Source organism: Leuconostoc palmae (assembly GCF_019656075.1).
In the GTDB taxonomy this organism is placed as follows: Bacteria; Bacillota; Bacilli; order Lactobacillales; family Lactobacillaceae; genus Leuconostoc; species Leuconostoc palmae.
The window spans coordinates 1-57,671 of sequence record NZ_BPKZ01000006.1; the positions used below are offsets into that span (position 1 = coordinate 1).

At 35.5% G+C, this 57,671-nt stretch carries 54 protein-coding genes, 1 tRNA gene, 1 other RNA gene, 1 pseudogene, 1 riboswitch and 2 other annotated features (1 of these 60 running past the window's edge); of the genes and pseudogenes, 45 read left to right on the forward strand and 12 right to left on the reverse strand.

Annotated elements, in window-relative coordinates; all coding sequences use genetic code 11:
* Positions 1 to 373 precede the first annotated feature (373 nt).
* Positions 374 to 457 (reverse strand) — tRNA-Leu (locus K5Q12_RS04175).
* Positions 458 to 707: 250 nt separating this feature from the next.
* Here K5Q12_RS04175 and serC point away from each other — a divergent pair.
* The 4 genes from serC (at position 708) to K5Q12_RS04195 (ending at position 4,299) form a co-directional block, all read left to right on the forward strand.
* Positions 708 to 1,796, forward strand: coding sequence for a 3-phosphoserine/phosphohydroxythreonine transaminase (gene serC / locus K5Q12_RS04180; protein WP_373306133.1), 1,089 nt, complete (start codon positions 708 to 710; stop codon positions 1,794 to 1,796).
* Positions 1,793 to 2,971 (forward strand): 3-phosphoglycerate dehydrogenase family protein, encoded by a 1,179-nt coding sequence (locus K5Q12_RS04185; RefSeq protein WP_220742466.1) that lies wholly within the window; start codon positions 1,793 to 1,795, stop codon positions 2,969 to 2,971. The genes serC and K5Q12_RS04185 overlap by 4 nt, the downstream gene beginning before the upstream one ends.
* 16 nt (positions 2,972 to 2,987) lie before the next feature.
* Complete coding sequence (locus K5Q12_RS04190; RefSeq protein ID WP_220742467.1) at positions 2,988 to 3,473, forward strand: phosphatidylglycerophosphatase A family protein; 486 nt, start codon at positions 2,988 to 2,990, stop codon at positions 3,471 to 3,473.
* Between the two features lie 103 nt (positions 3,474 to 3,576).
* The gene (locus K5Q12_RS04195; protein WP_220742468.1) at positions 3,577 to 4,299 is read left to right on the forward strand and encodes a YebC/PmpR family DNA-binding transcriptional regulator; all 723 of its coding nucleotides are present in this window, start codon (positions 3,577 to 3,579) and stop codon (positions 4,297 to 4,299) included.
* 36 nt (positions 4,300 to 4,335) lie between these two features.
* Here the strand turns inward: K5Q12_RS04195 and K5Q12_RS04200 are convergent, their stop codons facing one another.
* A complete protein-coding gene (locus tag K5Q12_RS04200) occupies positions 4,336 to 4,785 on the reverse strand; it encodes a flavodoxin (protein ID WP_220742469.1) in 450 nt (149 codons plus the stop codon).
* A gap of 278 nt (positions 4,786 to 5,063) precedes the next feature.
* On the opposite strand from K5Q12_RS04200, the gene larD reads away from it, so the two are divergent.
* The 7 genes from larD (at position 5,064) to rplT (ending at position 11,947) form a co-directional block, all read left to right on the forward strand.
* Positions 5,064 to 5,783, forward strand: a complete 720-nt coding sequence (gene larD / locus K5Q12_RS04205; protein WP_220742470.1) for a D/L-lactic acid transporter LarD — start codon at positions 5,064 to 5,066, stop codon at positions 5,781 to 5,783.
* Positions 5,784 to 6,028: 245 nt separating this feature from the next.
* Positions 6,029 to 6,241 (forward strand) — a binding site (T-box leader).
* Positions 6,242 to 6,333: 92 nt separating this feature from the next.
* Positions 6,334 to 8,292, forward strand: coding sequence for a threonine--tRNA ligase (gene thrS / locus K5Q12_RS04210; RefSeq protein WP_220742471.1), 1,959 nt, complete (start codon positions 6,334 to 6,336; stop codon positions 8,290 to 8,292).
* An 86-nt stretch (positions 8,293 to 8,378) separates the two neighbouring features.
* On the forward strand, positions 8,379 to 9,752 hold the full coding sequence (locus tag K5Q12_RS04215) for an amino acid permease (RefSeq protein WP_220742472.1): 1,374 nt from the start codon (positions 8,379 to 8,381) through the stop codon (positions 9,750 to 9,752).
* A gap of 84 nt (positions 9,753 to 9,836) precedes the next feature.
* Positions 9,837 to 10,463, forward strand: coding sequence for a DUF1361 domain-containing protein (locus K5Q12_RS04220; RefSeq protein WP_220742473.1), 627 nt, complete (start codon positions 9,837 to 9,839; stop codon positions 10,461 to 10,463).
* 42 nt (positions 10,464 to 10,505) lie between these two features.
* Positions 10,506 to 10,633, forward strand: a sequence feature (ribosomal protein L20 leader region).
* Between the two features lie 10 nt (positions 10,634 to 10,643).
* A complete protein-coding gene (gene infC / locus K5Q12_RS04225) occupies positions 10,644 to 11,183 on the forward strand; it encodes a translation initiation factor IF-3 (protein ID WP_373306134.1) in 540 nt (179 codons plus the stop codon).
* Between the two features lie 64 nt (positions 11,184 to 11,247).
* Positions 11,248 to 11,445 carry a 50S ribosomal protein L35 gene (rpmI, locus tag K5Q12_RS04230; protein WP_004900365.1) on the forward strand — a complete coding sequence of 66 codons (198 nt, stop codon included), beginning with the start codon at positions 11,248 to 11,250 and terminating at the stop codon, positions 11,443 to 11,445.
* Between the two features lie 82 nt (positions 11,446 to 11,527).
* The gene (rplT, locus tag K5Q12_RS04235) at positions 11,528 to 11,947 is read left to right on the forward strand and encodes a 50S ribosomal protein L20 (RefSeq protein ID WP_220742474.1); all 420 of its coding nucleotides are present in this window, start codon (positions 11,528 to 11,530) and stop codon (positions 11,945 to 11,947) included.
* Positions 11,948 to 11,993: 46 nt separating this feature from the next.
* Here rplT and K5Q12_RS04240 read toward each other — a convergent pair whose 3' ends face one another.
* Complete coding sequence (locus tag K5Q12_RS04240) at positions 11,994 to 12,644, reverse strand: hypothetical protein (protein ID WP_220742475.1); 651 nt, start codon at positions 12,642 to 12,644, stop codon at positions 11,994 to 11,996.
* Between the two features lie 205 nt (positions 12,645 to 12,849).
* Between K5Q12_RS04240 and K5Q12_RS04245 the strand changes: the two genes are divergently transcribed.
* The 3 genes from K5Q12_RS04245 to tuf all read left to right on the forward strand — a co-directional run bounded on the left by K5Q12_RS04245 (position 12,850) and on the right by tuf (position 17,005).
* Positions 12,850 to 14,664: a ribonuclease J gene (locus tag K5Q12_RS04245; RefSeq protein WP_220742476.1), complete on the forward strand. Its 1,815-nt coding sequence runs from the start codon at positions 12,850 to 12,852 to the stop codon at positions 14,662 to 14,664.
* 52 nt (positions 14,665 to 14,716) lie between these two features.
* Complete coding sequence (locus tag K5Q12_RS04250; RefSeq protein ID WP_220742477.1) at positions 14,717 to 15,640, forward strand: type I restriction endonuclease subunit R; 924 nt, start codon at positions 14,717 to 14,719, stop codon at positions 15,638 to 15,640.
* Positions 15,641 to 15,817: 177 nt separating this feature from the next.
* On the forward strand, positions 15,818 to 17,005 hold the full coding sequence (gene tuf, locus K5Q12_RS04255; protein ID WP_220742478.1) for an elongation factor Tu: 1,188 nt from the start codon (positions 15,818 to 15,820) through the stop codon (positions 17,003 to 17,005).
* A 37-nt stretch (positions 17,006 to 17,042) separates the two neighbouring features.
* Here tuf and K5Q12_RS07195 read toward each other — a convergent pair whose 3' ends face one another.
* Positions 17,043 to 17,174, reverse strand: a complete 132-nt coding sequence (locus K5Q12_RS07195; RefSeq protein WP_281418944.1) for a hypothetical protein — start codon at positions 17,172 to 17,174, stop codon at positions 17,043 to 17,045.
* A gap of 134 nt (positions 17,175 to 17,308) precedes the next feature.
* Between K5Q12_RS07195 and K5Q12_RS04260 the strand changes: the two genes are divergently transcribed.
* The 3 genes and pseudogenes from K5Q12_RS04260 (at position 17,309) to K5Q12_RS04270 (ending at position 19,352) form a co-directional block, all read left to right on the forward strand.
* Complete coding sequence (locus K5Q12_RS04260; RefSeq protein ID WP_220742479.1) at positions 17,309 to 18,043, forward strand: amino acid ABC transporter ATP-binding protein; 735 nt, start codon at positions 17,309 to 17,311, stop codon at positions 18,041 to 18,043.
* Positions 18,044 to 18,165: 122 nt separating this feature from the next.
* Positions 18,166 to 18,797 (forward strand): annotated as a pseudogene (rpiA, locus tag K5Q12_RS04265) (ribose 5-phosphate isomerase A).
* Between the two features lie 117 nt (positions 18,798 to 18,914).
* Positions 18,915 to 19,352 (forward strand): universal stress protein, encoded by a 438-nt coding sequence (locus K5Q12_RS04270; protein WP_220742480.1) that lies wholly within the window; start codon positions 18,915 to 18,917, stop codon positions 19,350 to 19,352.
* 27 nt (positions 19,353 to 19,379) lie between these two features.
* Here K5Q12_RS04270 and K5Q12_RS04275 read toward each other — a convergent pair whose 3' ends face one another.
* From K5Q12_RS04275 to K5Q12_RS04285, 3 genes are read right to left on the reverse strand one after another with little or no spacing between them, the layout of a single operon-like run.
* Complete coding sequence (locus tag K5Q12_RS04275) at positions 19,380 to 20,141, reverse strand: peptidylprolyl isomerase (protein ID WP_220742481.1); 762 nt, start codon at positions 20,139 to 20,141, stop codon at positions 19,380 to 19,382.
* Positions 20,142 to 20,156: 15 nt separating this feature from the next.
* Entirely contained in the window at positions 20,157 to 20,678 is a 522-nt protein-coding gene (locus K5Q12_RS04280; RefSeq protein WP_220742482.1) for an SAM-dependent methyltransferase, read from the reverse strand.
* A complete protein-coding gene (locus K5Q12_RS04285) occupies positions 20,675 to 21,301 on the reverse strand; it encodes a phosphatase PAP2 family protein (RefSeq protein WP_220742483.1) in 627 nt (208 codons plus the stop codon). The genes K5Q12_RS04280 and K5Q12_RS04285 overlap by 4 nt, the downstream gene beginning before the upstream one ends.
* Before the next feature lie 340 nt (positions 21,302 to 21,641).
* Between K5Q12_RS04285 and leuS the strand changes: the two genes are divergently transcribed.
* The 10 genes from leuS to K5Q12_RS04335 all read left to right on the forward strand — a co-directional run bounded on the left by leuS (position 21,642) and on the right by K5Q12_RS04335 (position 34,687).
* Entirely contained in the window at positions 21,642 to 24,059 is a 2,418-nt protein-coding gene (leuS, locus tag K5Q12_RS04290) for a leucine--tRNA ligase (RefSeq protein ID WP_220742484.1), read from the forward strand.
* 55 nt (positions 24,060 to 24,114) lie between these two features.
* Positions 24,115 to 26,088: a putative polysaccharide biosynthesis protein gene (locus K5Q12_RS04295; protein ID WP_220742485.1), complete on the forward strand. Its 1,974-nt coding sequence runs from the start codon at positions 24,115 to 24,117 to the stop codon at positions 26,086 to 26,088.
* A gap of 111 nt (positions 26,089 to 26,199) precedes the next feature.
* Entirely contained in the window at positions 26,200 to 27,021 is an 822-nt protein-coding gene (locus tag K5Q12_RS04300; RefSeq protein WP_246570494.1) for a hydrolase, read from the forward strand.
* Between the two features lie 10 nt (positions 27,022 to 27,031).
* Entirely contained in the window at positions 27,032 to 27,949 is a 918-nt protein-coding gene (locus tag K5Q12_RS04305) for a hypothetical protein (RefSeq protein WP_220742486.1), read from the forward strand.
* Positions 27,950 to 28,036: 87 nt separating this feature from the next.
* A complete protein-coding gene (locus tag K5Q12_RS04310) occupies positions 28,037 to 28,585 on the forward strand; it encodes a LemA family protein (RefSeq protein WP_220742487.1) in 549 nt (182 codons plus the stop codon).
* The gene (gene htpX, locus K5Q12_RS04315; RefSeq protein ID WP_220742488.1) at positions 28,585 to 29,475 is read left to right on the forward strand and encodes a zinc metalloprotease HtpX; all 891 of its coding nucleotides are present in this window, start codon (positions 28,585 to 28,587) and stop codon (positions 29,473 to 29,475) included. Before K5Q12_RS04310 ends, htpX begins: the two co-directional genes overlap by 1 nt.
* Before the next feature lie 99 nt (positions 29,476 to 29,574).
* Positions 29,575 to 29,671: riboswitch (purine riboswitch) on the forward strand.
* A 194-nt stretch (positions 29,672 to 29,865) separates the two neighbouring features.
* Complete coding sequence (guaB, locus tag K5Q12_RS04320) at positions 29,866 to 31,038, forward strand: IMP dehydrogenase (RefSeq protein WP_220742489.1); 1,173 nt, start codon at positions 29,866 to 29,868, stop codon at positions 31,036 to 31,038.
* A gap of 23 nt (positions 31,039 to 31,061) precedes the next feature.
* The gene (locus K5Q12_RS04325) at positions 31,062 to 32,042 is read left to right on the forward strand and encodes an IMP dehydrogenase (protein WP_220742490.1); all 981 of its coding nucleotides are present in this window, start codon (positions 31,062 to 31,064) and stop codon (positions 32,040 to 32,042) included.
* 34 nt (positions 32,043 to 32,076) lie between these two features.
* On the forward strand, positions 32,077 to 33,624 hold the full coding sequence (gene guaA, locus K5Q12_RS04330; RefSeq protein ID WP_220742491.1) for a glutamine-hydrolyzing GMP synthase: 1,548 nt from the start codon (positions 32,077 to 32,079) through the stop codon (positions 33,622 to 33,624).
* 244 nt (positions 33,625 to 33,868) lie between these two features.
* Complete coding sequence (locus K5Q12_RS04335; protein ID WP_220742492.1) at positions 33,869 to 34,687, forward strand: VanW family protein; 819 nt, start codon at positions 33,869 to 33,871, stop codon at positions 34,685 to 34,687.
* A gap of 65 nt (positions 34,688 to 34,752) precedes the next feature.
* Here the strand turns inward: K5Q12_RS04335 and K5Q12_RS04340 are convergent, their stop codons facing one another.
* From K5Q12_RS04340 to K5Q12_RS04360, 5 genes are all read right to left on the reverse strand, one after another.
* Positions 34,753 to 35,196 (reverse strand): hypothetical protein, encoded by a 444-nt coding sequence (locus tag K5Q12_RS04340; protein ID WP_220742493.1) that lies wholly within the window; start codon positions 35,194 to 35,196, stop codon positions 34,753 to 34,755.
* Between the two features lie 363 nt (positions 35,197 to 35,559).
* Positions 35,560 to 37,473 (reverse strand): FtsX-like permease family protein, encoded by a 1,914-nt coding sequence (locus K5Q12_RS04345; protein ID WP_220742494.1) that lies wholly within the window; start codon positions 37,471 to 37,473, stop codon positions 35,560 to 35,562.
* Positions 37,470 to 38,234: an ABC transporter ATP-binding protein gene (locus K5Q12_RS04350; protein WP_220742495.1), complete on the reverse strand. Its 765-nt coding sequence runs from the start codon at positions 38,232 to 38,234 to the stop codon at positions 37,470 to 37,472. The genes K5Q12_RS04345 and K5Q12_RS04350 overlap by 4 nt, the downstream gene beginning before the upstream one ends.
* A 78-nt stretch (positions 38,235 to 38,312) precedes the next feature.
* Positions 38,313 to 39,308, reverse strand: coding sequence for a sensor histidine kinase (locus K5Q12_RS04355; RefSeq protein WP_220742496.1), 996 nt, complete (start codon positions 39,306 to 39,308; stop codon positions 38,313 to 38,315).
* Positions 39,305 to 39,979 carry a response regulator transcription factor gene (locus K5Q12_RS04360; RefSeq protein WP_220742497.1) on the reverse strand — a complete coding sequence of 225 codons (675 nt, stop codon included), beginning with the start codon at positions 39,977 to 39,979 and terminating at the stop codon, positions 39,305 to 39,307. The genes K5Q12_RS04355 and K5Q12_RS04360 overlap by 4 nt, the downstream gene beginning before the upstream one ends.
* Positions 39,980 to 40,195: 216 nt before the next feature.
* Here K5Q12_RS04360 and recU point away from each other — a divergent pair, with 216 nt between their 5' ends.
* The 18 genes from recU to purD form a co-directional block, all read left to right on the forward strand.
* Positions 40,196 to 40,813 (forward strand): Holliday junction resolvase RecU, encoded by a 618-nt coding sequence (gene recU, locus K5Q12_RS04365; protein ID WP_220742498.1) that lies wholly within the window; start codon positions 40,196 to 40,198, stop codon positions 40,811 to 40,813.
* A 26-nt stretch (positions 40,814 to 40,839) separates the two neighbouring features.
* On the forward strand, positions 40,840 to 43,008 hold the full coding sequence (locus tag K5Q12_RS04370) for a transglycosylase domain-containing protein (RefSeq protein WP_220742499.1): 2,169 nt from the start codon (positions 40,840 to 40,842) through the stop codon (positions 43,006 to 43,008).
* Positions 43,009 to 43,062: 54 nt separating this feature from the next.
* Positions 43,063 to 43,635: an SLOG family protein gene (locus tag K5Q12_RS04375; RefSeq protein ID WP_220742500.1), complete on the forward strand. Its 573-nt coding sequence runs from the start codon at positions 43,063 to 43,065 to the stop codon at positions 43,633 to 43,635.
* Between the two features lie 76 nt (positions 43,636 to 43,711).
* On the forward strand, positions 43,712 to 44,086 hold the full coding sequence (gene gpsB / locus K5Q12_RS04380) for a cell division regulator GpsB (protein ID WP_220742501.1): 375 nt from the start codon (positions 43,712 to 43,714) through the stop codon (positions 44,084 to 44,086).
* A 25-nt stretch (positions 44,087 to 44,111) separates the two neighbouring features.
* An RNA gene (gene rnpB, locus K5Q12_RS04385) (RNase P RNA component class B) lies at positions 44,112 to 44,490 on the forward strand.
* Between the two features lie 160 nt (positions 44,491 to 44,650).
* Entirely contained in the window at positions 44,651 to 46,126 is a 1,476-nt protein-coding gene (locus K5Q12_RS04390; protein ID WP_220742502.1) for an ABC transporter substrate-binding protein/permease, read from the forward strand.
* A 247-nt stretch (positions 46,127 to 46,373) separates the two neighbouring features.
* Positions 46,374 to 46,859 carry a 5-(carboxyamino)imidazole ribonucleotide mutase gene (gene purE / locus K5Q12_RS04395; RefSeq protein ID WP_220742503.1) on the forward strand — a complete coding sequence of 162 codons (486 nt, stop codon included), beginning with the start codon at positions 46,374 to 46,376 and terminating at the stop codon, positions 46,857 to 46,859.
* Complete coding sequence (gene purK / locus K5Q12_RS04400; protein ID WP_220742504.1) at positions 46,856 to 47,977, forward strand: 5-(carboxyamino)imidazole ribonucleotide synthase; 1,122 nt, start codon at positions 46,856 to 46,858, stop codon at positions 47,975 to 47,977. Before purE ends, purK begins: the two co-directional genes overlap by 4 nt.
* Positions 47,958 to 48,698 carry a phosphoribosylaminoimidazolesuccinocarboxamide synthase gene (locus K5Q12_RS04405; protein WP_220742557.1) on the forward strand — a complete coding sequence of 247 codons (741 nt, stop codon included), beginning with the start codon at positions 47,958 to 47,960 and terminating at the stop codon, positions 48,696 to 48,698. Before purK ends, K5Q12_RS04405 begins: the two co-directional genes overlap by 20 nt.
* A 13-nt stretch (positions 48,699 to 48,711) precedes the next feature.
* Positions 48,712 to 48,978 carry a phosphoribosylformylglycinamidine synthase subunit PurS gene (purS, locus tag K5Q12_RS04410; RefSeq protein ID WP_220742505.1) on the forward strand — a complete coding sequence of 89 codons (267 nt, stop codon included), beginning with the start codon at positions 48,712 to 48,714 and terminating at the stop codon, positions 48,976 to 48,978.
* Positions 48,975 to 49,643, forward strand: coding sequence for a phosphoribosylformylglycinamidine synthase subunit PurQ (purQ, locus tag K5Q12_RS04415; protein WP_220742506.1), 669 nt, complete (start codon positions 48,975 to 48,977; stop codon positions 49,641 to 49,643). Before purS ends, purQ begins: the two co-directional genes overlap by 4 nt.
* 47 nt (positions 49,644 to 49,690) lie before the next feature.
* The gene (gene purL / locus K5Q12_RS04420) at positions 49,691 to 51,913 is read left to right on the forward strand and encodes a phosphoribosylformylglycinamidine synthase subunit PurL (protein ID WP_220742507.1); all 2,223 of its coding nucleotides are present in this window, start codon (positions 49,691 to 49,693) and stop codon (positions 51,911 to 51,913) included.
* A gap of 29 nt (positions 51,914 to 51,942) precedes the next feature.
* Positions 51,943 to 53,514 (forward strand): amidophosphoribosyltransferase, encoded by a 1,572-nt coding sequence (purF, locus tag K5Q12_RS04425; RefSeq protein ID WP_281418945.1) that lies wholly within the window; start codon positions 51,943 to 51,945, stop codon positions 53,512 to 53,514.
* Positions 53,511 to 54,548 carry a phosphoribosylformylglycinamidine cyclo-ligase gene (gene purM / locus K5Q12_RS04430; protein ID WP_220742509.1) on the forward strand — a complete coding sequence of 346 codons (1,038 nt, stop codon included), beginning with the start codon at positions 53,511 to 53,513 and terminating at the stop codon, positions 54,546 to 54,548. Before purF ends, purM begins: the two co-directional genes overlap by 4 nt.
* Positions 54,542 to 55,132, forward strand: a complete 591-nt coding sequence (gene purN / locus K5Q12_RS04435; RefSeq protein ID WP_220742510.1) for a phosphoribosylglycinamide formyltransferase — start codon at positions 54,542 to 54,544, stop codon at positions 55,130 to 55,132. The genes purM and purN overlap by 7 nt, the downstream gene beginning before the upstream one ends.
* Positions 55,129 to 56,655 (forward strand): bifunctional phosphoribosylaminoimidazolecarboxamide formyltransferase/IMP cyclohydrolase, encoded by a 1,527-nt coding sequence (purH, locus tag K5Q12_RS04440; protein ID WP_220742511.1) that lies wholly within the window; start codon positions 55,129 to 55,131, stop codon positions 56,653 to 56,655. The genes purN and purH overlap by 4 nt, the downstream gene beginning before the upstream one ends.
* 70 nt (positions 56,656 to 56,725) lie before the next feature.
* A complete protein-coding gene (locus K5Q12_RS04445; protein WP_220742512.1) occupies positions 56,726 to 57,187 on the forward strand; it encodes an 8-oxo-dGTP diphosphatase in 462 nt (153 codons plus the stop codon).
* A 164-nt stretch (positions 57,188 to 57,351) separates the two neighbouring features.
* Positions 57,352 to 57,671, forward strand: the 5' end (the start) of a protein-coding gene (purD, locus tag K5Q12_RS04450) for a phosphoribosylamine--glycine ligase (RefSeq protein ID WP_220742513.1). Its footprint extends 931 nt past the window's final position; 320 of the gene's 1,251 nt are visible here — the first part of the coding sequence; it begins with the start codon at positions 57,352 to 57,354; the stop codon falls past the right edge of the window.

Genomic DNA, 57,671 nt, shown 5'->3' on the forward strand with positions numbered 1-57,671 from the left:
TTTTATAATCGCAATCGTATCTCAAATGTCGCCTAATTAACTGAATAAAAATAGTCCAATTTATTGACTTCTGAGCAGCTCAAGGTGTTCTTGGAAAAGTAAAGGAAACATTCTCTGATGTAAAGGAAGAAGTTAAAGAAAAGTTTGAAGATTTCAAAAAGTAAATAATGCTAATTAAAAACCCCCGACTGGATAATCTGGTCGGGTGTTTTTTTTGTTGTCTAAATTTGTAGCACTAATGTAGCACTCTGACGATAAAACAGTGAAAACTGATGAAAACTATCAATAACTTTAAATAGCTCAAAAACCTTACACACCAACGTTTAAACAACAAAAAACCGCTCTACCAACAATTTAGGTAAAACGGTTAATATGCCGCTAACAGGAATCGAACCTGCACGAGATTGCTCTCATACCGACCTGAACGGTACGCGTCTGCCAGTTCCGCCACAGCGGCTTTACTTCATCTATTATACTTGAATTTGTCATGAAATAAAATATTGACTTTAAACATTGATATAGTAACATATAATCATTGGTAATTAAGTCAAAAATGTTTGTTTTTTTATTGATTTTTTATGATTATAAATAACAAAAACATATTATTACTGATGTTTTAATTTTTTTATGTGCTTAATGTTCGTGAATTTTATTATAGCGAATATTTTTAGAATTTACTAAAGGAGGGTGTGCAGTAGCACAACATTATGTCGATGACTTACAATTTTTCTGCTGGTCCGGGTGTATTACCAAGTGAGGTCATTACTCAGATTAAGCAAGAATTTGAACATAACGAACACACACATATGAGTATCATAGAGATATCTCATCGCTCCAAAAAATTTCAAAAAATAGTTTCGGATGCTGAACAAAAGTTACGACAACTAATGTCAATCCCAGAAGACTATGCTGTTATTTTTCTGCAAGGTGGTGGATCGACACAATTTGAGATGTTGCCGTTAAATTTAGCAACTCATAAGCAACATGTTGCTATATTGGATTCTGGAAATTTCGCTGCTAAAGCTGCTGAAGCAGTTCTTGAATTAGGTAAAAACGTGACAGTATTAAATAGCACAAAATCAATTAAATACCAAACGTTACCTGAGTTACCTAGCAACTTTAATAGTGAAAAGTATGATTATCTACACATTGTTACCAATAATACCATAGAAGGTGCAACTTATCATCAAAACAATTTACCGGAAACAGACGGTAGATTAGTGGCTGATATGAGTTCTAATATTTTAGCAGAACCATATGATATTTCAAGATTTGATGCTATTTTTGCAGGTGGACAAAAAAATCTTGGTCCAGCTGGTGTCACGGTTGCAATCATAAAAAAAGATTGGCTTTCTGAACAAGATATTACTGGTGTTGGACCTATGATGCGTTATAAGAATCATATTGATAAACAATCAATGTATAACACAGCTCCTGTATTTTCGATTTATGCTTTGAATCTCGTATTAGATTGGGTTTTGCAACAAGGCGGTGTGGATGAGATGTATCAACGTAATTTGGCTAAGTCTAAAAAGCTATATGACTATTTAGACCAATCTACTTTCTATTCAGCACCTGTCAAATCAGCAGATCGTTCGCTTACAAATGTTGTTTTTACTACTGGGAATCTAGAGCAGGATAAAAAAATTGCTAAGGCTGCTGAAGAAGAAGGGTTGTTTAATCTTTCTGGTCACCGATCGGTAGGTGGATTCAGAGCATCTCTATATAATGCACAACCAATGGCTGCTGTGGATGCACTAATCTCGTATTTAAAGAAGGTAGAAAAACAAGCATGACAAATATTAAAACTTATAATGCAATTAGCGAAAAAGGCATAAATTATCTCACTAATCATGGGTATACAATTGATAAGCAAGAAGAGGCGAAAGCTATTATTTTGCGTTCTCAAAATTTACATAGTGAGTTAATAGATGATAGTGTTCGTGCTGTTGTTCGTGCTGGTGCTGGATTTAATAATATTCCGGTCGATGAATTATCAAAACGTGGTATAGTTGTTTTTAATACACCTGGTGGGAATGCAAATGCTGTTAAAGAATTAACTATTGCCTCATTGATTTTAGCTGCGAGACCAGTTATTGGGGCAATTGATTTTGCCAATGAAACTCGTGGTGGCGATGTCTCATTGAGAACTGAAGTTAATAAAGGTGGATATAGAGGAACTGAATTAGCGGGCAAAAAACTGGGTGTTATTGGACTTGGAAATGTTGGGTCTAAAGTGGCTAATACGGCACTTGCACTGGACATGGATGTTATAGGTTATGATCCAGGATTAAATGCCAATACAGCTTGGAGGATCGATCGGCACATTGTCAGAGCCAAAAACGTGGAAGAAGTGCTGCGTGAAGCTGATTATGTAACTGTACATATTCCATTGACAGATAAAAATAAAGGTTTTATTGATGCTAAAAGCATTTCAATTATGAAGCCCAATGCAGCTCTGTTAAATCTCTCAAGAGGTGGCATTGTAGATGATCTAGCAGCTAAAGAGGCTTTAGATCAAAACAAAATTCGTGTTTATATTACTGATTTTGCAGATGAATCTTTGTTTGATCATCCAAAAGTCATTATTACTCCACATATTGGTGGATCAACTGTCGAAGCAGAAGATACAAGTGCTTTGATGGCAGCACGTCAATTAGATGAATATCTGACTACAGGAAATATTATCAATTCTGTTAACTATCCAGATATTGATGAACCATTTACGACTAAGTATCGCGTAGGTATTATCCATGAAAATGTTCCCAATATGATTAGTCAAATATCAAAGTTTTTTGGTGATAATGGCATTAACATTGAGCAATTGAGTAATCGCGCTGTCGGATCATACGCTTATACATTAGTAGCTATTGATGATTTTACAGAAGAACAACAAGAATACGTAAAAACAGCCCTAGATGAAATTCCACATGTTATTTTGACACGACGTTACGTTAATGAAATGATCTAAGGAGTAAAGCATAACCATGAAACAATTACAAGAAGCATCAATTAATAAATTAGCTGAACGTGGTGTTACGTTATCAGATATTGCTGATGGTACACGTACATTTTTAACTGAAAAGTATAAAGACAAAGTACAAGAGAATGTTTTAGATGCGGCGATTTCTAAAGTTTTACATAAAGATGAAGTTGCTGATATTATTTTAACTGCTATTTATTTAGATGAACAAGCTGAGCTCATGCCTGAAAGTCAGCCATTGAAAGCAAGATTACAGCGTGATGCTAACGGTCATAATGTGGATGAAATACTGGCCATAGCAATAACACAACAATTTTCTGCTGCTGCAACTGTTCATTATGGTTTACTAGACGACCTAAAACCAGGGTTAATCGGTGAAATTAATGATAAGACAGATTCCATCAATGTTTATCTTGATGACATTCTAGCTGCGCTTATTGCTAGTTCTGCAATGACTTATTTAGAGTTATTGGGTGGCAATTCTTATTAGTACAAGCATATATTAGGCTTTATGATGGTTACCATAAAACTAGTCATAAAGCTTTTTTTTTGTTACAATGTAAAAATATGGATAAAGTTGAGGAGATGTTAACATGTCAGGACATAGCAAGTGGCATAACATCCAGGGTCGAAAAAACGCCCAAGATGCTAAGCGTGGTAAAATTTTTCAAAAAATAGCGCATGATTTATACGTTGCTGCCAAAGCAGGCGGTGTAGATCCCGAGATGAATGCTTCATTGAGATTAGTTGTAGAAAAAGCTAAAGCTGCTAATATGCCAAAAGAAAATATTCAACGTGCATTGGACAAAGCATCAGGTGCTGGTGGTCAAAAGTTTGAAGAAGTAACTTATGAAGGTTATGGCACGGCAGGTGTTGCTATTTTAGTTGAGACTTCAACTGACAATATTAATCGTACTGTTTCAAGTATTAGAAATTCTTTCAAGCATTTCGGTGGGGCATTGGGAACAACTGGTTCAGTCGCTTTTCAGTTTGATCGAAAGGGCTATTTGGTAATCAATAGATTGGATTTTCCAAACCTAGATGAAGATACTGTTTTAGAGGCTGCTCTTGAAGCTGGAGCAGAAGATGTTCAGACTCAAGCGGATGTTTTTGAAATTTATACTTTACCAGCTGATTTTCAAACTGTTGAAGCATCATTAACAGATGCCGGATATCAGTTTGAAGAGTCGGAAGTCACAATGATTGCACAAAATCCGATGAGTATTTCAGAAGATGATCGTGAGAAATTAGATAAATTAGTAGATGAGCTAGAAGAAAATGAAGATGTTTTAGCTGTTTACACCACTGCTAATTAAAATAAAAACCGTTAGTCTATTAACGACTAACGGTTTTTATTTCGTTTGAGCGGTTTTGATTAATTGCTGAACAAAATTTTTTAACATCACTACGTCCTGTTCATCAGGACGTAGATTGATTTTAACACTGTCAGCGCCTTTTATGGCATTTGTTTTGGCAAGTTGTGATTCGAATTTAGGAACAGCTAGACAAAAATCATCAACATAATAGGTATCACCTGATCCGGATACACCATAAACAACACCACTTAAATCAGTATTTTCTAGATCTTCAAAGAAGTCTAAACCTTCGTCTGGAAGAGACCCATTATCGTAGGTGTATGGAACTATAACTGCGATATCTACCTCATTTAGTTCTTCTACTTCAGTCTGAGAAATTTCAGTTTTCTTGGTATTGACATTTGCCTCTTGTAAGGCGGTGATGATTACATCTGCAACTTCTTCATTATTTCCAGTTATTGTTGCGTAAACGACATGTGCATTCATAAGTTATTAATTAGCAATTATAACGTACATATAAATCAAAATAAGGCTGGTTATAATTTGCGAGATTCCTCCACAATTTAATATCCTCTATTATAGAACATAAATAAATAATATAATATCTGATTTTTTTCGTGAATAGGTACACGAATATGACGATTTGTTGACAAAACATAAAAATAGCTTTACAGCGTTGTGTGTTGGCCTTAATATAAGGAATGGAAAAATAACATAAAAACCGCGACTTCTTTATAGATTTGCGACCGCTTAGGAGATTACAAATGATACACCAGTTGTTGGCTGAATTCATGGGCACTGCCCTAATGATTATATTTGGTGTCGGTGTCCATGCCGATGAAGTGCTCAATCGGACTAAATACCATGGTTCAGGACATATTTTTGCAATTACAACTTGGGGATTTGGCATCACAATGGTGCTTTTTATATTTGGGGAAGTATTTATTAATCCAGCAATGGCAATGATGCAATTAGTTCTAGGTAAAATTGATTTTACGTACTTTTTAATTGTCAGCATTGTTGAAGTATTAGGGGGAATAGCTGGTTCGTTGATTGTTTATTTTATGTATGCAGATCAATTTAGATTATCAGAAAAAGATATCGATCCTGTCATCGTGAGGAATATTTTTTCAACAGCGCCTGCAATTAGAAATTTACCACGTAATTTCTTTGTCGAAGCATTTGCTACATTTGTTTTTTTGACTAGTGTGATGGCAATATCTGTACGTTCTGGACATGTTCCGGGGATGGCACCACTAGCGATTGGATTTTTAGTTTGGGCTGTTGGTATGGGAATGGGTGGTACTACAGGTTTTGCTATGAATTTAGCGCGTGACATGGGACCAAGATTAGCATATGCCATTCTACCTTGGAAAAATCGTGCTCATCTAGACTTTCAGTATGGTCTGTTAGTTCCAGGTACAGCGCCATTTGTTGGAGCAATAGCTGCTGCTTTGTTTACAAAGTATTTTTTAGAACTCTAAGAGGTCTTTTTTAATATAATCATCTTGTAATTTGAATAGGTTTGTTTATAATAAACTAGTAAATAGACTTTAAGGGGTAAAACAATGCTTACAGAACAACAATACAGTGCGTTAAAAATAGCATTTGAAAATGGTATTCTTGATCACGATGAATTGGCAAAAGAAGCTTTATCAATTGTGTTAACAGAAACAAAACCTGTGTGAAATGATTATTGCTTAATTTAATTAATAATGTTAAAATTAGTTTAATAGCATTGATGAGGACAACTTGACTGTTTACCATATTTTAGAGATCTCATGTTTGGTGAAAATGGGAATATTAAACAGAAAAGACTACCTTTGAGTGATAATTAGTAGACGACAACGTGTTAAAAATTATCCGGGTGACACCGTTAAAAGTCATTTGAGTTGCATTGTTATGCAAAACTTGGGTGGTACCGCGGTGAAACGTCCCTTTGAGTCATTATGATTCAAAGGGACGTTTTTGTTTTTATTGTATGTGATACATGTTTAGCATAAACTCTAAACGTAAATGAAAGGAATATTTATAATGTCAGAAATTAATCTTACTTTTCCGGATGGTGCAGTTAAAAATTTTACTGAAAACATCAGACCTATGGATGTTGCTGAAGGCATTTCTAAGTCGTTAGCTAAAAAGTCAGTTTCAGCAAAGCTGAACGGTGAATATATTGGTATGTATGATATAATCCCTAATTCGGGAGAGTTTCAGTTGATTACAACTAGTGATGCTGAGGCACTATCTTTGTTACGCCACTCTGCTTCTCATTTGTTGGCTCAGGCTCTAAAACGTATCCCTAAATTTGCTGGTATGCATTTTGGCGTTGGACCATACATTGATAATGGTTTTTATTATGACACTGATAATGGTTCTGGAAATCAAGTATCAGTAGATGATTTCTCGGAAATCGAAGCAATGATGCATAAAATTGTTAAAGAAGATTTACCCATTTTATCACATCAGATCTCTCGAGAAGAAGCATTGGAACAGTTTGCTGATGATCCATACAAAATAGAACTTATCTCTGATTTACCTGAAAATGAGAAGATAACAGTTGCCGTACAAGGTGATCATATTGAACTAGACAAAGGTGGTCTTGTGCCTTCAACAGGATGGATTAAGCACTTTAAGCTCACTTCAGTTGCTGGTGCTTATTGGCGTGGTAAATCTTCAAATCCAATGATGCAACGTATATATGGTATTGCAGAATGGAAACAAGCAGATGTTGATGCTGAAATTCAACGACGTGAGGAGGCAAAAGAACGCGATCATCGTACGATTGGGCGTGACATGGATTTGTTCTTTACTAGTCAAGAAGTCGGATCTGGTTTGCCAGTATGGTTACCAAATGGTGCAACTATTCGTCGCCAAGTTGAGCGTTATATTATTGATAAAGAACTTGCTAATAATTATCAACATGTTTACACACCAGTTCTTTCAAATCTTAATTTATACAAGACCTCAGGGCATTGGGATCATTATCGTGAAGATATGTTTCCACCAATGGACATGGGAGATGGTGAGTTTTTAGAATTACGTCCTATGAATTGTCCTTCGCATATCATGGTCTTTAAACATAAGCCAAGATCATACCGTGAATTACCAATTCGCATAGCAGAATTAGGTATGATGCATCGTTATGAAAAGTCTGGCGCATTAACAGGATTATCACGTGTTCGTGAAATGACACTCAACGATGGACATACTTTTGTCGAACCTGAAAAACTTGAAGAAGAATTTAAGTCAATTTTAACAATGATGATGGAAGTTTATCGTGACTTTAACATCACAGATTATCGTTTCCGCTTATCTTATCGTGACCCTAAAAATACAGAAAAGTACTTTGACGATGATGAAATGTGGGAAAAGTCTCAAGCACAGTTGAAGCGTGCTATGGATGATCTTGAATTGGATTACTATGAAGCAGAAGGTGAAGCAGCATTTTACGGTCCAAAATTAGATGTTCAGACAAAAACTGCATTAGGTAGTGAAGAAACAATGTCAACTATTCAATTGGATTTCTTATTGCCTGAACGTTTTGATTTGACATATATTGGAGCAGATGGTCAAGATAACCACCGTCCAGTCATGTTACATCGTGGTATTGTCGGGACGATGGAACGATTTACAGCTTACTTAATCGAAATGTACAAAGGTGCCTTTCCAACTTGGTTAGCACCATTACAAGTTCAAATTATTCCCGTTAATCTTGGTGCGCACGGAGAATATTCAAAAGAAGTTCAAAGTAAATTACAATTAGCTGGATTACGCGTTAATGTTGAAACAAAAGATGCAAAAATGGGTTATCTAATTCGTGAAGCACAGACAAGTAAGGTACCATACACGTTAGTTTTGGGAGACTCTGAGGTTTCTGAAAATACAGTGACTGTACGTAAGTATGGAGAAGAGAAAACAAAGACAATGAGTTTTGATGAATTCCAATCAGAAATACTTTCTGATGTATCTCACTACTCACGTTTGACTAAATAATCAGTTATAAAGCACCTGATAAATTTTGTCAGTTACTTTCTCATGTAGCGCACATGAGAAATAGTGTTATATAGGAGAAATTTTAAATGTCAGAAACACAGGACGGAAATAAACCGATCAAGCGTGGTTTACAAAATAGACATGTTCAGCTTATTGCTATAGGCGGAACGATAGGTACTGGTCTATTTATGGGAGCGGGTAATTCAATTCATTATGCTGGTCCAGCAATACTATTAGTTTATCTTATTATCGGACTATTTATGTTTGTGATGATGAGAGCGATAGGTGAATTACTATACGCTGATCCCAATCAACATACATTTATTACATTTATTACTAAGTATATCGGGAATCGAACCGGATTTTTTGCTAGATGGTCATATTGGTTAACTGTTGTATTTATGGGTATGGCAGAATTAACGGCAGTTGCAAAATATATCCAATATTGGTTACCGGACATTCCTGGATGGCTTATACAAATTGTTATGCTCGTCATTCTAACTTGTGTTAACTTGATTGCTGTGGCATTATATGGTGAAACTGAATTTTGGTTTGCCATGATTAAAATTGTGGCCATATTAGCATTAATTACTACTGGAATTATTATGGCTTTAACTGGATTTAAAACACCAGTTGGGGATGTTGCTTTTAGTAATGTATGGCATAATTTATCGCTGTTTCCCAATGGTGTTGGTAATTTTATCAATGCATTTCAAATGGTGATGTTTGCCTTTGTTGGTATGGAATTTATTGGTATGACCACAGCAGAAACAGATAAGCCCAGAGCGGTATTACCAAAAGCGATTAATCAAATTCCTTTTCGGATTCTATTCTTTTACTTAGGGGCTTTGTTTATTATTATGACAATTTATCCTTGGCAAAAAATACCGGCTGATCAAAGTCCGTTTGTTATGGTATTTCAATTAGCTGGTATTAAATGGGCAGCGGCGTTAATAAACTTTGTCGTGTTGACTAGTGCAGCCTCTGCATTAAATTCGGTCTTATTCAGTGCTAGTCGTAACTTTTATGCATTGTCTTTCCAGTCTAAAGCTAAGTTTCTACAACCCTTTCGAAAAATGTCAAAAACGCAGTTACCGTTTAATGCTATTTTGTTTACAGCATTAATGGTTGGTTGTTCATCAGTAATTTCTGTTATACCAGCAATTACTGATGCTTTCAGTTTTGTCACGAGTGCATCAACCGATTTATTTTTGATGATTTATGTTTTGATTTTAATCGCTTATATGAAATATAGAAAATCAAATAATTATATGTCAGACGGATTTTTGGTTATTGCCCCTAAAATATTAGTTCCAATGGCAATTGTTTTCTTTATTTTTGTTTTTGTGACATTATTTTTCAATCCGGAATCACGTGTACCGGCAATAGGATCAACTCTATGGTTAATTGTATTCGGATTAATTTCTGCAAGACAATCTAAAAGCGTAGTAGGAGATTAACTCAAAAAACTGTTCAACGATTGATTGAACAGTTTTTGTTTATTATGATACACTAGAATCATTGTGGAAAAGGAGGTACATGCAATGAAAGAAAAATGGTTAGATGTCGGTATTGTTCATTTGATTGTGATCTTATTTTTTTTGTTTGTATATATCGTACCGACTAGTTTTACCTTTTTGAATTGGAATGTTTTCTTGGCATTATTGCCTTTTGATTTTGCAATAATATTAAGTCGTGTCAAGAATCAGTTAATTAAATATATCTTTGGTTTTTTTTGGCTGTTATTTTTTCCAAATACAATGTACATGATGACTGATTTTATTCATTTATATGCTATTGGGACTGAACTAGACCAAGCGAGTCAATTTTTTAATTATTCAATTTTAGCAACCGGTATTTTTATCGGTGTTGGTTTAGGCATTTTGAGTTTAGAGATTATAGCTAATGCCATTTTTAAAAAGCATCGCCACTTAAACTATTTAATGTTAACTGGACTAGTATCAATATTATCAGCACTTGGTATCTATCTTGGTCGTTATTTAAGATTAAATTCGTGGGATGTTTTCATTCATTTTAGTGACGTAATGAAAAATATTATATTATCCACAAGTTATCATATGTTAGCATTTATTATTTTATTTTCAGGTGCACAATTTGCATTGCTCGTTGTTTTTCATTACGGTATTCGATATATCAAATACAATGAGTAAATTACTTGACAAATAAAATGAGAACGGTTATGATATTAGATGTTGAACAAGTAGAAGCACCCGCTTCTCGCCAAGTGATTACATTGCTTGGCAGATACAGTTATCCAAAAAGGATTGCAAGTGTTAAAGTGGGTGGAGATTAAGTTCTTTATCCACTTTTCTTCTTGATTCACAAAATAAATTTGGAGGTGCCTGACAATAGCACGTCAACCACGACAAGTTGATTTAATCAACGATAATATTCGCGCACCTCGCGTACTACTTATCCATGAAGGTAAGCAGACTGAAATGTCTACGCGAGATGCACAACAAATTGCTAATGATTTAGACCAAGATTTAGTATTGGTACAAGCAAATGCCGAACCACCAGTTGCTAAAATAATGGATTGGGGAAAAGCGAAGTTCGAAGCACAAAAAAAGCAAAAAGAACAACGTAAAAACCAAAAAATCGTGCAAGTTAAAGAAGTTCGTATGTCACCAGTTATTGATTCAGGCGATTTCGAAACTCGAAAGAAAGCTGCTATCAAGTTTCTTGGACAAGGAAACAAAGTTAAACTCAACTTGCGTTTCCGTGGTCGTATGATTACACACCAAGAAATTGGACGTCAAGTGTTAGACCGTATGGCCGTTGAACTCGATGATATTGCTAAGGTTGAGCAACGTGCCAAAATGGACGGCCGCCAAATGTTTTTGGTCTTGGCACCAAAAGATGTCAAGTAACTAAAAGTTTAATCACTTGTTTATGCAAGTTTAAACAAAATTACAAAGTAGGAGAATTAGTCACATGCCAAAGATGAAGACACACCGCGCATCAGCAAAGCGCTTTAAAAAGACAGCCAATGGTGGCTTGAAGTCAGCTTCAGCTTACACTTCACACCGTTTCCATGGTAAGACAAAGAAACAACGTCGTCAATTGCGTGGCACACGCATGATGGATTCAACGACTGTTAAGACATACGCTAAGATGTTGTCAAACATCTAATTCGCGTTGCGATAGTTCATCTATCTACATTTTTGGATTTTAATCCAACAAGTTATTTTTTAAATTTTAGGAGGAATTACCCATGCGAGTTAAGGGTGGTACAGTTTCACGCGCACGTCGTAAAAAGATGGTTAAGTTGGCCAAGGGTTACCGTGGACAACGTCGTATTAATTTTAAGGTTGCTAAGCAACAAGTATGGAAGTCATATTTATATGCTTACCGTGATCGTAAGAACACAAAGCGTAACTTCCGTAAGTTGTGGATTGCACGTATTAATGCTGCAGCGCGTATGAATGGTTTGTCATACTCAAAGTTGATGCACGGATTAACACTTGCTGGTGTTGAGCTAAACCGTAAGATGTTAGCTGAAATTGCTGTGACTGATTTTGATACATTTTCAAAGTTGGCTGATCAAGCTAAAGCTGCTTTAGCTTCAGATAATGTTTTGGTGCAAGAACGTGTTGCCGCAACATTAGAAACAACTGTTACGGTTGATCGTTAATTTAAAATAAAAAGGATCGTTTAATATTAAACGATCCTTTTTTATTTTACTGTAAACCTGATTGTGTTTTGTAACTTGCGATTAATTTGATATTGTTATCAGTTCCTGTCGGTGTAAATGTAATGGCAACTTTTGCGCCACTTGTACTAATCCAATTCGCAATGACAGTGTCACCTGCAATTAAATTGGTTGGATTACCATAGACTGCTTTAACTTGATCGTATGTACTGTGTCCAAGACTAACTGTATTGAAATTAGCTAATGACCAGTTACCAAAATTATTTGATACCGGTTGAGAAGAAGATTGAGAAGAAATTGATGAACTGGAAAAACTCACAGAAGAACTATTAGTAGATTGATTATCAGAAATAGGTTTTTCGGTAGCATCATTTTTAACTGAGCTAATAGCTGAAGCAGCTGCTGAACTTGCTGTTGTGGGTAATACATCAGTAGAACCAGTTTCTGCCTTTACTGAAATTGATTCTGATGTCTTGTCTACGCTTGAACTTGAACTTGAACTGGTAGAGTGCTTTTTTACATCATATGTTTTACTAGTTTCACTTGAGGAAGAACTAGTGATCGATTTCTCTTTAGGGTGACCTAATAAAATGGTTGCAGTGATAAAAACTATTATTAAGATGATAATTATCACTGCAGTAAGAAATAGATGTTTCTGTTTAAATGGTTTACGTTGCATAAATAAAATACGGACAGTATATCCGTTTCCTTTCCTTAGCATAATGATAACAGAAAACGTTAAAAGTATGTTAAAATAAATATAATTACGTATCGAGACAAAAAATAGGATAAATCTGCGCTTTAGAGGCCAGCAACATCCACTTTTTTATATTTACGAAGAAATATTAGCTTAGTATATAAGCTTATTTGATAGAGGACAAAACATGACAGATTTAAGTATTATTCCATTCGGTGGCGTGCGTGAAAACGGCAAAAATATGTACGCTGTGACCGTAAACGATGAAATTTTTATTTTAGATGCTGGATTAAAATATCCAGAAACTGATCAATTAGGTGTTGATGTGGTGGTGCCTGATTTTGAGTATCTGATTAAGAATTCTGATAAAATAGCAGGTATTTTTTTAACGCACGGCCACGCTGACGCCATAGGAGCACTGCCATACTTTTTACAACAAGTGCAGGCACCTATTTTTGGATCTGAGCTAACTATTGAATTAGCTAAGTTAGCTATTAGCGATCAAGATGCTTTGAAAAGTTATGATGATTATCACATTATAAATGAAAAAACAGAAATTGATTTCGGCGATGTGACTGTATCCTTCTTTAATACAACCCATTCCATTCCTGATTCAATGGGTATTGTTTTAGGGACGCTTTATGGACAAATCGTTTACACAGGGGACTTTAAGTTTGATCAAACTGCTGCTGTCAACTATCGTACTGACATTAAAAGATTGGTTGAAATTGGTAAAGGAAAAGTACTGGCTTTATTAGGAGATTCAGCGGGTACAGAGGGTGATTCAAATTCTGTTAATGAGTCTAAAATTAGTGACTATATTTTAGAAACTTTTAGAGACAATAAAGACAAGAGAATTATAGTGGCCTCAGTTGCTTCAAATATACAGCGTATCCAACAAGTAATTGATGCTACAGTAGCAACAAAAAGACAACTTGTGCTATCAGGGAATGATATTGAAAATGTTGTAAGAACAGCAATAAAACTACGCAAGCTCTTTTTACCTATTCCTGAGAATAAGTTGTTTGTTAATTTAAAAAATGCTAAAAACTTGGATCCAACTAAAACAGTTATTTTGGAAACTGGTAGAATGGGGGAACCTATTAAGCATTTGAATCGTATGGCAAATGGAGAAGATCCCTATATTCGTATAGGTAGTAAAGATCTTGTTTTCATTACAACAACGCCGTCGACAGCTATGGAAAGCATTGTTGCTAAAACGCGTGATATGCTGTTTAAACAAGGTGCTAATGTCAAACAAATTAGTACAGATCTTCGTTCAAGTGGTCATGCATCACGTAATGATTTACAAATGATGATTAATATCTTAACACCTGACTACTTTATGCCAATACAAGGTGAGTATCGTGTCATGTCTGCAGCAAAGAAAGCAGCCGAAGAAGTAGGAATTACAGAAGAACATATTTTAATGCCCATGAAAGGAGATCAATTTAAGTGGTTGGGAGATCACTTCGAATTACAAGACTCTTTCACAATAGGAGAAACATTGATTGATGGTTCAGGCATAGGAGATATTGGGAATGTTGTTTTAAGAGACAGGCGTATATTGTCTGAAGACGGAATTTTTGTTTCAGTTGTCACAATTGATCGCAAAAAAAGGCAGGTTGTTTCAAAACCTAAACTAACCTCAAGAGGTTTTGTTTACGTCAAAGCTAATCGTGACTTAATGAAAGAAGCATCAGAGATTACTGTTAAACAAATCGAAGATTACCTTAACACTACCAAAAGTTTTGATTGGAACGAATTAAAAAATGGTGTTAGAGAAGTTCTATCAAAATTTTTATTTGAGCAAACTAGACGTCGTCCAATGGTTATGCCAGTTGTTATGGAAGTTAATCAGAATCGTAGACCAACTGCGCATAAAACTAATAATAAATCACGTACTCGCCCACAACCAACAAGTGGCGCTCAATTACGAAAAAATAAAAAGCAACCAAAAAAACAAGTGAAAGTTGCAGTAAAAACTGATGTATCTAACTAATTAAATACGGAAGGAAATAGATCAATTACTGTAAAATTGATCATGGTGTTTTATGGCATTTGAAGACCACTTATCCGAAGAAGTTAAAAAATTAATTGATCGTGCTGAAGAAGAGATAACACAAAAAAATTGGCATGACGCTTCAGAAACCTTAATGACTATTTATGAAAGTGTTGGAAATTTTGATGTTAACTATCGCTTGGTAAACGCGTTAGCAATGGATGAGCAATATCAACTTGCTGCCTCCTATGCGGATGATTTTCTAACGGATTATCTAGAAAAAGAATCAGATTTTCGTTTGATTGTAACATTAGCTATAAAAAATCAAAATTTTGTATATGCCCAGCAATTAGTGAGTTTGTGTAATAATGCTGCTATGAAGCAAACTTTAATTGAAAACATTCGTCATGCAGAACAAATTGCTAAAGATACAATGTCAATAACTTTTCAAACAATTAGTCGCCAGTTTTATCATTTGAGTGATTATGATATTGTTGAACAGCGTGATCGATACGAGTCTGCACGTCATTTGCCTATTGAAGAATTTGTTACAGGAGCCAAGTATTTATTAGTTGATCCATATGTTACACCAATAATTCGTGCAACTCTATTAGAGGATTTGCAGAAATTAAATGTGACGGAAACGATTACATATCGTTGGCTAGATAATGAACTTTACAATATTAAACTAGACACAATACCATTATTGACTGAATCTAAAATATTTGAAGTAGTTGCAGAATTATTGGATGAAAAGCTCGGACATGACGACCCTGTTGCTATCGATATCTTAGCCCAGCAAGTAAGATTTGAAATGACATTAATTTATCCAAAAGTCGACGAAATTATTACAGAGCCAGAAGAATGGGTTAATGCAAGCATTGATAAATATTATGACAAAGATAGTGATTATGAGCCAAGTAAACAAAAAAAATGGCACCAACATGTTCGAGAATTAATCGCTTCATTTTTTTGAATTATCGAAAGATAATGACAAAACTATTTACTTTTTTTTGAGAAATCGGTATAATAATTTTTGGCTTCAAGAGCCAGAAAAACGCAATTAACTGTTGTCTTTTGATGGCTTGCGTTGTAAAATATAATTATAAACATTTGTCAGAATACTGATAAATGAATTTTGGAGGAAACTACATTGGCTAAGGAAACTTACGTTCGCACTAAGCCCCACGTTAACATTGGTACTATTGGACACGTCGATCACGGAAAGACGACTTTGACAGCCGCAATCTCAAAGGTATTGGCTGAAAAGCAAGGTATCACAGCTACTGATTTCGCTGAAATCGATAACGCTCCTGAAGAAAAGGAACGTGGTATCACAATCAACACTTCACACATTGAATATGAAACAGAAACACGTCACTATGCTCATATTGATGCCCCTGGTCACGCCGATTATGTTAAAAACATGATCACTGGTGCTGCACAAATGGATGGTGCTATCTTGGTTGTTGCTGCAACTGATGGTCCTATGCCACAAACACGTGAACACATCTTGTTGGCTCGTCAAGTTGGTGTTGAATACTTAGTTGTGTTCTTGAACAAGACAGACTTAGTTGACGATGAAGAACTTGTTGAACTAGTTGAAATGGAAGTTCGCGAATTGTTGTCAGAATATGACTTCCCAGGCGATGATATTCCTGTAATTAAGGGTTCAGCTTTGAAGGCACTTGAAGGTGACGCTGAACAAGTTAAGGTTATTGAAGAATTAATGGATACTGTTGATTCTTACATTCCAGAACCAAAGCGTGAAACAGACAAGCCATTCTTGATGCCTGTCGAAGACGTATTCACAATTACTGGTCGTGGAACAGTTGCCTCAGGTCGTGTTGACCGTGGTGTATTGACTACTGGTACTGAAGTTGAAATCATTGGTTTGAAAGAAGAAATCCAAAAGACTACTGTAACAGGTATTGAAATGTTCCGTAAGACTTTGGATGAAGCTCAAGCTGGTGACAATATCGGTGCATTGTTGCGTGGTGTTGACCGTAACGAAATCGAACGTGGTCAAGTTTTGGCAAAGCCAGGTTCAATCAAGACACACAAGAAGTTTAAGGCTGAAGTCTACGTTCTTTCTAAAGAAGAAGGTGGTCGTCATACACCATTCTTTACTAACTACCGTCCACAATTCTACTTCCACACAACTGACGTTACTGGTGTTGTTGAATTGCCAGCAGGTGTAGAAATGGTTATGCCTGGTGATCAAGTAACATTCGAAATCGAATTGATTTCACCAGTTGCCATTGAACAAGGTTTGAAGTTTACTGTTCGTGAAGGTGGCCACACTGTTGGTGCCGGAACTGTTACAGAAATTGAAGATTAATAAAAAAGACACATGTAATGTGTCTTTTTTTGTTATATCATTTTTTGTTTTCTCGTCCCAGTAGTATATCACGTGCAGAATCATTTTGCTCTTTATCTTTATCGGGAAATGAAAATAAATCTTCAACTGTATTTCTGTTTGAACTTTCTTGATTAACTATTTTAGCCATTGTTATCTCCTTTTTTAATAGTATACGCTAAAACATATGCAAATATATGCATATATTTACTGTATAAATGGATATAATCAGTTTATTTATGTGTTTTAATGTATAATCAATTTATTAATTAAAGGAGTATAGAAATGGTTGAACTATTAAAAATCAATAATTTGAAAAAACAATACGGTGATAAAATTATTTTTGATAATGTATCAACAGAGGTTAGCTCTGGTGAAGTCATTGCTATATTAGGACCGTCAGGAGCAGGTAAATCTATATTTTTGAGGGCCATTAATTTACTGGATGCACCTACTGATGGACAAGTGCTATTTGAAAGCAATGAACTTACAAATCTACACGAAAATGATTTAAACAAGTTGAGAGAAAAAATGGGAATGGTTTTTCAGAATTTTAATTTATTTCCTAATCTATCAGTACTTGAAAATGTTAAATTAGCTCCTGTAAAGGTAAAGGGAATGAGCGATAAAGAAGCATCAACTTTATCACAAAAATTATTGGATCAGGTGGGACTAAAAGACAAGTATAATGTTTATCCATCAAGTTTATCCGGTGGTCAACAGCAACGTGTTGCTATTGCACGTGCCTTGGCAATGGCACCAGATGTTATGTTATTTGACGAACCAACTAGTGCGCTTGATCCTGAAATGGTCGGAGAAGTTTTAAGCGTCATGAAATCATTAGCAGATGATGGGATGACAATGTTAGTTGTAACCCATGAAATGGGATTTGCACGTGAAGTTGCAGATAAAATTTGGTTTATGGCAGATGGGGGTATACAAGAAATTGCAACACCAGATGTTTTTTTCACTTCACCTAGGACACAACGAGCAAAAGAATTTTTGAATAAAGTTTTGTAATAGCAGAGTTTGATAATCAAATCTATCATTTTGAAATGGCTTCTGCTATGATTGCTTTATGAATAATAAAATTGAATCAAAAAAATGCAGCTGAAGCTGCTTCAAAATTAATTACAAATGGCATGATTGTTGGATTGGGAACAGAATCTACTATTGCCTTTTTTTAGATTTTTTAGCAAAACGAATTAAAACTGAAAATTTAGATATTATTGGTGTGACAACTTCATTTAAGACTGCCCAGAGGGCAGAAGAATTAGGTATTCATATACAAGACATTGATGATTCACCTATGATTGATATCACCGTAGATGGTGCTGATGAAGTAGATAAAAGCCTTAATGGTATAAAAGAAGGTGGGGCAGCATTTTTAATGGAAAAAATTGTTGCCAAAAATTCTAAGCGGGTTGTGTGGATTGTTGACAGTGAGAAAGTACATGAAAAACTTGGTCAGTTTCCATTACCGGTTGAGGTAGTACCATTTGGAAGTGGTAAATTAATTGAAGAGTTTGAAAAAAATCATTTATACCCAAAATTGAGATTAGACAGTCATAATAAACCCGTTATAACCGATATGGGCCACTATATTGTAGATCTTTCACTAAAAAGCATTGACCAACCTTTTGAATTGGGCAAATACCTTGATGGAAGAGTTGATTTGGTTGAGCATGGATTATTTTTAGATATTGCGGATGAAATTATTATAGGTGATTGTAAACAAGTATATTTCTTAACTCGTAGTGAGTTACAGAAATAAAATGTAAATTATAAAAAAGCGCTTACATATATTGCTAATTAGCGCTATAATGAACGTGTAAAGAAATATATTGAGAAGGAGAATATCATTGGCATATCAATGATATAACGAAGGATTATGGCATATAAGAACATTTTAGTTGCAATTGATGGATCTGAAGTATCAAATGTATTAATAAAAAAAGTGCATGAATTTGCTCCAGATGCTCATCTGGATATTTTAAACGTTGTTGATACATCTGGTGGATATTTTGGTACTATTGTCATGAATGCTGACATTATTTATCAAATGGAACAAGATGCAGAGGAAGCAATTAACAAGTCTTACGAATATGCTCTTGAAATTGGACACAATAATGTTGACGTACACGTTCGATTTGGATCTCCTAAGCAGGTGGTTGCTCGTGATTTTCCAAAAGATCACAGTAATGATTTAATTGTCGTTGGGGAGACTGGTTTGAATTCTATTCAACGTGTTATGTCAGGTACTGTTCCTTCATTTGTCACACAATCTGCAAAAACTGATGTTTTGATTATGCGAGTAGTAGAAAAATAAAAAAGAGCTACAGTTTGTAGCTCTTTTTTATTTTGTTTCTTTTAGGATAGTAATATTATTGATTTCAATTGGATGAAGAGGTGTTGAATGCTCGCCTTCTGATTTAACTTCTGCTGAAGCAATTTTATCAACAACTGTCATACCGTCTATTACTTGTCCAAAAACAGTGTAATCACCATCTAAAAAAGGATTACCTCCATGTTTGTATTGTTCAATAATTTTTCTTGGATAATGAGAAGTGTCTAATTTTTTTGATTGATCATCTGTATTTTGATTAATAAAAAACTGAGAGCCATTAGTGTCTGGACCAGAATTAGCCATAGATAATCCACCCCTGATATTGTATAAGGATGAGCTGATTTCATTTTTAAATCCGTTACCATTATCAATACGAGGGTTTTTATTATACCAAATTGAGTGACCACCACTACCATTACCCTTAGGGTCACCACCTTGTATCATAAAATCTTTTATGATGCGATGAAAAGTAGTACCGTTATAGTAGCCATCTTTTGCGTGAGTTAAAAAATTGTCGACAGCAAGAGGTGCAATTTTATCAAATAATTTAATTTTTATTTGACCAGCAGTGGTATTTAAAATAACTTCACTTTCATTTTTTGAAGGAGCGTTGTTTAATTGAGGTAATGCCACATTGTCAAGTGATTTACTTGTTTTTTTTGTGAGATCCATGCTGCTTGAAATGCCAAATGCGAAGACAATAATGGTAACTAGTGTAATAAGTAGGACGCTCATAAAGCCAATTAGGAGCCATTTTCTTTTTGATATCATTCTTTTACCTTAATTTTAAATACGTTCGATAAAATAAGCAATGGTACGATTATCGCTATAAAAGGATTGATTGTAATCTGCTTTTAAAAGATTATCGCTGAAATTTTGCCATGCTATTGGCACTTTTGAAAACTTAACAATCATAATACCACTATGTGTTAGACGTGATAAAACCAATTGAATTTTATCAAGATAGTCTTGAGGGCACTCGTTTTCATTTTGCGCATCTTGTGAATAATCAAAAATGGCAACACTTACCTGAGATTGTAGACCTATTTCGGCGTACACATTGTTGTCAATATTTTTTCCTAAAATATTGACCCTCTCAGACAGGCCACTCATGAAAAGAGAAGTTGCTGTTGCATTGGCGTTATCTCTTGTCGTGGCATAACTTAATACTAAGCCACTATTGCCCACACGTGTAGCTAGAAATCTTGTGTTAATACCGTTACCGGTTGTCCCATCAATAACAATATCTCCGACTTTAACGTTTTGTTCAATAACTTGATGAGTTAGTGCTTCTGTTGATAAAATCATTTTTTTTCTCCTGATAAAAAGAGTATGTTTGAAAATAATAGCATGCTATATCCAAGTGATAAACCAGCAACAATGTCACTAGGATAATGAACGTTAACATATATACGACTAATTGGAATAAGCATAAGAATGACCAGTGTGAAAATAATAGCAAATATTTTAACCCAACCATTTTTTACATAGCGCTTAATGATTATTAAGAGCGTACCGTAAAATAGTATTGAAATCATAGCGTGTCCAGATGGAAAACTATAACCATGTTCGGAAATTAACTGAACTTCTGGCCGAGGATTTTGTATAATACGCTTAATAACCTGTGTTATTACACCACCAAATAAAAATACGTTAATTATTATTAGAATACTAAAAACATAATTTTTACGATAAAGAAAAATTATAAATAATAGTATTGTCATTAAAATGATAAAAGGAGCGTTACCAAGTTGTGTAACATTAATCATTATTTTATCCATCAGTGGTGATCTTTGTTGGATAACTTTTTGACCAATTTGATTGAATTCTTCAAACCAAGTCGCGCGAGAAAATAAACCAATTGTCAATACTAGAAAAACAGAGAAGCTACCAATTCCAGTTAATAATTTATATTTTTGTATTTTAATCATAATATACAGTATACCTGATTTGTCAAAAACGTGGTATAATCAAATGGTATATTCAACACTAGTAAATGTGGCGTGGCGGACAGAAAGTAAACGGTTGTGTAAGTTTACCGATCAAAACATTGAACTCGGTTGAATAATTTGGAAGTGAATTAATAGTAGTTTTCAACGTATCGTCGCGTTAAGACGTATGAGACGTATTTCGCATACGTAAACTTTAGGTGGTACCGCGATAACTCGCCCTAAATCATACTTATGTATGATTTAGGGCATTTTTTATTTTCTGATTTGATTATTTAAAGGGAGGATATATGGCAGCTTTCTGGCTATCATATTAATTAATATGGCATACCAACATCAACAAATAGAACAAAAATGGCAAGAATTTTGGGATAAGCATCAAACATTTGAAACAACTGATGAGACATCAAAACCTAAATACTATGCTGCAGATATGTTTCCTTATCCTTCAGGGCAAGGGCTGCATGTAGGACATCCAGAAGGATATACAGCTACTGATATCATGAGTAGATATAAGCGTGCCCAAGGATTTAATGTATTACATCCAATGGGATGGGATGCATTTGGACTACCGGCTGAGCAATACGCGATGAAAACGGGACATAATCCCGCTGATTTTACTAGTGAAAATATCGATCATTTTCGTCAACAAATCAAGTCTCTTGGCTTGTCATATGATTGGAATCGTGAAATCAATACAACTGATCCGTCATATTATAAATGGACACAATGGATTTTTGAAAAATTATATGAAAATGGTCTGGCATATGAATCAAATATGATGGTTAATTGGGATCCAATTGATCGTGTTGTATTAGCTAATGAAGAAGTTATTGATGGTAAGTCTGAACGTTCTGGAAATAAGATTGAACGTAAGGCACTACGCCAGTGGGTTTTAAAAATTACAGCTTATGCCGATCGCCTAGTTGATGATTTAGATGATCTTGATTGGCCTGAGGCAATCAAAGAACAGCAACGCAATTGGATTGGTCGCTCAAAAGGTGCCGCTGTATTCTTTGATGTTGATGGCACAACAACTAATGAAAAAATTGAAGTTTATACAACAAGACCTGACACATTGTTTGGTGCAACGTATATGGTCCTATCTCCAGAACATAGTTTGGTGGATAGTATTACGACATCAGAACAAAAAGAAAGCGTTGAAAACTACCGTCAAGAGATTGCAGTTAAATCAGACCTAGAGCGTACAGATCTTAATAAGAATAAAACAGGTGTATTTACTGGAGCCTATGGTATTAATCCGATTAACGGTGAAAAGTTGCCTATTTGGATTGCTGATTATGTTCTATCATCATACGGAACAGGCGCAATTATGGCTGTTCCGGCACATGATGATCGTGATTTTGAGTTTGCCAAAAAATTTGATTTACAGATCAAAACTGTTATTTCTGGCGGTAATGATGTTGATGTTGCATATACTGGTGATGGCATTCATATTAATTCGGGATTTTTAGATGGATTAGATAAGACTGAAGCCATTGATAAAGTTATTGCTTGGCTTGAAGAAAAAGGGTCTGGACACGCTCAAACTAACTTTAGATTGCGTGATTGGATTTTCTCACGTCAAAGATATTGGGGAGAACCAATCCCTGTTATTCATTGGGAAGATGGGACGACAAGTCTTGTACCAGAAAATGAACTACCATTATTACTGCCTCATGCGACAGAGTTAAGGCCTTCAGGAAGTGGTGAGTCACCATTGGCTAATTTAACAGATTGGTTAGAAGTGACAAGAGAAGATGGTGTGAAGGGGAGACGTGAAACAAATACAATGCCACAGTGGGCTGGCTCATCATGGTATTTCTTGAGATATGTTGATCCACATAATAACCAAAAATTAGCAGACACAGACAAACTAAAATACTGGATGAATGTAGATTTGTATGTTGGTGGTGCTGAACACGCCGTGTTACACTTATTGTATGCTCGTTTTTGGCATAAATTCTTATATGATATTGGTGTTGTACCAACAAAAGAACCATTCCAAAAATTAGTTAATCAAGGGATGATTTTAGGTGAAAATCATGAAAAAATGTCTAAATCAAAGGGAAATGTTGTTAATCCTGATGATATTGTTAGAGATTACGGTGCTGATACATTACGTGTTTATGAAATGTTTATGGGACCTTTAACACAGAGTAAGCCATGGTCTGAAGAAGGTATTACAGGTTCACGACGTTGGTTAGATCGTGTATGGCGATTGCTAATTGATGACAATGACCAACTACGCGATCATGTTACAACATTTAATCCGCTTGATTTAGAAAAAATTTATCATCAAACCGTGAAAAAAGTGACAGAAGATATTGAAAATTTACGTTTCAATACAGCTATTTCTCAAATGATGGTCTTTGTTAACGAATCTTATAAGTCTGCTGCATTACCATTAGAATACATGAATGGTTTTGTTCAACTATTGGCACCATTTGCACCGCATTTAGCCGAAGAACTATGGGTGAGGTTAGGCAATTCAGAATCAATATCCTACGTTACTTGGCCAAAATATGATGAGAGTAAATTAATTGATAATACAGTTGAAATCATTTTCCAAGTTAATGGTAAAGTACGTGGTAAAGCTACTGTTAGTCGTGATATTGATCAAGATGCTATGGTAGATGCTGCTAAAGCAGATGAAAATGTTCAAAATTTTATTACAGGAAAACAAATTCGTAAAGTGATTGCAATTCCTGGAAAGTTTGTTAATATTGTTGTGAGTTAATTCAAACAATATAAGCTGGCAGTAGCCAGCGTACATAAATCAGAGGAGTACACAAATGACGGATGAACAACGTCCAGATGATCTTAAAAATGGCCACCAATTAGTTGATACAGTTAACGTGGATGGTAAGGTAATGAGCGCTGATGAAATTCTAATGAGAGCTCGACATCGTTTACAAGAGAGGCGAAAAGAGAGTCAAGATAATCACACACTCACAAAAAAATCAGGACAGTCTTCCCCAAAAAGAGAAATCAGTGGTATTGTTGTTGACAGGTCGAACAGTCATCATCAACCAAAAATAAACCAACCAATATTTCATAATAACAATGTTGAAACACCAGACCCTTTTGCTTCAGAAATATTAACTATTAATGAAATTCAGATTGAAAAAGAAGTCGCGTCGACTAAAGAGAACAATCAGGCAACTTTAGTAAAAGGGTCAGCATGGCTATCTGCTGGTAATATTTTGTCTAGAATATTGGGAGCGATATATATTGTGCCATGGATGGCTTTGCTGGGATCAAATTCAAATAGAGCTAATGCTTTATTTGCCCAAGGCTATACAATTTATGCTATTTTTTTAGCAATTGCTACCTTTGGTATTCCATCTGCTATCTCTAAACTTGTCGCTGAATTTAATGCAAGACAAAATAATTTTCAGTCACGTGAGTTAAAAAGACAATCTATTTTGCTTGGTATAGTTTTAGGTATTGTATTTGGATCAGCAATTTATATTTTAACCCCATGGTTATCTGGCGGAAATCCTAATTTTATTCCGGTATTACATTCATTGGCACCAGCAGTTGCTATTTTTCCATTAATGTCAATGTTAAGAGGTATTTTCCAAGGCTATCAATTAATGAGCATATCAGCTTTATCACAGGTAGTTGAACAAATTGCTAGAGTAATTTATATGCTAGTAACGGCAGTCGCAATTTTAAAAGTTAATCCAGGTAACTGGAGTGGTGTGGTTGTGCAATCAACCTTTGCTGCATTTATTGGCGCTATATTTAGTATGATTATTTTGCTTTGGGGATGGATTAAGTACCGTCATATTTTAAGCAAACCCCTTAATCATAGTCAACCGCAAGAAAAAGCGCGTACGTTTAGCTTGATTTTAAATATTTTGAAAGAATCATGGCCATTTATCATTATTGGTTCAGCGATAACACTGTTTCAATTATTTGATCAATATACTTATTTTGGCATTATGGCACATTTTTTTGCTTATACAAATGAGCAATTACAAATACATTTTGCACTTTTTAGTGCTAATCCAAACAAGCTCATTATGATTATCGTACCTTTTTCGACTAGTATAGCAGCAACTGCACTACCAATGCTTTCTGGTAGTAAAGCTACGTTAACTAAAGAAGATATACAAGAACAATTGAAGCAAGTGATTAAACTATTTGCTTTGGTAATGTTGCCAAGTGCTTTGGGAATGTTCGCCATTGCAGCTCCTTTGTATAGGATGTTTTATCCTATTGATGCATCAAATCAAGAAGGTATTTACTTATTGCAGTATTCGACAATACTTGCTATCGCCTTTAGTTTGTTTATGTTACTTGCATTTATATTACAAGCTTTGTCTGAGGCATCTATAGTGATAAAATCATTTATTTATGGCTTATTAGTAAAAGTGGTTTTGCAAGTACCATTAATTGCTTTTTTCCAAGGCATGGGAGCACTAATTGCAAGTGTCATTGGCATGCTTATCTCAATTGCGTTCATGTTGAATTATTTGAAAGTATTTTATGGTGTATCTTTATCTGATGTTAGTAATGAAATTTGGCAACTTTTTGCCGGAGCACTAGTGATGGCTATAGTTGCATATCTAATTGTTTTCATGATGAGCAATTATGTTTTCCCAGTAAATAGCAAACTATCTGTTACGTTAACATCATTGATAAGTGCAGCTTTTGGTGGGGTTACTGTCGTGCTAATTTATTCAAAATTAGGATTTGCTGATGCATTCCTTGGTATACGTGCGAGCCGTATTCCTAGAATTTTTAGACCAAAACGATAATTATTTTATCGTTTTTTTTATAAGTCATAAAAAATACTTAACAGACTATTTTTAGAGGCCATATTAGTGTATGCTAAAAATAAGTTTTGCGCTTAATGGAGGCATGCGATAATGGACAAAAATAATCAAACACTACTACAGCCAGATTTAGTCAATCAAATTCATAATAAAGTAACTTTTTTAAACCAATTTGAGTTAGCAATTATTAATAACCAGCTATATGAAATGTATTCTTTAATACGCGAAAATAACGCCGAATTACAGGAAAAAATTCAATCATTGCCCTTAATTGTATCAGACCTACAGCCATTGATATCAAGATATTTAGCGCCAAATTTGATTCGTTTTGTGCAAAAAACGTTACCCTTTTTATTTGTAGAACCATTAAATAATGATTTTGATAATTACGCTGTTTTTATTGGTGATTGGTGGAACCATCGAGAAATAGGGACACTAAATGTCATTTCTTCTGTAATGTCAGTTGATGAAAAAATAATAAATGAATTAAAGATTACGGAACAATTACCTTCAGGTGAAACTATTAACGATGATAAGATTCAAGAAATTAACAAGAATATTGAGGGATTACAAGAGTTTCTATCTGATAATACTAAGCGCAAATTAGAGTTGCAAGTTATCGAAGATCAATTAGAGGAACTAAAAACGAACAAATCTGGTTTGTTTGGACGGAATGATAAAAGTACAAAAGAAAGTTTAGAAAAAAAACAAGAGTTGCTTCAAGCAACACAAAAACGTGTTCCTGATGTTGAAAAAAAACTTGGAGTACACGAAGCAGAACTTCTGGCACTTGAAAAAGAAAATGCTTTGAGACAACTAGAGTTACAGTCTATTGTGGCAGAATTCAACTCTATTGAAGATTTTGTAGGACAAATCAATCGCTTACCTGATTCATATTTAAAATCACTGAAATAAGAGTAATTATATGACTAAATACGATGTACAAGAATATAGTAATCAATTAGAAAAAGATTTAAATTTATTTGAACAATGGCATACACTAATTGAAAATTTAATCGATACTGAATCGCTTGAAGTCATTTTAGATATTTTGAAAAAAATTGTACTATTTGACTTACATCAATCAAAAATGGTTCGTATTGATACACCAAAATGGTTTCCGGCAACACACTGGGTTACTGTTGCGTTTGCACAAATTGCTCGTAATGCCTCTTTAAATGATATTGAAATTATTTTGCCACAAGCTCAGCGTGTTGCAGAAATTCACTTTTCTGAATGGCCAAATGCTTCGTTCAGATTTGTAAAAGCACCATTAGATGCTGGTGGTTATTATTTGGAAGAAACAGCACAAGAACTAAGGGTAGTGTATTGGGACATTTTTGATAATCGTTTTTATTTGGATACAGAACAGTTTAGTAAACTTGTGCAGACCGAAGCGATTCAACTTGGTGGTGTGGCAGCATTGGCTGTTTTTCAACAGAGACTAACTAATATTGCAAAGCAACTTTCAGAAATTGGTTATGACAGTGTACTTCCTGGTATGGATAATACAGACCAAGATCAATTACTTATGAGACAAAAAGAGCTATTACCAGATGTATTAGATAGCTTATTTGTCAAAGCAGCAGAGCAACAATTTATTTTAAAAAAGATGAAATCAGCGGACAATGGTGTTGAGATTAATATTGGTGAAGTAGCCATACAGCTAGCACAAAGTACTTTGAGTGAACATCAAACTGAATGGTATTATAAGGTTGTCGACGAAAATAAGGACATCACCATCTACACGTTATTTCAACAACTACCATTTTTTTATAAATGGTATCAAACTCATATCAATGTAGTAGGGCTACGTGATAAGCGTGAAGTATTTGTAGATTAACACAAGATATGAGATGATGTTAGTGTTAATCTATTAAGAATATTTTGACAAAAACAATTAGCTATTGCTATAAAAAGGGGAATAACTATGACAATTTTGATTATTGTTGCAATTATTGCGATAATTGCAATTGTTTGGATCAGTGTGTATAACGGATTGGTCAAATCACGTATGCAAACCAAGGAATCTTGGAGTCAAATCGATGTACAATTGAAGCGTCGAAATGATTTAATTCCAAACTTAGTCAACACTGTAAAAGGATATGCAGATTTTGAAAAAACAACACTTCAAGCTGTTACTGATGCAAGGACTAAGGTTAACAATGCTCAGGGGCCAGCAGCAACAATGGCTGCATCTGACCAATTAACAGGAGCATTAACACACTTATTTGCTGTTGCTGAAGCTTATCCAGACTTGAAAGCTAGTACTAATTTTACAAAGTTACAAGAAGAATTAACTAATACTGAAAATAAAATTGCTTACTCACGCCAATTATTCAATACAACGACAGCGAGTTATAATACAAAGCTACAGTCTTTCCCAAGTAATATTATTGCAGGTATTCATCATTTTGAACCAAGCGAATTTATTGCAGTGCCTGAAAATGAAAAAGAAGTACCAACGGTTAAATTTTAATGTTATATGAACAGATACAATCTAATAAACGTCGAACATATTTTTTATTACTAGGTTTTCTAGTTGTTGTTGGTATTGTTGGCGCAGCAGTAGGATATCTGTTTTTCAGATCGTTACCGCTAGGCGTTATTGGTGCAATAGTTATAGGCGGCATATACGCTCTTATCATGATTACAAATTCAACTAATGTTGTAATGGCAATGAACAATGGTAAAGAAATTACTTCCCCAGATCAGGCGCCAGAATTATGGCACACGGTTGAAGACATGGCGATGGTTGCTCAACTACCAATGCCTAGGGTGTTCATTATTAACGATGATAGTCCTAATGCTTTTGCTACCGGAAATGATCCTAAAACAGCTGCTGTTGCCGCAACAACCGGTTTATTAAAAATAATGAATCGTAATGAACTTGAAGGCGTTATTGGACATGAAATGAGTCATGTTAGAAACTATGATATTCGCATTTCAACAATTGCCCTTGCATTGACTGCAGCTATTTCACTATTAACTAATCTAGGTAGTAATTGGTGGTTGTTTGGTGGGAATAGTCGTGATCGTGATAATCGTGATAATAATGGTGGTGTGCAAATATTAATGTTTGCCTTATCTATTTTAATTATGATATTCGCACCGCTGGTTGCTAGTATTATTCAGATGGCGATTTCTAGAAATCGTGAGTACTTAGCAGATGCAGGAAGTGTAGAGTTAACAAGAAATCCACAAGAGTTAATTTCAGCACTCAAAAAACTAAGTCATGCAGAGCCGATGCAGCAAGTAGATGAAGCTTCGGCGGCTTTATATATTAGTAATCCATTGAAAAAAACAGCTAATTTGTTTGATACTCATCCACCGATGGAAGAGAGAATTGCAAGGTTAGAAAAAATGTAAAGCACCTAAAAATCAGGTGTTTTTTTAAAAAATAAAAATAGCGATACATAGTGAACAAAGGCTTGATTTTTCTCATAAAAACCGTTAAAGTAATACCAATAACTAAATCTTTTGTTTGCAGATATATCGCTGGGAAATGGCCAGCAGTTTCTACCACGCCCCATAAGTCGTGACTATCCGCAAGTGTGAAGCGATAATTGGTCGTAAAAGCATTTGTGGATCTGTCGTGTCCCAAATGCTTTTTTTACTGTTAATAAATATTATTTAGTTTCATTAAAAAATACTCGGCGGATCCGTTAATACTAGTGTTAACAAAAAGGCCAAATTGATAAGTTAAAATCAGTAAACTATTAAACAATTTACTGATAGTATTTAAAATTGGAGAATCTCATGCAAAAATTTTTCTTAGACGATGAAAAGCCTAAGTTCAGCTCACGTAATAAGTTTGCTAAGATGGGCTTAACGTTTGATGATATGAAATTGGTTTATGCTCAGACATCATCAGTTAGTGTAGATGATATAGATGTTAGTACAACGCTCACACCAACTTTGAAGCTTAAGATACCATTGATTTCAGCAGCAATGGATACTGTAACAGAATCACACTTTGCTACTGAAATTGCTAAATTAGGCGGTTTAGGTGTTATTCATAAAAATATGACGATTGCTGAACAAGCAGATGAGGTTAAACGTGTAAAAGAAGCAAAATTTGATTCTCATAATTTTTCTAATGCTGCAACAGATGATAATGGCAGACTTTTGGTAGCTGGAGCTGTGGGTGTGACTTCTGATACGGTTAAACGTGTTGAAGCTATGGCTGCTGTTGGTGTTGATGCGATTGTACTTGACTCTGCTCATGGTCATTCAGAAGGTGTTTTACGTAAGGTTTCTGAAGTGCGTGAGGCTTTCCCAGATTTAAATATTATTGCTGGCAATATTGCAACAACTTCCGGAGCTGCTGCTTTGTATGATGCTGGTGCAGATGTTGTCAAAATTGGTATCGGACCAGGTTCAATTTGCACAACACGTGTTGTTGCAGGTATTGGTGTACCACAACTTTCTGCTGTTCGTGATGCTGCGGAAGAAGCTGCTCGTCGTGGGAAATCAATTATTGCTGATGGTGGTGCAAAAACACCAAAAGATATCACAAAAGCATTGGCAGCTGGTGGAAATGCTGTTATGCTCGGGTCAATGTTTTCTGGTACTGAAGAAACACCAGGAGAAATTTTTGAAGACAATGGTAAGCAATATAAAACATACAGAGGTATGGGATCAATTGCTGCAATGGAAGCTGGTTCTAAAGACCGTTACTTCCAAGGAGAAGTTAACGAAGCCAAGAAGATGGTACCAGAAGGTATCGAAGCCCGCGTTGCTTACAAAGGGGCTTTATCAGACGTATTAGCAAAGATAATGACCGCTATCCGTGAAGAAATGGCTAAGATGGACGAAAGCTCAGTTGCTGACTTATCAAAAAATGGTCGTATGACACGTGATATCAGTGTTACTGACTATGAAGCGGAAGTAGCACATGTCAAAAAGTCTTATACAATTCCAACATTTTAATGTTTGTATCACGGAGAGAAAATATGTCTGAAAATAATGAAAACAAAGGCTTGGGTTATGACCAAGTATTATTAGTTCCAGGAGCTTCCAATGTGCTCCCTCACACAGTATCTTTGGCAACACGATTGGCAGATGGCTTTGTTTTGAACATGCCATTAGTTTCAGAAGCCAACGGTACAGCAACGGACAATCGTGTTGTGGCAACTGCTTTAAATGGTGGCCTAGGTGTGGTAGCCGAACAAGAAGATATTGCAGCACAAATGGCTGTGATATCTGCTGCTAAAGCAACAGAAGTAGACAATGAGAAATATCCTAATGCGTTTGTTGACGATAAAGGTCGTGTCCGTGTAGCCGCTGAAGTTTGGTTGACTAAGGGTGCACAAGCACGTGTGGATAAACTTGTGGCCGCTGGTGCTGATGCTATTTTCTTCTATTTGCAAGATGACTTAAATCAAGAAACAAATGCCATTGTCAAAGCAGTTCGTAAGGCCTTTCCAAAAACTTTCTTAGCAGTTGGTGCGGTGGAAGACCAAGGTATTGCTGGTGCTTTGTATCAAGATGGCGTTGATGCAGTGATTGCTGGTCGTTCAGTGAACTCACCATTGCCAAATAATGCATTGTACCCATTCTTAACAACAACAATGGCAATTGCAGAAGTAGCCTCAGAGTTTGATAAAACAGTTATTGCCTCAGGCGGTGTCCATTATTCAGGAGATGTAGTTAAAGCGATTTCTGCTGGTGCTGATGCTATCTTGGTTACTGATTTACTCAAGGGTGAAGTCCTTGAAGCTGATGGCACATTTGTTGGTGGTGACATGTCAATTGATGATGCAATCTTCCAAGCAGATGGTGGCTTGCGTGCCGGCATGGGTTACACAGGATCATCTACTATTTTGGATTTAAAGCTGGGTGCACAATTCGTGCAAATCACAGATAATGGTTTGAGAGAATCACATCCACACGATGTCGAAATTACAAAAATTGCACCAAACTACGCTAAGTGATGATAACATTAGATCAAAAAGGGAGAGTAACCAAATGGCTGAAGTAAATGCCGATAAGGTCCTAGTTTTAGACTACGGTAGCCAATATAACCAATTAATTACCCGCCGCATTCGTGAGATGGGTGTTTTTTCAGAATTGAAGTCGCGTCATATGACTGCTGAGGAAGTTAAAGCATATAATCCTAAGGCAATTGTCTTATCTGGTGGGCCAAAGTCAGTGTATGAAGCTGATGCTTTCGCGATTGATAATGGTATCTTTGAATTAGGTATTCCTGTACTGGGTGTTTGCTACGGTATGCAATTGATGGCTCAAAACCTCGGTGGTCAGGTCGAAGCTAATCCTGGTAATGGTGAATTTGGCCAAACCATTCTAAAGAAAACAAAGTCAGCTGGTCGTTTATTTGCGCATACGCCCGAATCGCAAACTGTGTTGATGAGTCATTCAGACAATGTTGTTTCGTTACCAGAAGGGTTCGTTGTTGCTGGTGGATCAGACAAAACACCAATTGCAGCAATTGCTAATGATGAGCGACGCTTATATGGTGTCCAGTTTCACGCTGAAACGACACTGTCTGAACACGGTAAGCAAATTCTTCAAAACTTTGTATTAGATATTGCACAAGCAGAAGCAAATTGGGACATGAGTGGATTCATTGATGAACAAATTGCCCGAATTCGCGAAACTGTGGGTGATAAAAAAGTTTTGTTGGGCTTATCAGGTGGTGTTGATTCGTCAGTTGTTGGTGTACTTTTACATAAAGCTATTGGTAATCAATTAACTTCTATCTTTGTAGATCATGGATTGCTGCGCAAAAACGAGGCAGAACAAGTCATGACAATGATGGGCGACCAATTTGGTTTGAATATCATTAAAGTAGACGCACAAGATCGTTTCCTTTCAAAATTAGCTGGTGTCACAGATCCTGAACAGAAACGTAAAATCATTGGTAATGAATTTATTGAAGTCTTCAACGATGAAGCAACTAAGTTAAAAGATATCGATTTCTTAGCACAAGGAACACTTTATACCGATGTTATCGAGTCTGGTACGGATACGGCACAAACAATTAAGTCTCATCATAATGTTGGTGGGTTGCCAGAAGATATGCAGTTTAAGTTGATTGAACCATTGAACACACTCTTTAAAGATGAAGTTCGTGAGTTGGGTGAAGCATTGAATATGCCACACGAAATGGTTTGGCGTCAGCCATTCCCAGGTCCTGGCTTAGGTATTCGCATTCTAGGTGATATTACCGAAGATAAGCTAGAAATCGTCCGTGATTCTGATTGGATTTTGCGTGATGAAATTGCAAAAGCAGGTCTTGAAGGCGATGTTTGGCAGTATTTTACTGTCTTGACAGGTGTTCGCTCTGTTGGTGTAATGGGCGATTATCGTACGTATGATTATACAATTGCCATTCGTGCCATCACTTCTGTTGACGGTATGACGGCCGATTTTGCCCAATTACCTTGGCCATTACTGCAAAAGATTTCAGCACGTATTGTCAATGAAGTTGGACACATTAATCGTGTCGTCTACGATATTACGGCTAAGCCACCAGCAACTGTTGAGTGGGAATAATAACTTTTTATCCACGCTATATATAATCATTTTTTGGTGACTAGTGAGGACAATTAAATTAATTATGGATTGAAAGTATATTTAAGAACAAATGCATTTTGCGCTTGTTCTTTTTTAATAAAATATTTTCTTAAATTTTTTAAATAAATTATGTCAAATACTAATTATGTCAAATACTTTTTTACAAAGGGCAACAAGTGTATGCTTAATTGAGAGTTTAATTTATTATGGGGAGTATTATTTTATGTCGAGAAAGTTGTTTTGTGAAATATCACCTTTAACCTATAAGATTTCGTATGAATCTCATATCTTAAAACGTAAAATAAGAGATACTTTTAGAGTCAAAATTGCAAACAAAAAAAGTGAAAAAAAACTGCCATATTTAGTTTTCAAACATGAATCATTGATACGTAGACGCCTTCGAAAAGTATCAGTTCCGGTAGAAGAAGCTAAAGTAGCTAATCTAAAAATTGCGGCGCCAAAAGTCAATAACGTTATTATAAAACCAGGGGAGACTTTTTCTTTTTGGAGCTTAGTTGGTAGATGTACTGAACAAAATGGCTACCAACAGGGATTGATGGTGGCCAATGATGGGCAGCTAAAAAAAGGAACTGGTGGCGGATTATGTCAGTTTAGCAATTTAATTCATTGGATGGTTTTACATACACCACTAGATATTGTTGAAAAATATCATCATGAGCAAGTTGATATTTTTCCAGATTCTGATAGGAAAGTACCCTTTGGCAGTGGCACATCAATTGTTTACAATTATCTTGACTATAGATTTAAAAACAATACTTCGCAAACATATCAGTTAGTTACATATGTTGGAGAAACACATTTACATGGAGAACTTTATTGTTCTGCCCCACAAAATATCATTTATAAAGTGGAAATGGAGAATGAACGATTTGTTAAGCAAGGTGATCAGGTTTATAGATGTGGTAAAATTTACAAACGTTCTTTTGACAATGAGAGTAATTTGTTGACTAATGACCTTATACAAGAAAATCACGCAAGAGTAGCATATGATACAAGTCATCTTAATGTGATTACTGAGTAAGAAATATATAAACAAGTACTATATAGCGGTACTTAAAAAGTCACGTAGTGGTAGCTGCGTGACTTTTATTGATTAATTGAATGGTTAAAAGTATCAACTAAAAGTTGACTTTTCTCAGAGTATAAACTTTTAATTTTAGCTGAATAATCATTATAAGTACCATTACTTTTACCTTTTTCTGATCTTACTTGATCAAGTTTTGATAGCCCATTTTTAGTAATATCTTGCAATTTTTTGATATTGTCCTCGGTCATTTTTTTTCGTCCGTCAACATCTTGTGGTGAATTTTTTAATGATTGGTTAAAAGTATTTAACATCTCATCAGTTGATTGAGTCATTTTTTCAGTTAACTGAGACAATATCACTTTATCATCCTGTGATTCGGTTGTGGTCTGTAGTTTTTGACTTAAAAAAGATTGTGTGCTGGAAGTTGTATCTGTCTGACTAGTCATAATTAAAACAGTTACAATAGCTGCTATAACGACGATAACTAATAAAATTTTTTTCATTGTTATTTTCCTTCATAAATTTTTTTAGTTGTTATACTCAGCGTTTAACAACAAGGATATGTATGATAATTTTGGTTTATTAGATGTAACTGTCTCATTGTATCGTATATTAGTACCATAATAAAGTTGTATGTTCTAATTTAAATAGTTGAGGTAAGCTATGCAAAAAGACATGAATATAGCACTGTATTAAGATGATATATGTTTTATTCAAAAATGGGCTTGATTCAGGGAAATAGATTAACCATCAAATTTAAGTTTAAAATGTATAATTAAATTGAATTATTTTGGCATATATTTATATAATTAATCAGAAGAAATATTTAATACTATAAAAAAAGATCGTGTTAACACGATCTTTTTTTATGATGAAATAATTTGTCTATAGACTACTGTTGTGGACCAATATATTAACATATAAATGATGATGAGCAGGGCAATGCAAATGAAACTAACAATTATCAAAATATTAATATTATACATTGAAAAAACTGATAAAACATTTTTTAGTACAGGTAGTGCAAAAGCTAAATTGATGACAGCACCAACAATTGGTAAGAGAAAAACAGTAAGTACTTGGCTATTAATTGCTTTTCTTGTTTCCTGTTGACTAAGACCCAATTGCCGCATAATCGCATAGTTTGCCTTGTCTGAATAACCCTCAGAAACTTGTTTGTAGTAAATAATCATAGCAGTCGCGCAAATCATCACTAGACCAATGAGCACACCAATAAATAAGAAACCACCAAATAGTGAACCAAACAAATCTTTAATGACAAAGCGTGACGTGATGCTGGCAGGGTCGGCGTTGAGCAGATTAGGAAGTTTTTCACCAAATTGTTTACAAGCCGATTTAGTTCCAACAGTGTTAAAACTGGTGACGTAAAGTACAGGTGTGGGATTAATTTTTTGTGCGATCGCTTGTGATTTAGCGATAATAAAAATTGGTTTATAGGTGCTATGGTTGTATACAAAAGAAGTGTCAAATGATGTCACTGGTTTAACTTTGTATGTGTGACCATGAATTATAATCTCCTTGCCTTGATAAGTGTTGTCCGGACTGTACAAGAGAATTTCGTCATCAGCCAGATGATAATGTGAGCCTTCTATGTGATTATATTGTTGTAAGTCCAGCGACGATATCGCCACTTCAGTTTTTAAAGAATTATTGGCTTTAAAATAGTTATTTTTCAGTTCACCGTTTGTTGGCGTCGTCACAGTCATTTGGCGATGCGATTGAAGGCTTATATTTGTTTTGCTAGCAAATTGTGTTATCTGTTCATTCTGGACAAGATTAATGGGTGACGTAGAAACGATTTGAATATCTCTTTTACTCCATAAATTGAGTAGATTATTTTGGCCGGCGACAAGTGAGACAGAGGCGATAATTGATACTAAGGTGGCGGTACACAAAAGACTGATTGTTGCTAAGCCAGCACCGTTTTGCTTCATTCGAAAAAGCATGTTGGCGACAGCAATAAAATTTTTAGGCTTATAATAGTAATTTTCATTCTGCTTTAATAGCTTTAGAAACACGATACTTCCAACGATAAAAATCAGATAGGTACCAACCACGACAAGAATAATAGCGACCATCATCTGCAAAAATGCCGAGAGTGATGCTCGGGATGAGATAGAAATATAATAACCGATGGTGAGCACGATTAAGCCAGTGATTGCTAAAAATGTATGTCCTTTCGGTACTGTTTCCGGTTTAGAAGCTTTCTGCCACAGTGTCATAGGATTAATGTGGCGCAACCCCAAAAAATCGTATAGCGTCAGTAATAAGAAAATAATGGCAAAAATGATAGCAGCGATAGCAATAGGTTTTATGGTGAGTGTTTGATGAAGATGTTCAAAACTCAGCAGCACACGTAAACTCATTACAGAAAGTTTGGAAAAGGTAATACCAATAATTAGTCCAAGACCTGTACTGATGGCATAAAAAAGTAAATTTTCAATGCCGATGACTTGCCGCAAGTTGTGCTTGTTTAAACCTAGCATACTGTACAAACCAAGTTCTTTAGTACGTTGTTTATTCAAGGTTTGTTCAGCATAAATAATGGCCAAACCTGAAACTAATATGACAAAGCCAAGGCCAAGTTGCATAAGCGCAACAGCTATCGTACCAAAAGAAATATTTTTCAGGTTGGTATCATATAACATTGCTAAAAAGATATAAACAACAGCTATCCAAATGGTATTGGAGAAAATAAAGGGGAGGCTTTGATTTTTATTCTTAACAAGATGATGATAGGCGAGCTTAAATTGAATCATTGGCTAGTCACCTCTCTACTTTGTAAAGCAGCTAGACTGTTGATGATTTGTTCGAGGTAGTGACTGCGGTTTTGATCACCACGATAGAGTTCATTATAAATGATGCCATCTTTAATAAATAATGTGCGTTGAGCATAGCTTGCCGCCTCAGCACTGTGTGTCACCATTAGGATTGTTTGTCCACTGTGATTAATCTGATTAAATAATCGCAAGATTTTTTCGCTATTACCGGAATCCAAAGCGCCCGTCGGTTCATCGGCTAATAATAAATCCGGCTGTGTAATTAATGCTCGGGCAATCGCAATACGCTGTTTTTGTCCACCGGAAATTTCAGATGGCTGACGATCTAATAGGTTATCAATACCTAAAGCTTTGGATAATGGCTTGATACGGTCTATCATGAATTCATGTTTGGCTTTTGATAAAACCAGAGGCAAAAAAATATTATCACGATTATTAAATGTATCCAGTAAATTAAAGCTTTGAAAGACGAAACCCAAATGTTCTCTGCGAAACTGGGACGAGTCTTTTTCTGATAGATGACTAAGGTCAGTTTGATTAAGCGTTATTGTGCCACTAGTAGGCTGATCAAGTGTAGCAATAATATTGAGTAGCGTTGACTTACCGGCACCAGACTCACCCATGATAGCTACAAACTCACCTTTCTCAACTGAAAGATCAATATCTCTGAGGGCAACAATCTGATTAGTATTTCCCTCGGTAAAAACCTTTTTAATATGTTTTAAATTTAATAAACTCATAATTAAAACTCCTTTTATTGATACCCTGATTATAAAGAAGATTTACGATTGGTTGTAGTTACAAAAGCGAGAGAATACTTACAGTTTGTTATATTTTAATTTTTTAGGATTGAATTGAACCGCAACACTGGTTCCCTTTTGTTGATGTGATTGGATAGTGACTTGAATATCTAATATAGCAGCAATTCGTTGCACGATATAAAGTCCCATACCTGTGGCTTCACTATTAAGACGGCCATTTTTCCCGGTAAAACCTTGGTCAAAAATACGAGGTAGGTCGCTTTGCGAGATGCCAACGCCAAAATCTTTAATACATAAAGTGTGGTCGTCAAAAGTTAACGCAATTCGACTATTTTGAGATGAATATTTAATTGCATTACTAATCAGTTGTGTTAGCATGACACACAACCATTTTTGGTCAGATAACACCATAACTTCTGGTAGGGTAATTATAGGTACTACTTTGTGGGATAAAAAATAAGAGGTATTTTGTTTAACAACATCGGTAACACAAGTAGACAGAGATATGTACTCGAAATAAAGGTCTTTGTTAAAATCAGCCAAACGATCAATCGTTAAGAGTTGCTCAATATGATATGTCAGTAGGTAGGCTTTTTCGCTAACCAAATCACTTGGTACAACGGTATTATTTTCAGCTGCTAAGCTTAAGGTAGTTAAAGGGGTCTTCATTTCGTGACTCCATAAAGTCAAGTAATCTTGACGTTCTTTGAACGCTTCTATGAATTGTCGGTTATCCGCTTGTACTTTGTTCATAAAAGTTGTTAGGGTCTTGGCATATAAGTGACCATAAAACCCGTGCATTTTGATATTTGTGGATTTCTGTTCAATGATTGCTTTCTGAACCTGCTTTGTATCAATGATTTTTTGATAGATTCGTGTGCTAACGATAATCAAAAGAGGAATGATAGAATAACGTATGAGGTCGATTATGATAACTAAATCAATTTTGTAAAGATAGCCTAAAAAGCTTAACAGTAGCATCAATAGGCTATAGGCTAAGATGATAGGCCATTCAGATATGCTGATTTTGACATAAAGCTTGACAGTGTTCATGAGATAAATTTATAGCCTTTCCCGTATTCAGTGATAAGCCTATTTTTTAGCCCAACTTGCGTTAGTTTATCACGAAGCCGACTGATATTAACATTTAGAATGTTTTCATCTGTAAAATCACCATTTTGCCAAATACGTTTGATGATCTTTTCTTTGGAAATAGTCTGGTTTGGATTAAGCATTAATAATCTCAAAATGATACTTTCTGTTGTAGTCAGTTTGATACAATTTGTTGGGGTTTGCAGGATATTTGTCACAATACTTAAACTATAGTTGCCACATGTAATTGTATCAGTGAAGTCATCATATTGACCTATGCGTCGTAAAATTGCTTGAATTTTAGAAATAAAAACTGCTGTTGAAAAAGGTTTAGTTAAGTAATCGTCGGCACCAATGGCTATTGCTCTGATAGCATTAGGATCTAAACTAGCTGCCGAAACAAAAATAATAGGTACCTGTGAAAATGTACGAATTTTTTGCGTCCAGAAGAAACCATCAAAGTAAGGTAGGGTAATATCCATGACAATAATGTTTGGCTGGCACTGTTTAACTTCAGTATCAATTGCCTCAAAATCGGCTACACTAGACACGGCAAAATGCCATTTTTCAAGTGCTTGTCTCATTTGTTGGGTGATACCTTCATCATCTTCAATAATATAAACTTTTTGCATGGTTCATACTCCAATCTATTGTGCTCTTATTTTAAAAATGATCAGAACACATTTATCAACGATTATTTTAGCATAGTTAATTTATCTGAATAAGTCATTGATAATGTTTGCTAGTTATATTAACGATAATATGTTAAATAAAAAATGTAGTTTGTCATTTTTTCTTTTATGGTAGAATAGAAAATATATAGTTTAAATTTAACGTTGAGGGGATTAATGGCAATTAATTATCCGGCTGGTGCAAGACGTGGGTTCAATCAATCGACGAACACTATGAAATTAGGGAAAACAACACACAAAGCTTTAACCTTTGGAAAAAGAGGTATGGGTCTTGAAGATGAGATTAATTTAGCAAATGAATTTTATTTAGCGAATAATCTTGCAGTTATTCATAAAAAGCCAACCCCGATTACAATTGTGAAGGTTGATTATCCCGTCAGATCAGCTGCTAAAATAACCGAAGCTTATTTTAAACAAGCTTCAACAACTGATTATAATGGTGTTTATCAGGGACGATATATTGACTTTGATGCTAAAGAAACAAAAAATAAAACATCATTTCCACTTAAAAATTTTCATGAACATCAAATTGTTCATCTGGCTAATGTTTTGGCCCAAAATGGTGTTGGATTTGTGATTATTAAATTCACCAGTTTAAATGAAACATATATTTACCCTGCTAAACATCTCATCAAACAGTGGCAACGCCTAGGTGGTAAACAATCGATATCTTATCAAGATATAGTTCATGTCAGCTATCTTGTCCAATCCAGTTTAAATCCTTCATTAGACTATTTAAAGGCTGTTGACCAATATTTTGAGTATCTTAACTAACAGTAATTAGGAGCATCACGTCAATTATGGCAAATAATAACGAATGGTCGCGGGTAAACCGTAATCAAAATATTTATGATAATTATCCAGCAACAGAACCACCAAAAATGCCACCGTCAAATAATAATAATGGTGGAAAAGGAGGACCCAAAAAGCCAAAGAGAAAAAAGAGACATTGGTTTTTAGCAGTACTAATTTGGGTTTTTGTTATTGGCCTTATTGCTGGATTAGCTGGAACAGCAGTGTTTATTACTTATGCAAAAAGCGCTCCTAACATAACAGAATCAAGTCTTGCTTCAGAGCCGTCAAGCGCAATATATGATAGTCAAGGGAACCCAATTTGGAAATTATCAACAGTTGAGCGAGATTATGCCACTTCAAATCAAATTCCAAAAGAATTGAAACAAGCAGTTGTGTCAATTGAAGATCGTCGCTTTTACAAACATAACGGTGTTGATCCAATCAGAATTACTGGAGCTGCTTTGGCTAATTTACGTGGATCATCGCTTGGCATGCAGGGTGGGTCAACATTAACACAACAGCTCGTTAAATTGTCTGTATTTAGTACGTCAACTGCTGATCAGACATTGAAACGAAAAGCTCAAGAAGCATGGTTAGCATTGAGAGTGGAGAAAAACTTCAGTAAAGATGAAATTCTTACCTTTTATATGAACAAGGTCTATATGGGACATGGTATTTCTGGTATGAAAACTGCGGCGGAGTATTTTTATGGGAAGCCATTGACGCAATTATCCTTACCACAATTAGCTTTGTTAGCTGGCTTGCCACAATCACCAACCAATTATGACCCTTATTTAAAAAATAATACTGCAGCAAAAACACGGCGTGATACAGTTTTGCAAGCAATGGTTAAATATGGTGCTATTTCTCAAAGTCAAGCAGATGATGCTATTAAGACACCAATTAATGATGGGTTGGAAGATCTAACATCTAAAGCGCAATTAGCCAATTCAAATAGAAAAGTAGTTGATGCTTATGTACAGTCAACACTAGATGAAGCAAAGAAATTAGGTTATGATACAAACAAAGCTGGATTAAGAATCTATACCAGTATGGATTCCAATTTGCAACAATCTATGTACGATAATGCTAATGGAAATAATATTGCGTTTCCAGCTAGCAATACACAAATTGGTGCAACTATGACGAATCCAACTAACGGACGTGTGGTGGCTCAGATTGGCGGGCGTAATTTAGATGTCTTGCAAGGAACTAATCACGCAACCTTGTCTGGTCGGTCATCAGGTTCATCAATTAAACCATTATTAGATTATGGTCCTGCAATTGAATATTTGAACTGGCCAACTTACCGTACCATTGAAGATAAAGAATATAAATATGCAGGTACCGACAAATCGTTAAGTAGCTGGGATGGTAAATTTATGGGGAATATTACAATTCGTTCAGCCCTAACACAATCTCGAAATCCACCAGCTGTTCGAGCATTAGATGCCGTTGGCGGTGTTGATGCCGGAAAATTTGTTAACGGTATAGGAATTCCAACAGATCATACACCTGCTGGAACTGATGCCATTGGTATTGCTGTTTCTACCGAACAGGAAGCAGGAGCATTTGGAGCAGTTGCTAATGGTGGTACGTATTATAAGCCATCATATATCACTAAAATTGTTACGGCTGATGGGACAACTCACAACTACAATACTTCAGGTCAGCGGGCTATGAAGTCAAGCACTGCTTTCATGTTAACTGATATGATGAAGGGTGTTATCAAACCAAATGCCACGGCTAGTGATGCGATTATTCCAGGATTACATCAAGCAGGGAAATCTGGATTGGTTGGTTATGGTGAAGATGAAGGGATGCCTAACCAAGCTATTAAAGATGCATGGTTTACTGGTTACACAAAATCATATGTATTGTCTGTTTGGACTGGATATGACTATCCGAAAGAAAATTATATTCCTTGGACGTCTCAAGATTTGCCTGCGCAATTCTATCAGCGTGTTATGAGTTATGCAATGCAAAACAAGCCAAATACTGATTGGCAAGCACCTAATACAGTTACTCCGAAAGTTCGTGGTAACATTGTCGAATATGAAGTTAAAGGCGCAAAATGGAGTAATGGAGGATTACCACTTGTAAACTCTATTACTCAATCTGGTGAAACACCTGCTGAAGCAGGTATAACACAAGGTGCCGGAAATAATAACTAATTATAAAAAGCCTTGCGCAAAGCAGGGCTTTTTATAAACTAGGAGATTAAAATCATGTCACGCTTATGGGTAACTGGATATCGTAGTTATGAAATTGGAACATTTGGAAATGAAGACCCTAAAATTGAGATTCTAAAATATGCCTTAGAACAGGAGTTACGAGTTCTTATCGAACAAGGCGTGGATTGGATTCTAACAGGTGGTCAAATGGGGACAGAACAGTGGACCATTGAAGTAGCTTATAATTTAAAAAATGACTATCCTGATTTAAAAATAGCATTGCTATATCCTTTCAAAGGTTTTGGAGATCAATGGCAACAGTCTAGTAAAGACAAACTGAGACTAACTAAAAAACTAGTAGATTTTAGTGATACCGTTTCAAAATTACCTTATAAAAATCCGCAACAGTTAAAAAATTACCAAATTTTTATGCTGAGTCATACTGATTTAGCACTACTATTGTATGATACTGAATTTAAGGGTAAAGTATATTATGATTATCAAGCTATTTTAGCTAAGCAAGGTAAATCACCCTATCCATCTTATTTGGTAGACATGGACAAATTGCAAGACTATGCAATAGCTTATAATGAAATATTGCATGATACAACTCAATTTTTCGAATAACGTGTTATAAACTTGTAATTTAAAAAATTTATTGGTAATATTAAAGAAGTAAAGAAATGGAATTGAGGTGTGACTTGTGGAACAAGTAAAGTACACGCAAAAAGATATTTTAGAACGCGTTTTTAAACAAAAGCGTATGGGAGTTGGTTACGATCCAGCTGATGTAGATAGTTTTTTGGATGATATTATTAAAGATTATGGAGCCTTTACTGGTCGTATTGAACAACTTCAAAGTGAAGTATCACGATTGCAAACCGCTTTAAAGTCATCACAGGAACAATTGGTAATTGTTAAGCAACAACAACAAGTTACAGCAGCAAATATTGCGCAATCAGTTGAACCTGTCGTAGAAGCACCTAAGCCAGCTCAAGTTGTAACTAATTTAGATTTGATTAAACGTGTTGCAAATCTTGAACGTGCAGTTTTCGGACATGATTCTGAAAACGTATAATTTTTAAGAGTAGCAGTAATTTGTAAGTATCGGGTAATTGCGCGTTATAATTCTAACGTGAGGAAGGTCCATGCTCGCACAACCTGAGATGGTTGTAGTGATTGTGCTGGGATAAAAAATAAACCCAGGGGCAGTGATGTCACGGCGGTCGAAAAGGCTAAGGCTTATTAATATAGCTATGTCTAAATAGGCTCGAAGGTGCCATAGAAACGTATACATTAGTGAAAGCTAGTGTTTGAGACGAGGTAAACCCCACAAGTGGGCAACCCAAACTTTTGGTAGGGGCGGCTAATCTAGCAAATTGAAGCGATGGTTGGTATGGTTTGCTGATGCAAACTTAGATAGATGATTACCGATGGTGTTATATACCTGAATAACACTTGAACAAAACATGGCCTACAGATACTTACAACAGGGGACGTCACATTGTGGCGTTTTTTTATTTTATACACATTTATAACTATATACAGCTATAATCTGAATAACATGTGCTTTTAATTGCATAAAAATTCATTATAAGATATGATTAATTACGTTAATAATTGATTGAGGAGTAAATTTAATATGAAGAGTAAAATAATAAAAAAGATGGTCACGGTGCTGTTTACTGTGATGTTACTATTTCCTATATTCCTGCTTACAGCACCTCAGGCACATGCTGATGATACCGATGCAACCTATGCCGCAATCAAAAAGCGTGGCGTATTAGTTGTCGGATTATCAGCAGATTATGCGCCATTTGAATTTCATGCGACGGTTCAAGGTAGAGATCAAATTGTTGGTTTCGAAGTGTCAATGGCTAAACAAATCGCTAAAGATTTAGGTGTTAAGTTACAAATCAAGGAAATGGGGTTTGATGGGTTAATTGGTGCGGTGCAAACTGGAAAAATCGATGTTATTATTTCAGGTATCAATGCTACTTCAGAGAGAGAAAAAGTCGTTGATTTTTCAAAATCATATTTGTCACCTAAACAGACGGTACTGATACTCAAGAAAAATGCTGAAAAATATACAACTGATGTTAATTCATTTTCAGGACAAAAAATAGGCGCTCAGAGACAAACAACTCAAGAAACATTTGTTCAAGATAATATGTCAGGATCAAAACTTGTGAGTTTACAGAAAGTTCCCGATTTAGTTTCTCAATTATCAGCAGGTAAAATTGCTGGAGTTGTGTTAAATGATCCAATCTCTGAAGCATACGCTCAACAAAATAAAACGTTAAAAGTAATTTATCCAAAACCAAATGAATCAGAAGGTGCTGTTTCAGTTGCAATGCCGAAGAACTCACCTGTACTAAAAGAAAAAATTAATCAATCTATTGATAATATTGTATCTTCGGGAAAATTGAAGGCATATCAAAAAGAGGCAAATACATTGATGTTTGCTAAGCAATCATTTTGGGCTAAATATGGAAACTTGTTTATCAAAGGTACGCTAATTACGCTTGCTTTAGCAGCAGTAGCAGTTATAATTGGTTCTATTTTAGGAACAGTATTTGCGCTATTTAAATTATCACCAAATTTCATATTGAAAGCACTTGGCAATATTTATGTTGAGTATGTTAGAGGAACACCATTATTAGTTCAAGCATTTATGGTTTTCTTTGGTACTCAAGTTATTGGATTAAACTTATCAGCATTTGCAGCGGGCGCATTAGCAATGGGATTAAATTCTGCAGCTTATGTTGCAGAAATTATTCGATCAGGTATTAACTCTGTTAATTATGGTCAAACTGAAGCAGCTCGATCATTAGGATTGTCAAAGGGTAAGACAATGAGGTTTATTATTTTACCTCAAGCAATTAAAAATATTCTGCCAGCATTAGGAAATGAATTTGTTACTGTTATTAAAGAAGGTTCGGTTGTTTCTGTTATTGGTGTTGGAGAATTAATGTTTGAAACTGGTGTTGTTCAAGGGGCAAGTTTTCAACCGTTTTTCCCACTATTGATTACATCGCTTATATATTTTGTACTAACATTTGGTATTAGTCGTGCTTTGGGATATGCTGAAAAACGCATGGCTCGCACAGGACGTTAAACGCATCAGCATTTGCTGATGCGTTTTTTATTTTGAAAAATAAAAACGCTTACAATACAAACGTTCGTTAATAGTAGTCAAAAATCATTAATCGTTCGGTAATAACGAACTAAATCTTATATTATTTGAATATTCTTATTTAAAAACGAAGCATTCTTTTCTGTTTTCTGTTAAATTTAAATTGTAAACGAACTTAAAATAATTTTTAAATAAAAATTAAATGAAAAAGCGAACTATGGAGGGTATTATGCCGCAAGTTGCCGTGGTAATGGGTTCAACCAGTGATTGGTCATCAATGAAGAAAACAACAGATGTTTTAAATCAACTGAATATTGCTTATGAAACACATATTATTTCAGCGCACCGTATGCCAAAACAATTACAGACATTTGGTGAAAACGCTCAAAAAAATGGACTAAAAGTAATTATCGCTGGTGCAGGAGGCGCGGCACATTTGCCGGGAATGTTGGCTGCAAATACTTTAGTGCCAGTGATTGGTGTACCTATGCAGTCTCGTGCTTTAAATGGATTAGATTCATTGCTATCTATTGTACAAATGCCAGCTGGTATACCCGTAGCTACAGTGGCAATAGGAGATGCCGGTTCAAAGAATGCGGCTTTGTTAGCTGCACAAATTTTAGCTACCAATAATCAAACTGTTTTAGATAGCTTGATAACTTACCGACAGAATCAAACGCAACAGTCAATAGATAGTGAGGCCGACTTATTATGACACAAATTATTTTACCACCGGCCACAATAGGTATCATTGGTGGTGGACAGTTAGGCCAAATGATGGCGTTATCTGCTAAGTCTATGGGATATAAGGTTGGTGTATTAGATCCCACGTTAGATTCGCCAGCAGGGCAAGTTGCTGATTTTCAAGTGGTAGCACCATATGATGATGATGAAAGTCTTAATAAACTTTCAAGTCAAAGTGATGTCTTAACTTATGAATTTGAAAACGTGGATGTTGATTCCCTTTTAAAGCAAACTGTTGCATTGCCACAAGGAACAAAATTACTTGATATTACAAGTAATCGTATTACTGAAAAAACGTTTATCAGAGATGAAGCAAAAGTACCAGTTGCTCAATTTATAGAAGTTAACAATGTTTCTGAATTTGAAGTAGCAACGAATCAAATCAAACTTCCTGCTATTTTAAAAACTGTCAGTGGTGGTTATGATGGGCACGGACAATGGTCTCTTGACAGCGAAGCAGATATTGAAAAATTAAAAACAAATTTTCCAACTGGCACATTAATTTTGGAGCAACGAGTTAATTTTGAGAAAGAGTTAAGTATTATGGTTGCACGTGATGCAATGGGTCGTATTACACTGTGGCCAATATCCGAAAATGTTCATGTTAACCATATTTTAAAAACAAGCTTCGTTTCCGGAACTATTGATGAAAAACATGTCGAAACTATTAATAATATCGCTTCACGAATTGCTGAAACAATTAAACTAAGAGGTGTTTTAGGTATTGAATTATTTGTTAATGGCAGTGAAGTATGGGTAAACGAATTAGCACCACGTCCACATAATTCAGGACATTATTCTATTGAAGCAACAAACATATCACAATTTGAGGGGCATATTAGAAGTATTGTTGGTTTGCCAATTCCAGATATTGAGTTAATTGCACCAACTTTGATGCTAAATCTGTTAGGTGATGAAATTGAACAAGCACGTGAAGATTTCATAAACCATCCGGAGTGGCATTTTCATGATTATGGAAAGCATGCAGTTAAGGCTAACCGTAAAATGGGACATATCACAGTTCTTGGAGATGAAAATATTGCAAAATTACGTAAATGGGGAGAAGGACATGGACAGCGTGGAATTTAATGATAAGACTGTTTCAAAATCAACACTAAAATATACTGGTAAAGCAAAGCAGGTTTTTCTGACAGACAATCCTGATATACTTTGGGTACATTACTTAGATCAAGCAACAGCATTAAATGGCAAGGTGAAAGAAAATATCGCTGGCAAGGGGAAGTTGAATAGTGAGATTAGCCATCTATTATTCAACTATTTAACAAAGCACAATGTAGAAAATCATTATCTAAGATCAATATCGCAAACAGATGAATTAGTAACAGCACTTGATATTTTACCAATTGAAGTTGTTACACGAAATTACGCGTCAGGGCATTTTGTTAGCAAATTTGGTGTAGAACCGATGAAGAAACTGGCACCTATAGTTCAAGAATTTTATTATAAATCAGATGAATTAGACGATCCTTTCATGAATGATTTACAAATAGTTGCACTAGCGTTTGCCACAGAAAATGACCTTAATCAATTACGAGAACAATCAAAAATAATTAATCAACTATTAACGGCACTTTTTTCTAAGGCAGGAATACAATTAGTAGATTTCAAGTTAGAATTTGGTCGAACGACTCAAGGAAATATTATTTTAGCAGACGAATTATCACCGGACAATATGAGATTAGTAGATATGAAAACAGGTAAGTCTTTAGATAAAGATGTTTTCCGTCAACATACTGGTGACGTTACTGTGGGTTATCATGAAGTATTAACTAGACTACAACAGCTTTAATAAGGAGAAAATTATGTATTTAGCAAAAATTTATGTCACATACAAACCATCAATTTTAGACCCTCAAGGTGAAGTGATCAAATCAGCGTTAAAGCGTATGGATTATGCTGACATTCAACAAGTTGCTCAAGGTAAGTATTTTGAGGTTAAACTAAATGCGAAAGATGTTGATACTGCATCATCTGAAGTAAAAAGTTTTACAGAAGCTTTATTAATTAATCAGAACACAGAAACCTATCGTTTTGATTTAAGTTTAGTCGAAGATGAGGTTGAAGCATGAAAGCAGCGGTAATTAGTTTTCCTGGCTCAAATTGTGATTTTGATATGCTTTATGCTTTAAAAGATTTTGGAATAGATGTACAAATTGTTTTCGCAAAAGAAAATAATTTAGATGAATTTGATGCTATTTTCTTGCCTGGTGGTTTTTCTTATGGTGATTACTTGAGAACAGGCGCAATTGCAAGGTTTTCTCCTATAATGAGCGCCGTGACAAAAGCTGCTAACGAAGGAAAATTGATTGTTGGTGTATGTAACGGATTTCAAATTCTTACAGAAGCTGGATTGTTACCTGGCCAGTTGTTAGTCAATAAAAATCCTGGTTTTATCTGCGAAGAAGTACCGCTAAAAGTAGTCAATAACAATACCAATTTTTCAAACGCTTATTCACTAAATGAAACAATTATGATTCCAATAGCTCATGGTGAAGGGAACTACTTTGCTGACGATGAAGTTTTGACTGAGTTAGAAAACAATCATCAAGTTGTCTTTCGATATGGTAACAATCCGAATGGGTCACTCAATGATATAGCAGGTATTATGAATGAAAAAGGCAATGTTTTTGGTATGATGCCACATCCTGAACGTGCTGTTGAAAAAGTAACTGGAAATATTGATGGACAAAACTTTTTTAAAAGCATTTTATCAGGTATTTTAAATCAAGCCTAAACTTAAATAAAATAATTTACAGATACGCTATGAAAGGCATTAATAGTATGACAACAATCGCAGAAAATGAGTTAACCCCTGAACAAGTTCGTGATTCAAAGATTTATACACAGTGGGGTCTAACAGAAGTTGAATATGAATTAATTGTTAAAACACTAAAGCGATTACCAAATTTTACTGAAACAGGTATTTTTTCTGGTATGTGGTCCGAGCATGTATCTTATAAAAAATCTAAACCTATTTTAAAAAAATTTTGGTCGACAAACGAGCGAGTTTTACAAGGACCTGGAGAAGGGGCGGGCATTTTAGACATTGGCGATGGACAAGCAGTTGTTTTCAAAGCTGAAAGTCATAATCATCCGAGTTTTGTAGAACCATACGAAGGTGCTGCAACAGGTGTTGGTGGCATATTACGTGATATTTTTTCTATGGGTGCCCAGCCTATTGCTGTTTTAGATTCTTTGCGATTTGGAGAATTAGATGATCCCCATACAAGACATATAGTTGATGGGGTAATAGCCGGCATAGCAGGATATGGAAATGCTATTGGAATTCCAACGGTTGGTGGTGAAATTAGTTTTGATTCTGTCTATTCAGGTAATCCATTGGTCAACGTAATGGCTGTTGGTCTAATCGATCAAGCCGCTATGCAAGTTGGACAAGCAAGAGGTGTTGGTAATTCAATCATTTACGTGGGTGCTAAGACAGGACGTGATGGTATTAACGGTGCATCGTTTGCATCAGCAGAATTTTCAACTGACCATGAATCAGACCGCTCAGCTGTTCAAGTCGGGGACCCATTTTTGGAAAAGTTAGTTATGGATGCTACGCTTAAGGCTGTACGTGAACATTCAGATATTATTGTCGGAATTCAGGACATGGGTGCTGCAGGATTATTATCTTCAAGTTCCGAAATGGCTGCTAAGGCAGGTATGGGAATTACGCTGAACTTAAATTTGGTACCCCAAAGAGAATTGCATATGACGCCGTACGAATTGATGCTCTCTGAGTCTCAAGAACGCATGTTACTAGTTGTTAAACGTGATGAAGAACAAGCAATCATTGATTTGTTTAAAGAGGCTGATTTAGATGCAGTGGTTATTGGTGAAGTGACAGATAATGGACGTTATATTTTAGAATTTGATAAAGGTATTGTTGCTGATTTACCAATTGATTTCTTAACGCATGCCCCTAAGCAAGATTTACCTATGACAAAACCAGAACGCATGTCAACATTTAATGATACGCAATATGAACCCGATATTGCTGATTTAAAGGCTACCATTTTAGCAATCATGTCTCAACAAACGATTGCATCAAAAGCATCGCTATTTCGTCATTTCGATTCAATGGTTCGTGCTGATACGGTTATAAAACCTGGTGGTGATGCCAGCCTTGTGCGTGTAAGAGGAACAAAAAAGGCATTGGCGATGACAACAGATGTAAATGCGCGTTACTTATACCTTAATCCTTTTGTTGGCGCAAAAATGGCTGTAGCGGAAGCTGCACGTAATATTGTATCAACTGGTGCATTACCTATTGGCATTACTGATGGATTAAACTTTGGATCTCCAGATAATCCAGAGGTCTATTATGAGTTAGATCAATCAGTTGCTGGTATTAATGTTGTAGCTCAGCAATTAAATACACCTGTCATTTCTGGTAATGTTTCTTTGTATAATGAAACAGACGGTCAAGCAATTTATCCAACACCCATGATTGGTATGGTTGGACTGTTGGATGATGTGAACCAAGCAATGACCATTGGTTTTAAAAATCCTGGTGACATTATCTATCTTATTGGTAAAACTGAAGATAGCTTTAATGGTTCTGAAATTCAAAAAATGCAGACTGGCAAGATTGATGGTCAATTATTTGATTTTGATGATGAGGCAGAATTAGTTGCTCAAAAATTGGTTCGCTCAGCAATTCATAAAGAATTAATTAATAGTGCACATGATTTGTCTGAAGGTGGACTCATTGTTGGACTACTTGAAAGTAGTTTCCAAAATACACTTGGATTTGATATTGATACGCAACAGGATGCTAAATATCTATTTTCAGAGACACCAAGTCGGTTTGTTGTGAGTGTTTCTCCCGAATTGTCAGATGAGTTTGAAAGCATAGCATCAGGATATGCTACTAAGTTGGGACATGTGACACATTCGGATGAGATCTCAATAAAGACAAGTACGCAAAATGTACATTTATCACTTGTTGAAACAGTAAAAGTTTATCAGGAGAGTATCTCATGCCAATTGAAAGATTAGAGCAAAGTAATAGTGCCTATCATGTATCAATGTCTGAAAGAGCACAAGGTAACGATAAAAGTTTGAACGAAGAATGTGGCATTTTTGGTGTTTGGGGACGGGAGGATGCCGCACAAATTACCTATTACGGCTTACACGCATTACAACACAGAGGTCAAGAAGGTGCAGGAATTGTTTCTAATAATAATGGTCATCTATGGCAAGAGCGAGGCCTTGGACTTTTAAGTGATGTTTTTCGTGATCCGGATCGTATTAGTTCACTGTCTGGTACAAGTGCGATTGGACATGTACGCTATGCAACTGCTGGCTCTCATGGTATTGAGAATATTCAGCCATTAATGGTTAATTTTCATGATATGCAAATTTCATTAGCTCATAATGGTAATTTAACTAATGCTATGACTTTACGTCGAAATTTAGAAAAACAAGGTGCAATATTTCAAAGTTCATCTGACTCTGAAATATTATTACATCTTATTCGACGTTCTAAAGCAGAGGCATTTGTAGATAAGCTAAAAGAGTCTTTGAATACAGTTAAAGGCGGTTTTGCTTATTTATTGCTCACACCACATGGATTATATGCTGCTTTGGATCCTCATGCTTTTCGACCTTTTGTTGTTGGTCAAATGGCCGAAGGAAATTACGTTGTTACTTCTGAGACTGCTGCGTTAGATGTTATTGGCGCTAGATTTGTACGTGATGTTCAACCTGGGGAACTTTTAATTATTAATAATGACGGTTTGACTATTGATAAATATACGGACAAAACAGCTTTAAATATTGATTCTATGGAATATATTTATTTTGCGAGACCAGATTCAAATATTTATGGGGTAAATGTTCACAAAGCTCGTAAACGTATGGGAGAAGCCGTAGCTATTGAACAGCCTGTTAAAGAAGCAGATATAGTTGTTGGCGTACCAAATTCAAGTTTGTCAGCTGCTGCAGGATATGCAGAACAAGCTGGCATACCTAATGAAATGGGATTAGTGAAAAATCAATATATTGCTCGAACGTTTATAGAGCCAACACAAGATAAACGAGAAAGAGCTGTTAGAATGAAGCTCAGCGCTGTCAAGGATGTTGTTCGTGGGAAAAATGTTGTGTTAGTTGATGACTCTATTGTTAGAGGAACTACTTCAATGTATATTGTGCGTATGTTGAAAGAAGCTGGCGCTAAATCAGTTCATGTAAGAATTGCTAGTCCAATTTTTAAATTTCCATCTTTTTATGGTATTGATATGCAAACCACTGATGAACTAATGGGAGCTAACAATACAATAGAGGAAATGAGAGCCAAAATTGAAGCAGACTCACTTGGCTTTTTGTCAGTAGAGTCACTCGTCAAAGCAATTGATTTACCATATGATGGAGAAGGATCAGGTCTGACAACTGCTTATTTTGATGGACAATATCCTAGTCCTATTTATGATTACGAAAAAAGCTTAGCTAAATTTGTTGAAAAAGGGATGGTTAGTTATACAGAAGAACCATTGTCAACATATCATCCTAGACAAGTCGCTTCATTACGAAATGAAGAAGTCTTAGAAGATGGAACAATTCATTTAGATTCACAAACAATTCAAGGAGTTGAATTATGAATAATGGAAATGCTTATCAAGAAGCAGGTGTGGACATTAAAGCAGGAGAACAGGCTGTTGAATTAATGAAAGATGCAGTTGCTGAAACATATACACCTAACGTATTAGATGGCATTGGAGGATTCGGTGCTGCATATGCCCTTGGATCAGAATACCGAAATCCTGTTTTAGTTTCAGGAGCAGATGGTGTTGGCACAAAATTATTATTAGCGATAGCAGCTGATAAACATAATACAATTGGGCAAGATTTAGTAGCCATGGTTGCTAATGATATTTTGGCTCAAGGTGCTAAGCCAGCGTTTATGTTAGATTATTTAGCGGTTGATAAGATGCGTCCCAAAGTAGTTGCTGAGATTGTAACAGGTGTTGCTAAAGCTGCAAAATCATCAGGAATGGCTTTGATTGGTGGTGAAAGCGCTGAACTGCCAGGATTATATGCACCTAAGCATTATGATTTAGCAGCATTTGCTGTTGGTGTGGCAGAGAAAGATCAATTATTAAATCCTTCAAAAGCTTCAGTAGGAGATGTATTGATTGGCCTTCCTTCATCTGGGATTCATTCTAATGGTTATTCATTAGTAAGACATGTATTAGGTATTAAAACTGATCAAGATTTTTTAAACTTATCTTCTGATGAGCAAGATATATTATTAAAGCCAACTGAGTTATATGCTGAAACAGTATGGCCACTTGTTTCAAAAAAATTGATAAAATCAATGGCTCATATTACTGGTGGTGGTATTACGGAAAATTTACCAAGAGCTTTTTCTGAAGAACTATCCGCAGAAATTAATTGGGGAAGCTGGCCGATATTGCCAATTTTCAATAAACTTCAATCTCAAGGAAATTTGTCAACAGAAGATATGTTGTTGACGTTTAATAATGGATTGGGGATGATTCTAATTGTCGAATCTAAACATCAAGAAGAAGTGTTGTCTTTGTTATCAGACTATCAACAGGATGCTTTTGTTATTGGTAATTTGACATCGCGTAAACAAAGCGGTGTTGTTTTCAAAGGAGCATCACCATGGTAAAACCAATAAAGTTAGCGGTTTTTGCTTCTGGTACAGGTACTAATTTTCAAGCTTTGCATGATGCTATTTTACAAAGACAACTGAATGCGAAAATTGTACGATTAATTGTTGATAAGTCGAGTGCTGGGGCGCTTAATTTGGCTAAAGTATTTGGGGTTCCAGCAACATTTGTGAAATATTCAGATTATTTGACGAAATCAGAAGCAGAACAAGTTATTTTAGAACAATTAACTGACGACAAAGTTGATGGTATTTTGTTAGCAGGATATATGCGAATTTTGACACCTAAATTAATAGATGCCTATGCAGGTAAAATTATTAATTTGCACCCAGCCATGCTACCAAAATTTCCAGGTAGACATAGTATTTTAGATGCTTATGAGGCAGGTGTTTTGGAGACTGGGGTGACAGTTCATTTTGTAAATAATGGCATTGATACCGGTGAAATTATTGCCCAAGAATCTGTACCGCGTTATCCAGAAGATACATTGCATGATTTAGAAACAAGAATTCACCATGTTGAACATGTTTTGTATCCAAATACATTAGAACAATTAATTAATGAAGGAGTATTTTTAAAATGAAGCGTGCATTACTTAGTGTTTCCGACAAGACGGGTCTTATACCATTTGCTCAAAGTTTAGTGAATTTGGGCTTTGAATTAGTATCAACTGGTGGAACACATCGCGTTTTGAGCGAGGCAGGTCTTGATGTAATCGCAATTGACGATGTTACTGATTTTCCAGAAATGTTAGATGGTCGAGTTAAGACCTTGCATCCTCGTGTTCATGCTGGTTTATTAGCTCGACGTGACTTGCCTGAGCATATGGAAAAGTTGTCAGAGTTTAAAATTATACCTATTGATATGGTTGTTGTCAATTTATATCCGTTTAAATCTACCATTCAAAAAGAAGGTGTTTCTGAAGCCGAGGCGATTGAAAATATTGATATTGGTGGACCATCTATGTTACGTTCAGCGGCTAAAAATTTTGCTGGCGTTTTGCCAATTGTGGATCCCACAGATTATGATGTTGTCATTAATAAATTACAAAATGGCGAAGTAGATGCAGAATATCGTAAGGTATTAGCTGCTAAAGTTTTCCAACACACAGCTGCTTATGATGCATTAATTGCTGACTATTTGACACTATCTGAATTTCCAAACAACTTGACATTACCATATGAAAAATTTGATGATATGCGTTATGGTGAAAATCCACATCAAAAGGCTGCAGCTTATAAAACAGCTTTGCCAGAAGCTTATTCTGTTTTAAATGCTGATATTTTACATGGCAAACAGTTATCGTACAATAATATTCGTGATGCAGATGCTGCTATGCGCATTATTGCTGAATTTGAAGAAACAACGGTTGTTACTGTAAAGCACATGAACCCAGCTGGTATTGGTCAAGGGGCAACTTTGGAGGAAGCTTGGGATAAAGCTTTTGCTGCAGATGATGTGTCAATATTTGGTGGCATTGTGGCCTTGAATCGAGAGGTTGATGCAGCGACTGCTGAAAAAATGCATGCTATCTTCTTGGAAATTATTATTGCACCCAGCTTTACACCAGAAGCTTTTGAAATTTTGTCAGCAAAGAAAAACCTACGCTTGTTGACAGTACCATTTACAACTGTTGTACCACAAAAGTTGGAAGTCACCTCAGTATTAGGTGGCGTAGTGGTTCAAGAGCGTGATTTATATACTGAATCCGAGGCTAACTTTGAAGTTGTATCAAAAGTTCAACCTACTTCTGAGCAATTAAGAGCTATGATTTTTGCACAGAAAGTTGTAAAACATGTAAAATCTAACGCAATTATTGTTGCACGTGATGGACAAACGTTAGGAATGGGTGCTGGGCAGCCAAATCGTATTGATTCAGTTGTCTATTCAATTCAAAAAGCGTCAACAAAAACCGGTTTTGATCAAGCAGTGTTGGCTTCAGATGCGTTTTTCCCTATGGATGACTCCGTTCAATATGCTGCTGAGCATGGTATAAAAGCCATTGTTGAACCAGGTGGTTCAATTAAGGATAAGGATTCTATCGCAAAGGCAGACGAGCTTGGAATTGTGCTTGTATTTTCAGGAACACGTCATTTTAAGCACTAAAAAATTGATAAAAAAAGCACCTATTAAATGGGGGCTTTTTTTTGTGATATACTTTGGAAAAGGAATAGATATGAGACGAACAATACCAATTGAATTAACAAATATGATTATGATTGAAAATCCAGAAACAAAAGAAATTTTAGTTGAGGATCGCAAAAATCCTGCTTGGTCTGGTGTGACATTTCCAGGTGGACATGTTGAATCGGGCGAAACTATAGTCGATAGCGCTATTCGTGAAGCCCATGAAGAAACAGGGTTAAATATTATAAAGCCAAGATTGGTTGGCATTAAAGAGTGGCAGTTGCAAAATGAGGGTCATTATATTGTTTTTTTGTTTAAAACAATTAACTATACAGGCGAGTTACAAAACGGGCGTGAAGGCAAAGTGTTTTGGACAAACCGAGACAATTTGAAAGACCTAAAAACAGCACCAACATTTCTAGAAATGTTACCAGTTTTTGATCAACCAGAAATCAGTGAACTTTTTTTGGCAGACGCGTTAAATGGGGATCCAAAATTAAGTTGGCTATAATCATATGTTTTTTATAGCGTGTCATAATGTACTATCATTAATTAAAAAAACGAACATTTTTTTAATTTTTTAAGCAAAAGATAATTTATATGCGAACACAAGTTGGATTATTTTTGATAAACTAAGAGTGTAGTACGATATAAACTGAACAATTAGAGGATATTATGAAAAAAGTATTGGTTATTGGATCTGGTGCACGTGAACATGCTTTAGCTCAAGCATTCTTACGTAGTAAACAAGTAGAAAGAGTTATTGTGTCACCTGGAAATGATGGAATGACAGATGATGGTATTCAGATTGAATCTGTGCCAGTGACAGATCTAGAAAGATTGCGTGATTTAGCATTAACACAAGCAGTGGATTTAACATTTGTGGGTAATGAAGAGCCTTTGACGCTTGGCATTGTTGATGTCTTCCAAAAAGTAGGCTTAAGTATTTTTGGTCCAAGTCGAGCTGCGGCTCAGTTAGAGGGATCAAAATCATT

Bases quoted from the DNA above. Each gene is read 5' to 3' on its own strand.
- guaB (WP_220742489.1), top strand. From the start codon at position 29,866: ATGCAAAAATTTTTCTTAGACGATGAAAAGCCTAAGTTCAGCTCACGT.
- K5Q12_RS04445 (WP_220742512.1), top strand. From the start codon at position 56,726: ATGAGACGAACAATACCAATTGAATTAACAAATATGATTATGATTGAA.
- K5Q12_RS04250 (WP_220742477.1), top strand. From the start codon at position 14,717: ATGGCATTTGAAGACCACTTATCCGAAGAAGTTAAAAAATTAATTGAT.
- K5Q12_RS04345 (WP_220742494.1), bottom strand. From the start codon at position 37,473: ATGATTCAATTTAAGCTCGCCTATCATCATCTTGTTAAGAATAAAAAT.
- K5Q12_RS04390 (WP_220742502.1), top strand. From the start codon at position 44,651: ATGAAGAGTAAAATAATAAAAAAGATGGTCACGGTGCTGTTTACTGTG.
- purN (WP_220742510.1), top strand. From the start codon at position 54,542: ATGGTAAAACCAATAAAGTTAGCGGTTTTTGCTTCTGGTACAGGTACT.
- leuS (WP_220742484.1), top strand. From the start codon at position 21,642: ATGGCATACCAACATCAACAAATAGAACAAAAATGGCAAGAATTTTGG.
- K5Q12_RS04360 (WP_220742497.1), bottom strand. From the start codon at position 39,979: ATGCAAAAAGTTTATATTATTGAAGATGATGAAGGTATCACCCAACAA.
- recU (WP_220742498.1), top strand. From the start codon at position 40,196: ATGGCAATTAATTATCCGGCTGGTGCAAGACGTGGGTTCAATCAATCG.
- purH (WP_220742511.1), top strand. From the start codon at position 55,129: ATGAAGCGTGCATTACTTAGTGTTTCCGACAAGACGGGTCTTATACCA.
- K5Q12_RS04335 (WP_220742492.1), top strand. From the start codon at position 33,869: ATGTCGAGAAAGTTGTTTTGTGAAATATCACCTTTAACCTATAAGATT.
- K5Q12_RS04370 (WP_220742499.1), top strand. From the start codon at position 40,840: ATGGCAAATAATAACGAATGGTCGCGGGTAAACCGTAATCAAAATATT.
- K5Q12_RS04340 (WP_220742493.1), bottom strand. From the start codon at position 35,196: ATGAAAAAAATTTTATTAGTTATCGTCGTTATAGCAGCTATTGTAACT.
- K5Q12_RS04195 (WP_220742468.1), top strand. From the start codon at position 3,577: ATGTCAGGACATAGCAAGTGGCATAACATCCAGGGTCGAAAAAACGCC.
- K5Q12_RS04245 (WP_220742476.1), top strand. From the start codon at position 12,850: ATGACAGATTTAAGTATTATTCCATTCGGTGGCGTGCGTGAAAACGGC.
- K5Q12_RS04355 (WP_220742496.1), bottom strand. From the start codon at position 39,308: ATGAACACTGTCAAGCTTTATGTCAAAATCAGCATATCTGAATGGCCT.
- K5Q12_RS04260 (WP_220742479.1), top strand. From the start codon at position 17,309: ATGGTTGAACTATTAAAAATCAATAATTTGAAAAAACAATACGGTGAT.
- K5Q12_RS04275 (WP_220742481.1), bottom strand. From the start codon at position 20,141: ATGATATCAAAAAGAAAATGGCTCCTAATTGGCTTTATGAGCGTCCTA.
- htpX (WP_220742488.1), top strand. From the start codon at position 28,585: ATGTTATATGAACAGATACAATCTAATAAACGTCGAACATATTTTTTA.
- K5Q12_RS04325 (WP_220742490.1), top strand. From the start codon at position 31,062: ATGTCTGAAAATAATGAAAACAAAGGCTTGGGTTATGACCAAGTATTA.
- guaA (WP_220742491.1), top strand. From the start codon at position 32,077: ATGGCTGAAGTAAATGCCGATAAGGTCCTAGTTTTAGACTACGGTAGC.
- K5Q12_RS04280 (WP_220742482.1), bottom strand. From the start codon at position 20,678: ATGATTTTATCAACAGAAGCACTAACTCATCAAGTTATTGAACAAAAC.
- serC (WP_373306133.1), top strand. From the start codon at position 708: ATGTCGATGACTTACAATTTTTCTGCTGGTCCGGGTGTATTACCAAGT.
- K5Q12_RS04305 (WP_220742486.1), top strand. From the start codon at position 27,032: ATGACTAAATACGATGTACAAGAATATAGTAATCAATTAGAAAAAGAT.
- purQ (WP_220742506.1), top strand. From the start codon at position 48,975: ATGAAAGCAGCGGTAATTAGTTTTCCTGGCTCAAATTGTGATTTTGAT.
- purS (WP_220742505.1), top strand. From the start codon at position 48,712: ATGTATTTAGCAAAAATTTATGTCACATACAAACCATCAATTTTAGAC.
- K5Q12_RS04240 (WP_220742475.1), bottom strand. From the start codon at position 12,644: ATGCAACGTAAACCATTTAAACAGAAACATCTATTTCTTACTGCAGTG.
- K5Q12_RS04375 (WP_220742500.1), top strand. From the start codon at position 43,063: ATGTCACGCTTATGGGTAACTGGATATCGTAGTTATGAAATTGGAACA.
- K5Q12_RS04220 (WP_220742473.1), top strand. From the start codon at position 9,837: ATGAAAGAAAAATGGTTAGATGTCGGTATTGTTCATTTGATTGTGATC.
- purK (WP_220742504.1), top strand. From the start codon at position 46,856: ATGACACAAATTATTTTACCACCGGCCACAATAGGTATCATTGGTGGT.
- K5Q12_RS04295 (WP_220742485.1), top strand. From the start codon at position 24,115: ATGACGGATGAACAACGTCCAGATGATCTTAAAAATGGCCACCAATTA.
- purL (WP_220742507.1), top strand. From the start codon at position 49,691: ATGACAACAATCGCAGAAAATGAGTTAACCCCTGAACAAGTTCGTGAT.
- rplT (WP_220742474.1), top strand. From the start codon at position 11,528: ATGCGAGTTAAGGGTGGTACAGTTTCACGCGCACGTCGTAAAAAGATG.
- K5Q12_RS04300 (WP_246570494.1), top strand. From the start codon at position 26,200: ATGGACAAAAATAATCAAACACTACTACAGCCAGATTTAGTCAATCAA.
- purM (WP_220742509.1), top strand. From the start codon at position 53,511: ATGAATAATGGAAATGCTTATCAAGAAGCAGGTGTGGACATTAAAGCA.
- K5Q12_RS04285 (WP_220742483.1), bottom strand. From the start codon at position 21,301: ATGATTAAAATACAAAAATATAAATTATTAACTGGAATTGGTAGCTTC.
- K5Q12_RS04185 (WP_220742466.1), top strand. From the start codon at position 1,793: ATGACAAATATTAAAACTTATAATGCAATTAGCGAAAAAGGCATAAAT.
- rpmI (WP_004900365.1), top strand. From the start codon at position 11,248: ATGCCAAAGATGAAGACACACCGCGCATCAGCAAAGCGCTTTAAAAAG.
- K5Q12_RS04190 (WP_220742467.1), top strand. From the start codon at position 2,988: ATGAAACAATTACAAGAAGCATCAATTAATAAATTAGCTGAACGTGGT.
- K5Q12_RS04200 (WP_220742469.1), bottom strand. From the start codon at position 4,785: ATGAATGCACATGTCGTTTACGCAACAATAACTGGAAATAATGAAGAA.
- K5Q12_RS07195 (WP_281418944.1), bottom strand. From the start codon at position 17,174: ATGGCTAAAATAGTTAATCAAGAAAGTTCAAACAGAAATACAGTTGAA.
- thrS (WP_220742471.1), top strand. From the start codon at position 6,334: ATGTCAGAAATTAATCTTACTTTTCCGGATGGTGCAGTTAAAAATTTT.
- purE (WP_220742503.1), top strand. From the start codon at position 46,374: ATGCCGCAAGTTGCCGTGGTAATGGGTTCAACCAGTGATTGGTCATCA.
- K5Q12_RS04405 (WP_220742557.1), top strand. From the start codon at position 47,958: ATGGACAGCGTGGAATTTAATGATAAGACTGTTTCAAAATCAACACTA.
- K5Q12_RS04310 (WP_220742487.1), top strand. From the start codon at position 28,037: ATGACAATTTTGATTATTGTTGCAATTATTGCGATAATTGCAATTGTT.
- K5Q12_RS04350 (WP_220742495.1), bottom strand. From the start codon at position 38,234: ATGAGTTTATTAAATTTAAAACATATTAAAAAGGTTTTTACCGAGGGA.
- K5Q12_RS04215 (WP_220742472.1), top strand. From the start codon at position 8,379: ATGTCAGAAACACAGGACGGAAATAAACCGATCAAGCGTGGTTTACAA.
- larD (WP_220742470.1), top strand. From the start codon at position 5,064: ATGATACACCAGTTGTTGGCTGAATTCATGGGCACTGCCCTAATGATT.
- purF (WP_281418945.1), top strand. From the start codon at position 51,943: ATGTCTGAAAGAGCACAAGGTAACGATAAAAGTTTGAACGAAGAATGT.
- K5Q12_RS04270 (WP_220742480.1), top strand. From the start codon at position 18,915: ATGGCATATAAGAACATTTTAGTTGCAATTGATGGATCTGAAGTATCA.